We start from the raw sequence: 54,400 nt of genomic DNA on the forward strand, positions 1-54,400 counted from the left end.
GAATCGATAGCTGTCGGGGCCGAAAAACACCGCGTCCGCCTCGACGGTGGGAAAAGGCGAATGGGCAAACAGCAGGTCATCCAGGCTCGACCAGCGCACCGTGCTGCGCCATAGGGCGTCGTGTTTTTCGATCACCTCGGCCTGCTGCAACTCTTCACGAAACGCCTCGGGCAACAGCTCGTTGTCAAACGGCATCGACCAGCCGAATACGTCACGCATATTCATCGCCAGCGGCGTGCCCAGGCGCCGGTACACGCGCTCGTGGGTCAGCGGCGTCGGCGTGATAAAACGGTAACCGCTTTCCTTCAAGCCTCGGCCGAGGTTGAGCAGGGCGCGGTCAGCCAGTTGTTGTGCAGACATGGAGTTTCCTTAGCGCAGGCGTGCGCGCAGTTGGATAAAGCGGCGGGTGGCGTACAACCCTGCGGGGCTGCAGTGACGCCGCGCCGACATCCAAGGGATCAGCGCGGTGAGCTGCTGGTCATCGGGCAAGTTCCATAACGAATCCACCAGGGCCTGGGTGTCAGGATCCGCAGGACGATGCTGCTCGCGGGAGAAACGGCTGCCACGTCCTGGACGAACCGGCGGCACGCGCTGGGTGCTGATCCAGTCCCCGGCGATCCAGTCATGCAGCACCTGTTTTTCATAACCGCTGAACACGCCGAACATCGCGGCCCCCGCCCCCTCGATCAACTGCCAGAAGCGGCTCTCGGCGGGGTCCTGGTTGCGCTTGATCCAACCCTTGTCTTCCATTGCCCTGAGGAAATCCCCGATCTGACCGGGCTTGGCCAGCCAATGGTTGACGGTCTTGCCTTCGAAGCGGCAGTAGTCCGAATGCATGTGCTGGCCAAAGGTACGCTTGCGTTCGAGCATGGCCACCACTTCGTCCTGCAGATCGAAATCTGCGATGACCGCCGTGGTGCCTGGGCCGAGATCGTTGAGGCGATACCCGGCCGCAACACGACGGTAGAACGCCTCCCTGCCCTCGCCGAGCGGCAGCAGGTTCAATACCGATTGCGCGGCTTTGCTGGCGTGGCCGCTGCTGGCATTGTCGATGGTCACGTGGAGGGTGAAGTAATAGGGGTCGATGCCCAACTCACTGAGTTCGTATGACGTAATCAGCAGGTGCAGTGGCAACTGCTCGTAACCCAGGTTGTAACCGATGACTTCCGGCAGGAACTCGTCGGCGCACAGGCCCAGGGCCAGCTGCAGGGCGCCTTGCAGGTAGTGGCCATCTTCAAGCCCGGCCTCGCTGTCGGCATCGTGCTCACTGAGCAGCTTGCGATAGATCACCACATGGTTCTGCGCGGCTTCGCCGTCGCCCAACTCTTCGAGGTAGGTGGTCAGCAGGCCGTCGAAACGCTGGTCCTGCCAATAGCGCAACAGGCCGTAGAGCCAGGCGCCGTCGACCTGTTTGGTCGGGGCCACGCGCTGCAGCACATACAACGCGTGCGCCTTGTTCTGGAAATAGCGACGCGGCCGGCCCTGCTGGCGTTGCTCCAGATACTCGGCATAGGCCTGGGCCACGACGGCGCAACGCTGTTCGACCCAGGCCAGCAACTGTTCGGGCACTTCGGGCAGGTCGCAGGCGGTGCTTTCTACATGCGCCAGTTGATCCTGCAGGTAGTCACGCGCCAATGCCGCCGCGCCTGGGGCTTCGCCATACAGCTGTTGATACACCCGTTGATGCCGGCCAGGGGCCGAGTCGGTGAGAGAGGCCGGTTGGCCCGACAGCGCAGTGAGGAGTGTCATGGTGGCAGTTTCCGCAAAGTCCGTTACAACGGGCCACCCTGCAAGGCGGCCCCGCAAAAGCGCTTCAAACCACACGCTTATGGAATGCAGAGCATCGGGATGTGCGAAAAATTCAAATGAGGTTGTAAAAGGGGGGATAAGCGGTCGCTCGGCAAGTTGCAAATGCCTTACGGGCTCATGAAGCAGATTCAAATGTGGGAGGGTGCTTGCTCCCGATAGCGGTGGATCAGTGAGTGCATTGGTCACTGACAAACCGCTATCGGGAGCAAGCCCCCTCCCACTTTTGATACTCAGTGTCCCTGTTACTTACGCGCCGCCTCCCACTGCTTGAGCAGGTCGTTGTAGTTCACGGTCTCGCCTTTAGGCTTCTCGTTCGCCAGTTTCGGCTTCGGCGCGCCAGGCTGGTCGAACCAGTATTGCGCGTCACGCTCGGGGTTCATTTTCGGGCCGCACACCGGTTGCACCTTGGAGCGCTCCAGGCGCGTCATGATTGCGTCCTGTTCCTTGGCCAGGTTGTCCAGGGCCTGTTGCGGGGTTTTCTCGCCGCTGGCGGCGGCCGCGATGTTGCTCCACCACAGTTGCGCCAGGCGTGGGTAGTCCGGCACGTTGGTGCCGGTCGGCGACCACTCGGTGCGGGCCGGGCTGCGGTAGAACTCCACCAGGCCGCCGAGTTTGGGGGCCATGTCGGTCATGGCCTGGGAGTTGATATCGGACTCACGAATCGGCGTCAGGCCGACGATGGTCTTCTTCAGCGACACGGTTTTCGAGGTCACGAACTGCGCGTAGAGCCAGGCCGCGAGTTTCTGCTTCTCCGGCGTGGACTTGAGGAAGGTCCAGGATCCTACGTCCTGATAGCCCTTTTTCATGCCCTTTTCCCAGTACGGTCCGACCGGTGACGGCGCCATGCGCCATTTCGGCGTACCGTCGGCATTCACCACCGGCAGGCCCGGCTTGACCATGTCGGCGGTAAACGCGGTGTACCAGAAGATCTGCTGGGCGATGTTGCCCTGGGACGGCACCGGGCCGGATTCGGAGAAGGTCATGCCCGCCGCTTCCGGTGGCGCGTAGGCTTTCATCCAGTCCACGTATTTCTGCGTGGCAAAAACAGCGGCCGGGCCGTTGGTGTCGCCGCCACGGGTAACGCTGGAGCCCACCGGGTGGCAGTCCTCCACGCGAATGCCCCACTCGTCCACCGGCAAGCCGTTGGGCAAGCCCTTGTCGCCGCCACCGGCCATGGAGAACCAGGCATCGGTGAAGCGCCAGCCCAGGGATGGGTCTTTCTTGCCGTAGTCCATGTGCCCGTAAATGCGCTTGCCGTCGATTTCCTTGACGTCTTCGCTGAAGAATTTGGCGATGTCTTCATAGGCCGACCAGTTCACCGGCACGCCGAGGTCATAGCCGTACTTTTCCTTGAACTTGGCTTTCAGCTCCGGGCGCTCGAACCAGTCGGCGCGGAACCAGTAAAGGTTGGCGAACTGCTGGTCGGGCAGCTGGTAAATCTTGCCGTCCGGGGCGGTGGTGAAAGACAGGCCGATAAAGTCCTTGAGGTCCAGGGTTGGCGAGGTGAAATCCTTGCCTTCGTTGGCCATCAGGTCAGTGATGGACTCGGTCTTGCCGTAGCGAAAGTGCGTACCGATCAGGTCCGAGTCGTTGACCCAGCCGTCGTAGATATTCTTGTCGGACTGCATCTGGGTTTGCAGCTTTTCCACCACGTCGCCTTCCTGCAGCAGGTCGTGGGTCAGCTTGATCCCGGTGATTTCGCTGAAGGCCTTGGCCAGCACCTTGGATTCATACTCGTGGGTGGTGAGGGTTTCCGACACCACGTTGATCTTCATCCCACGGAACGGCTCCGAGGCCTTGATAAACCACTTCAATTCCTCCAATTGCTGTTCGGCCGTGAGGGTGGACGGCTTGAACTCGCTGCCGATCCATTTTTTCGCGGCATCTTCATACGCATCGGCCCAGGCCGTAGCGCTCAAACCACTGAGGGCCAGTACGGCGGCCAATGAAATGCTATGTCGCAGCTTATTGTTTTTATTCAACATAGAGACCTCCTGGTTAATTTCAAGACGGGACTCGCAGACACCCCTCTCTTGTAGGAGCGAGCTTGCTCGCGAAAAACTCAAAGACACCGTGGGCTACCGGGAACACCGCGTTATCGTTGACGATTTTCGCGAGCAAGCTCGCTCCTACAGGGTGTGCACACCTAGCCCCAGCGCATCACACTCAACAGCCACACCAGGGACAGCGCAGTCGCCACCCAGATGCTCCAGCCGGTGGCGCCGATTACCAGCAAATGCAGGTAGGCGCTGCCGAGAAGACCGATAAACAAGCGATCACCACGGGTGGTGCTGATCGGCAGAAAACCACGCCGAGGGATACTCGGCGCGCGCAACTCCCAGGTGGTCATGCCCGCCAGAATCAGCGCGATGCCGCCAAAGAACAGCGCAGTCGGGGTGGTCCAGGCCATCCATTCCATCATCGATTCCTCTAGACCCGGCCCAGGGCAAAGCCCTTGGCCACGTGGTTACGAACAAACCAGATCACCAGCATGCCCGGCAGGATGGTCAGCACCCCCGCCGCCGCCAGTACGCCCCAGTCGATACCCGAGGCCGACACCGTGCGGGTCATCACCGCCGCGATGGGCTTGGCATTGACCGAGGTCAAGGTGCGCGCCAGCAACAGTTCGACCCAGGAAAACATGAAGCAGAAAAACGCCGTGACGCCGATACCGGAGCCGATCAACGGGATGAAAATCTTCATGAAGAACTTGGGGAACGAGTAGCCGTCGATGTAGGCGGTTTCGTCGATTTCCTTGGGCACCCCGGACATGAAACCTTCCAGGATCCACACCGCCAGCGGCACGTTGAACAAACAATGCGCGAGCGCCACCGCGATATGCGTGTCAAACAGTCCGATGGACGAATACAGCTGGAAAAACGGCAGCAGAAACACCGCCGGCGGCGCCATGCGGTTGGTCAGCAGCCAGAAGAACAGGTGCTTGTCGCCCAGGAAACGGTAGCGCGAAAACGCGTAGGCGGCCGGCAATGCCACGCTCAGGGAAATCACCGTGTTCAAGCTCACGTAGTACAGCGAGTTGAGGTAGCCGGTGTACCAGCTGGGGTCGGTGAAGATCACCTTGTAGTTGGCCAGGGTGAAATCCTGCGGAAACAGGGTCAACCCGCCGAGGATTTCGGTGTTGCTCTTGAACGACATGTTCAGCAGCCAGTAGATCGGCACCAGCAGGAACAGGATGTAGATCAAAAGCGGTATAAGCTTGCGCTTGCTCATGTTGGCGGCCTCAGCGGTTGGCGTCGGAGTGGGTCATGGCGGTATAGAACAGCCAGGACACCAACAGGATGATCAGGAAGTACACCAGCGAAAACGCCGCCGCCGGGCCGAGATCGAATTGGCCTACGGCCATCTGGGTCAAGGTCTGACTCAGAAAGGTGGTGGCATTGCCCGGCCCGCCACCGGTCAGTACGAACGGCTCGGTGTAGATCATGAAACTGTCCATGAAGCGCAGCATCACCGCGATCAACAGCACGCTTTTCATCTTGGGCAACTGGATATGTCGGAAAACCGCCCAGGCAGACGCCCGATCAATGCGCGCAGCCTGGTAGTACACGTCCGGGATCGCCCGCAGCCCCGAATAGCACAGCAACGCCACCAAGGAAGTCCAGTGCCACACGTCCATCACCAGCACGGTGACCCAGGCGTCCATGGTGTTCGCCGCATAGTTATAGCTGATACCCATGGCGTTGAGGCTGTAACCGAGCAGGCCGATATCGGCGCGACCGAAAATCTGCCAGATGGTGCCGACCACGTTCCACGGAATCAGCAAGGGGATCGCCAGCACGATCAACACCAGCGACGACCAGCGCCCCTTGGTCGGCATGGTCAAGGCGATGGCGATGCCCAGGGGAATTTCGATCAGCAGCACACAGGCCGAATAGATGAACTGGCGCAGCAGCGAGTCATGCAGGCGCGGGTCGAGCAGCACCTGTTTGTACCAGTCGGCACCGACGAAGTAGCGGCTGGACTGGTCGAAAATATCCTGCACCGAGTAGTTGACCACGGTCATCATCGGGATCACGGCACTGAACGCCACCAGCAGAAACACCGGCAATACCAGCCACCAGGCCTTGTTGTTCTGCACCTTGTTCATGGCAGTTCCTCCAGCAGGTAGTCGTCGACATAGAGCATCAGCCATTGCGCGGGGAAGCTGATGCAGGCGCGGCCTTCGGGCACCGGTTTGTCTTCGGCCAGGCGCACTTTGAGGGTGGCGCCGTCGAGGTTGAGGGTCATGATCTTGTAGGTGCCGAGGTCTTCCAGGTGTGTGACGTCGGCCTGCAGGGCGTCAGGGTTATGCTCGTCCCACACATGGATAAATTCCGGGCGAATACCCACTTGGAGCTTTTTGTAGTCGGTGGCCGTGAGACGTTGCTGCAACGCCTCGGACAATGGCAACGACGTATTGGCAAACCGCACCCCGCCCGCCTCTGCCTGCACCTCGATCAGATTCATCCCAGGGCTGCCGATGAAATAACCGACAAAGGTGTGACTCGGCCGCTCGAACAACTCGCGCGGTGTGCCGAACTGCACGATCTGCCCGCCGTACATTACGGCGATCTTATCGGCGAAAGTGGATGCCTCTAGCTGGTCGTGGGTGACGTAGACCATGGTGATGTTGAACTGCTCGTGAATCTGCTTGAGCTTGCGCCGCAGTTTCCACTTCAGGTGCGGGTCGATCACCGTCAGCGGTTCATCGAACAGGATCGCCGACACGTCGTCGCGCACCAGGCCACGGCCCATGGAGACCTTCTGTTTTTCGTCGGCGGTGAGGTTGCGGGCTTTTTTGCTCAACAGGTTTTGCAGGTCGAGAACCTCGGCAATTTCCTGCACCTTGCTGTGAATTTTCGCCTCGGCCATGCCTTGGTTGCGCAAGGGAAATGCCAGGTTATCGAACACCGTCATGGTGTCGTACACAACGGGGAACTGAAACACCTGGGCGATATTGCGCTTTTCCGGGGTGAGGTCGTTGACCACTTGGGTATCGAACAACACCTGGCCCTCGGACGGGCTGAGCAGGCCGGAAATGATGTTGAGCAAGGTCGACTTGCCGCAGCCCGACGGCCCGAGCAAGGCGTAGGCTCCGCCCTGCTCCCACACATGGTTCATTGCCCGGATGGCGTAATCCTCTGGGCCGCTCGGGGTCGCGCTGTAGCTGTGCGCCAGGTTCTGCAAATGGATCTCGGCCATCAGGCAACCCTCGCGACACGGCGCCCGGGGGCCTGGACCAAACGGCCCTGGCCATCGAACACAAACAGTTTATGGGTGGGGATGTACACGCGGATCGGCGCATCGACGTCGTACTCGTGCACCCCCGGCAGGTGCAATACGAGCAGGAAGTGTTCGCTGCGCACATGCAGGAAGGTTTCCGAGCCGCTGATCTCGGCGACTTCCACGGTCACCGCCAGCTCCAGGTCATCGTCGTTGCTCGGCACCAGGCTGATATGGCTGGGGCGCACGCCAAAGCGGAACTCACCTTCGCCGATGGGGCGCAGGTCGACATTGAGCGGGAAATGCACGAAGTTGGCGAAACTCACTTCGTTGCCACTGATGCGCCCCGGCATCAGGTTGATCGGCGGCTCGGAAAACAACTCGGCCGCCAATACGCTTTGCGGCTGGTGATAGACCTCGGCGGCCTTGCCGCTCTGGATCACCCGGCCTTCATGCAGGATGGTGGTGGTACCGCCCAGCGCCAACGCTTCGTTCGGCTCGGTGGTGGCGTAGATGGCGATGGTGTGGCGCGCCTTGAACAGTTCGCGCATTTCCTGGCGCAGCTCTTCGCGCAACTTGTAATCCAGGTTGACCAACGGCTCATCGAACAGGATCAGCTCGGCGTCCTTCACCAACGCCCGGGCCATGGCCGTACGCTGCTGCTGGCCACCGGACAGTTCCAGCGGGTGACGCTGCAGGAATTTCTCGATGCGCAGCATCCGCGCCGTTTCCAGCACCTTGCTCTGGATCAGCTCGTTGGACACACCGGCCTGGCGCAAAGGCGAGGCGATGTTCTCGAACACGGTCATGGTCGGGTAGTTGATGAACTGCTGATACACCATCGACACGTTGCGCAGGCGCACCGGTTTTTGCGTGACATCCACACCGTTCATCAGGATGCGACCGCTGTCGGGCTTATCCAGGCCGGCCATCAGACGCATCAAACTGGTCTTGCCGGACAGGGTGCGACCGAGCAATACGTTGAAGGATCCCGCCTCGAAGCGCAGGTTTACGTCGTCGATCCAGGTTTGACCTTCGACAACGCGGGAGACATGTTCCAGGGTCAATGACATGACACGACCTTTTTATTATTGGAATGAATCTGGCCAGTTATCAGAGCGAGTTTCGTGCCAGAAATGGCAGGTGGTTGATGCATAAGGAAATGGGTCAATCTGGATGTTCAGGAATGAACACCCTGGCTGAACAAATGAACACTGAGGGGGTTGACAATGAACAGTTCTGAACAACACTGATCAGACTGTGGGAGGGGGCTTGCTCCCGATAGCGGTATATCAGTAAAAGAAATGCTGACTGACACACCGCTATCGGGAGCAAGCCCCCTCCCACATGGGTCTGGTTACATCCGTTAGATTGTGCACACTCAATAACAATAAAAATGAAGGTCAACACATGGCCGAACCACTGACTCACGACACCATCATCCAGGACTCCTGGCGCCGTTGCCGCGCGTTCGGCCTGGATCACCAGAGCGCGCCCAGCTTCGACCAACTGCCCGCCGAGGGCATTCGACAGTTGCTGGAGAGTCAGCATTCATTGGTGCAGACCACCCATCAGGAAGTGCTGCCCTACTACGAGAACATCCTGAGCAATTCCAACTGCCTGATCATGCTGGCCGACAACCAGGGCCAGGTCCTGACGTCGTGGGGCACCCAGCGCTTTATCGAGCCTGGGCTGGCCCGCGGTTTCAGCGCGGGTGCGAGCTGGATGGAACACGCCAGCGGCACCAACGCCATCGGCACCGCGTTGGCCTGTGCCCAGGCCGTGCATATCGAGCACGACGAACATTTCCTCAAGGCCAACCGCTTCATGACCGGTTCGGCGGCGCCGATTTTCGACGCGCAACGCGAGATCATCGCGGTGCTGGACGTTTCCAGCGACAGCTACCTGCCGCCCTCCCACACCCTGGGCATGGTCAAGATGATGAGCCAGACCGTGGAAAACCGGCTGATCCTCAACCTGTTTCGCGGCGAGCATTTCCAGCTGACGTTCAACACCGGCCTGAGCAACCTCGACAGCCAGTGGGCAGGCCTGCTGATCTTTGATGAAAGCGGCCAGGTGCTGTCGGCCAACCGGCGCGCGGACAATCTGCTGGGGATCAGCTTGTCGAGAGTGATGATCGACAGCTTGTTCAAGGTGTCGCTGCTGGAGTTGTTGAATCAGCCGGAGGGGCTGGCGTTTTCCCTGCAAGCAGCGGGACGCAATCGCTTCCAATGCCTGCTCAAGCGCCCCAGGCAGACGCCGGTACAAGCGCGGATGTTCAATGAACCGGCGCCTGCGAAGCCGAGCGCCGTGAGCCTCACCACCTTGCATTTTGGCGACGCACGCGTGGAGAAAGCCGTGCGCCAGGCCGAGCGCCTGCTGGAGAAGGATATTCCGTTGTTGATCCACGGCGAGACCGGCGTGGGCAAAGAGGTATTCGTCAAAGCCTTGCACCAGGCCAGTTCCCGTAGCCGCCAGGCATTGATCGCGGTGAACTGTGCGGCGATTCCGGCTGAGCTGGTGGAATCGGAACTGTTCGGCTATGAAAAAGGCGCGTTCACCGGCGCCAATCAAAAGGGCAGCATCGGCCTGATCCGCAAGGCCGACAAGGGCACGCTGTTTCTCGATGAGATCGGCGATATGCCTCTTCCCACCCAGGCGCGACTGTTGCGGGTACTGCAGGAGCGCTGCGTGCAGCCGGTGGGCAGCAGTGAGGTGTTCCCGGTGGACTTGCGCATCATCTCTGCGACCAACCGCGCGCTACGGGAGCTGGTGCAAGCCGGGCGTTTTCGGGAGGATTTGTATTACCGCATTGGTGGCCTGACCCTGGAACTGCCGCCGTTGCGCGAGCGCAGCGACAAGCAGGCGTTGTTCCAGCAACTGTGGCAGCGACACCGCGACCCCACGCAGTGGGCCGGCCTGAGTGCCGAGGTGCTGAAGCTGTTCGAACAGCATCCATGGCCGGGCAATCTGCGCCAGGTCAGCAGTGTGCTGCAGGTGGCATTGGCGATGGCTGAGGAACAGCCGATCCGCCCGGAGCATCTGCCCGATGACTTTTTTGTGGATTTGCAGGGGTCGATACCGCAGCCCGCCAGCGAGCGACTGGATGACAGCATCGACCTGACGCAACGCTTGAAGGCGGCAGGCGGCAACATATCGCACCTCGCCCGCGAACTCGGGGTGAGCCGCAATACCCTGTATAAGCGCCTGCGCCAGAACGAAGGCTGAACCGGCACGTTAGTCAGCCAGATGCCCCTTCAGCGCCAACGCCACGACACGCCGGTATAGAGGCCCCGACCATCGGCCGGTGTGGAGCGCGCGACATCCAGGCCTTTATCGTCATAGCCCGGGGTGACGGTGTTGGCATAACGCCGGTTGGTCAGATTGCGCAGATCGACCCAGGCCTGCCAATCCTGCTTGGGCGCGTCAAAGCCAAACGTGGCGCCCAGGGTGGTGTAGGCCGCGGCGTAGTAAGAGTTGGCGTAGTCCACCGCCACCCGCGAGGCATGCTCGGTGTTGAGGCTGGTGTAGAAACCGCTCGGGTGGCTGTAGCGCAGTTGCGCCTGATAATAATGCTTGGGAATGCCCGGCAAGGTGTTGTCACCAAAACGCTCGTCATCGCGGTAGTGAAAATCACTGAAAGTGTAGGCTTGGCGCAGCGCAAGCTGGCCGTTGCGACCGCCCTCCCATAGCGGGCTGAGCAGGCTCAGTTCCACGCCCTGATGCACGGTGGGGCTGGCGTTGGCTTCGGCGACGATGGCATTGCTGGTTGCGGTCTGGGCCTGGGTTTCCACGGTCAACAGTTCGTGGCGAACTTCCGAGCGGTAGAGCGCCAGGTCCCACTGACCAAGCCAGGCGTCACCGCGGCCACCGACTTCCAGCGTCGTCGCCGTCTGGTTGCGCAACTTCACGCCTTCGCGCTGCAAGCCGGTGGCCGCGCCACTGCCGGTACCGAAGTATTTGTTGGAACCCCAGATCATCGACCAGGCGTGCGGCGGCTCCACCGAGCGGCTCAGGTTGGTGTACACCTGCAATTGCGGGGTGAAGTCATAGCGCAGGCCAATGCGTGGCGCGTAGTCCCAATCGTGCTGGCTGGTCGGTGCCTGGCCGTCTGGATAGGTGACCTGGGTTTCGCGGCGGGTATAGATCGCGGCCAGGCCACTGGTCAGCCACAGGTCAGGCACCAGCTCCAGTTCGTTGCCGATATGCAGCACGGTGTCGGAACCCAGGTAGGTGTAGTCACGGGTCTTGGTGCCCGGAGCGTAGCTGGCCGTATTGCCCGCCGGGATGCGCACGTACTCCGAGGCGCCGTTGTTCGGCATCGCCTGGGTGGTGCGCAGGCCGAGCGTGGTTTTGCTGTCGTGGCCGAACAGGCTGTCCTGGCGAATGTAATTGAGGGTGCCGCTGATGTCGGTGTAGGCGACTTTCAGGCGGTTGGTGCCTTCGCGCAGGTCCATCGGGTAGTCGTGATAAGCCAGCCCGACTTCGACGCGCGAAGCGTCATCCAATTGCAAGGTGGTCTTGTTCGCAATCCAGGTGGAACCTGGTTGCAAGCGCTTGGAATCGCGGGCGGCGTTGAGGCTGTTGGCAGCACGCGGGGCATGGCTGATCTGGTAACGGGTGAGCTTGCCCGGGGTGTCGTTGGTGGTTTCGCGGTAGCGAAAATAGAAGCGCGTTTCCAGGTCCGGGTTGAAGCGATAGCCAAAGTTGGCCGCGACGCCCTTGCCGGTGCCAGCGCTCTGGTGTTGGTAACCGTCGGACGCAGAATCGGTGAGGCTGATGTAGTAATCGGCATCCCCGAGCACCTGGCCGGAACTGATTTCGCGCTGGGCGTAACCATGGCTGCCCGCCTCATAGCGCAGTTGCAGTTTGGGCGCATCAAGACCGGTGCGGCTGACATAGTTGACCGCGCCGCCCAGGGCCAACGCGCCCCGGTCGAAGCCATTGGCGCCGCGCAGCACTTCTACCCGGCTTTGCCAAAGCGGGTCCTTGAGCTCATAGGGCGTACCGCCGGGGCCGGTGAGCGGCAGACCGTCGAACATTTCGTACAGCCCGGAGGCATGAGCACCGGGGCTGCGGTTCAAGCCCGAACCGCGAATGGACAGCTTGACCCCTTCATTGTTCGCCGCCTTGGCGTACACCCCGGCCTGGTATTTGAAGACGTCCTCATTGGAGCTCACCCGGCCCTGTTGCACACTGTCCATGTCGATAAAGTTTGTGCCGCCGGGCACGCTTTTGAGCTGCGCCTGGGCGATTTCTCCGGCGCTGGCTTCAGACGCAGTGACTTCGACCGGCGCCAATTGCAGGCCTTCGGCTTGTACCTGCGAACTGAGGGTCAGGGCGGCGAACAGTAGCGCGGGTTGTCGCAACAGCATGGGCAGGTCCTTGGAATACGGGGGCGTGGACGACAGCGCCGGCACGCGAACAGTCATGGGAAGCCACCCACACCCGTCAGGTCACGTGCGCTCCTGATTGCCCGGCAACTCCAACGTCTGCATCAAGTCGTCAGCATCCGAGCCGATGGGGAATCTGAAACCATACATTTCATCGGTGGCCAGGATCTCGGCAAGCGTGTCGCGCAGCTGCATCTCCGTAGGCGAGCCGCGCAGCAGTTTGTGCGCGGCTAACAGCACCTGCGAAGCGACTCCTTGAGCGCTCGCGGCATCGATCACAGCAAACAGGATAAATCGCAGGCGGATTTCGCGATCAGTAGGCCAAACCGTTTTTCGCTTACCCAAGGTAGGCACTCATGTTTAAGAAAAGTCCGAGGCTAGGGCTGACCGGGGCGTGGTTCAAGCGGTCCAGGGCATGATAGGCAGTTTCCTACAGAGGAAAGGGAAACACCGCACCCATTGGCCCTGTCACTGCACAGGCAGGAAATTCATCAGCAACAGACTTTGCGCATAATTGAGGCCGATGCGTCGGTAGCGCTCATCGAGTATCTGGGTCAGCAGATCCAGGCGCGCGACGATCTTGCCGAATTCGACGGCGAAACTGAGGTTGCTGCCCTCCTCCGATATTTCATTGGAAAACAGCAGCAACACGCCGTTGGCGTCCTGGCGCTGGCCGAGCAACCAGGTGGCTTTCTCGATATTCCGTGCGGCGTTGCTGACAAACTGCGGGTTGATCGAGTCGGTCACATAAAATTGCGTGCGCCCGCCGTGTGCGGTCACCAGCATGCTGCCGATCGCGTAGATGAACGCCCCCACCCGATCACCCCGAAACTCCGGGCTCAGGGAGTAACTCAAGGCCGCCAGGTCACGACGTTCCCCCAGCGCAGGCAATGGCTGACGGTTTTCGATAGCCTGGCGAATAGTGCGCGCAGCAGTTACCGCATCCGGATAACCGGACTGGCGCCACTGGTTGGGGTTACGTAGGTAAAGCTTGCTCATCAGCAGATAAAGGCTTTGCAGGTTGTCGCGCATGCCCAGGGTGGCCATGCGATCAACGCTGGTTTGAAAAAACTCATCGGGCTTGCCATCGCTGAACTGCCTGGCAATGTCGCGCCCCTGTTGCTGGCTGCAACCGACGGCACACAGCGCCAGTATCGCAACCAGCCACCGCGGCCATTGGGTGATAAAAACAGTTAGCGTTCGATGCATCGGTACCGGGTCTGTGGCTGTTGGCCACCCGCAGGATATGGGTGGCTGGGACAGAGGTAGATCAGAAGAATGGAAAAAAGTGCAGCGCTGGGGTTCAGATAAGCATCGGACTACAGGGCTGGCCTTCAACTATTAAGCGTGTAGAAAATTTGAATTAGCGAGTTGCCCCCTCGGTCAAGAATTATGAACGCAGTCAATCTGACGAGGTAACCGCAATGACTATCCAGGCAGAGACACTCGTACAACTGACCGAAGCGCTGAAAAAGCGCGGCCTGAATCTGGTTTCAGATGTGCACTTCACCCGCGCGCCCTATCGGCACAATCACCGCTGGATCTGCACGGTCGAGTAACGCTCCCATCAAACCTCTGGGTCGGGAGCCGCTTGCAACGTCGAGGCAATCAGATCGCGCAGCCACCGATGGGCGGGATCCCGGTGCAGCCGCTCGGGCCATAACATGAGCATTTCAAAACCCGGAATGGCCAGTGGAGGTGCCTGCACGTGCAGCGCCGGCTCATCCCGCACCAGCCTTTCCGGCACCACCGCAACCAGGTCGCTGTGCACCAGTGCCGAGACAAGCGAGTTGAAATTGGACACTGACAATACGACGCGTCGCTCCAGCCCTTTAGCGGCCAGCGCCTGGTCGGTACTCCCAACGAACCCGCCGCCATTGGGTGACATCACAGCGTGTTCAAGGCCGCAGAACGCTTTGAGCGATAGCTTCGTCGCCAAAGCGGGATGACCGCGCCGCCCGGCCAGCACATAGCGTTCGTGAACCAGAGACCGCTGACGCAGTTTTGGCGGCGCATCATCGCGAGTGTGCAAGGCCAGATCGAGCTGACCGCTTTCCAGATCGTTAGCGAGGCTGACGGGATGCTTGTTCAGCAATGCCAAGCGGGTATTCGGAGCCAGGCGCCTGAGCAGGGCCAGTGACGGCCAGACCAAAGCCGTCGCGGCGTAATCGCTGGCCGCCACCTTCCACGTCTGATCAGACAGCGCGGGCTCAAACGTGCCGCCAGGACTCAGCGCGCCTTCCAACGCGACCAACGCGTCACGCAGCGGCCCGCGCAATTCACGGGCACGCTCGGTAGGCGACATCCCTCGGGGGCCGGGCAGCAACAATGGATCGTCGAGAAGTTCTCGCAGCCGACCCAATTGCAGGCTGACGGTCGATTGCGCGAGATTGAGCAAGCGCGCTGCCCGTGTCACGTTTTGCTCAGACAACAGCGCATCCAGCGTGACCAGCAAATTGAGATCCAGACGTCGCAAGGTATTGTGCATGTAAATACCATATGTTTCGGAAATTCATTTCTATCATACCGGGACCGTCGTTACGGTGAGGGCACAACCACTCGGAGGCCCTCATGAAGCTACTACTGATCTACGCCCACCCGGAACCTCGTTCGCTCAATGGCGCGCTCAGGGATTTCGCCATAGCTCATCTGAAAAATGCAGGCCACGAGGTCCAGGTTTCGGATCTATACGCCATGCGTTGGAAAGCGCCCATCGATACGGACGACGCCCCAGGCTATGACGACGCAAACCCCTTCAATCCGGCCATGGAATCGCAACGTGTATTTGCCGCCGGCACCCAACCGGCAGACATCGAGCAAGAGCAGGCCAAACTGCGATGGGCGGACGCCGTGATCTTTCAATTTCCATTGTGGTGGTTCTCGATGCCCGCGATCCTCAAGGGCTGGGTCGAACGCGTCTACGCCTATGGATTTGCCTACGGTGTCGGCGAACATAACGAAAGCCACTGGGGCGACCGCTACGGGGAAGGCAGCATGGCTGGAAAGCGCGCGATGCTGGTGGTCAGCATGGGCGGTTGGGAGTCCCACTACAGTGGTCGAGGGGTGAATGGTGCGCTGGATGACCTGCTATTCCCTATCCAGCATGGGGTGCTCTTCTATCCCGGGTTCACCGTTGTGCCGCCCTTCCCCATCTATAAGACCAGCAAGATGGACGCCGCTCGGTTCGAACAGCTATGCACGGCCTATGCTGCTCGGTTGGACAACCTGTTCGATGATCAGCCGTTGCCATTTCGTCGCCAGAATGCCGGTGACTATGACATTCCGGCACTGACACTCAAACCGCATCTTGCGCCTGGCCGTCAGGATCTGGGCATTCATATCGATATCGATGGGGGCGTCACGTCAGGAGACTAGCCGTTCACTGGCGTGCGGTGAGGGTTGCGAGAACAATTCAGACACTAGGCGATACCGGTGACGAGCAGCGCGATCGCAGCCAACTCCGGCGCGGCGACGGACTACGTCTTTCTGGCCTACCCCGGTCCGCCCATACACTGCGCAGTACTGCAGAGCAATGCTCCGGCGTGCTTCACAAGGCTTCGCCACTCATCACTCGAGATGAGGTCGGCTCGCTCCATGGCGTCAGCCCGCCGCAGCAATTCGAAGTATTTAACTTCCGCGTCCATTCGATTTCCGCCCAGTGCAGAAAGCTCGCGCCATGCTGTCAGGGTCAGTCTTCGCTGCGCCTCTCTCATGGGAGCCTCTATCTTGATTGCTGGTGAATTCAGCATAGTCGCGGTGGCGAGTCTCAGATCTGGCTTTAGACCAATGGAGCCGCTAAACAGGCGGTGGAGGTCGTGCCCGACGGCAACTACCTTCGAAGCGGTATGTAGGTCGACTCATGGCTTTGCACAGCGAAAAGCAAGACTTGAATGAGGTTGGTAATAACGTACGTGGTGCTCTTTTTAATAGGTAAAAACGCTGGGCACATCAAGCAGGGCTTGGCGGGATTGAGTCCGAGCGTCTCGCGTTGGCAAACGCTCATATTCAGCATGTACAGCTACAAGAATTTAACTGCGTTCTCGGACAATCAGTACTTATAACCAAAATCCATGCAAAATTTTTCTTTACGAAAAAATCTTCATATGGGTGTCACAATCCACTGCTACGCTGTTTGTGTCAGAGGGCAGGATCGCCCACTTGGGAGCTATTAAACGGCCCACTGGACGCCAGGGAATATTCTGAGGACAGAATTATGGGCGGTGCTGATGCAGTGATCTCTGATAATCACTGAACTGCAAAACATGGAGTTGTTATGATAGTTTTAGGAATTACTAACAATGATTTATCAGGTGCTTGCTTGGTCCGCGACGACCGAATCCTTTCTGCGGTAAGTGAAGAACGTTTTACCCGCATCAAAGATGACAAAGTCTGGCCTGCGCATTCTATTTCATTTGTACTAGGTGAAGCGGGTATAAGTTTAGAGGACGTAGACTATGTTGCCTATGGCTGGAGCGCAGGCTTCACCGCTGAAAAGCACTTACCATTATATTTCGATCGCATTGTAGATGAAGTTAAGAACAACCCTAATGGGCTACCTCTTTTTCGAAAACGTATTACTGACGAAATCACCAACGACAAAGAAAAAAGAGCAGAGTTCGATAAGTTTATCGCAGATAACGCGCTGTCTGCGTACTACATAGACCACCATGAATGTCACGCTTTGGGTGCTTATGTATGCTCCCCCTTTGATGAAGCTTTAACCTTAACATGTGATGGGCGAGGTGATTTTCAATCACTGACGCTAACACATTACACACCCAACGAAACCACGGTATTACAGCGTGAAACAAGCGTTGATAGCTTGGGGTACTTCTACGGACGCATCACCCATCTGCTAGGTTACAAACCTAATCGTCATGAAGGCAAGATCACAGGCTTAGCCGCATTCGGCGATCCTGAGAAATTGCTTGGCGTAATGCAACAAATGATTAATGTTGAGGATGGGCGAATTAGAGCCAAATGCGGAGATCTTTTCCTGCCTTCATATAATGGCTATAGCAATACATTACAAACTTTACTGGCCAAGGAAAAACCGGAAGATATCGCAGCCGCCGTTCAACGCCATGTCGAAGACATGCTAGTTAAAGTCGTAACTTACCATTTAGAAAAGATAGGGAGTAGTAACCTTTGCTTGGCGGGTGGTGTATTTGGCAACGTGAAGCTTAACCAGCGGTTACGAGAAATCCCTAACGTGCGTAACGTTTATGTGCTGCCATGCATGGGAGACGGCGGCCTGGCATTGGCTGCTGCAGTGGGGGCTGCTTACTTAGAAAAGGGCACACGATTCAAAAACCCGGCGATGACGCTGGGCCCAGCGGCACGTAGTGTTTCACAAAACATAAACCTGATAAATCGTGACTACCCTGAATTGGGTTATCACAATCCGACTAATATCATTGAAACGCTCGTAGATGCTTTAATGGAAAACCAAGTTCTAGGAATGTTCAAAGGAAAAATGGAATTTGGCCCGAGGTCGTTATGCAACAGGAGTATCGTTTACCATGCCAAAGATGCTGATGTGAACGACTGGCTCAACAAACGGATGCACCGAACTGAGTTTATGCCGTTTGGCCCGGTGACAGCTGTCGAGCAGGCCGCCGAATGCTATATCGACTGGTCCGAAGAGCATATTGCCGCTGATACCATGACGATGACATATGATTGCCATCCGCAGTTTATCGAGGCCAGCCCTGCTGTCGTGCATATTGACGGTACTGCTAGACCACAGGTAATTCGTCCTGAAGCGGATGGTTTTATGCACAAGCTTCTAAATGCCTGGCACTCTCGAACAGGGCAATCTGCTTTGATAAACACTTCCTTCAATCGTCATGAAGAGCCGATTGTATGCTCTTCACAAGATGCCTTGGCTGCCCTTAAAGACGGTATAGTCGATTTGGTAGTTATGAGCGAGTCGTTAATCATATGGCGTAAAAACAAGAACAGTTTCGCATTACAACGCTTTGAGTAAAACCGATGCGCTTAGGGGCTTCCTGAAGCCCCTTTTTTTCAAGATTGGTGTTCAACTGTTTTATTTGGTGACCCGATGTACATGATATTTTTTGGTTTTTTTGCAGCCGAGGGAATTATTTATCCATTCTGGCCAACTTGGCTAGATACTTTAGGATTTGGCGCCAGTCAGATAGGTTTGCTGATCGCGGCAGCTTATTGGCCTCAAATTGTAACAGGGGTGTTAATTACTTACGTCGCAGACTGGCGCGTAGATCAAATTTACCTGGCGGCACTATTAAGTTTCTCAGCAGCCATTAGTACCCTGCTTTTTTATTTTCTGCCCCCCTCTCTATTCACTTTTATCGCGCTAAGCATTTCGTTCGGCGGACTATGGATGGTCGTGCTGCCTCTGTCCGAGTCGTATCTGCTCAAACGGGACAAACAGTCCATTCAAAATTACGGCTGGGTAAGAGCGGTTGGCTCTTCAGCCTTTATTTTAACGTCGACACTTGGTGGTGTTTTTTTTACTATTTATGGACTTTCTTGGGTACCTGTCATCGTTGCCGCAAGCATGACTTTTACAGCGCTAAGTTGCTTATGGTTGAGACACCGAGTTCCAAATATAAACTTCTCTGACAATACTCAAATCGTTAAAAAACCAGATTGGAGACGGCTATTCGAAAACAAAATACTGCTACTTGCAATCGCCTCTGCCAGTATAATTCAATTAAGCCACACACTATATTTTGCCACAGCCTCAATAAATTGGGGAATCAAAGGCTACTCATCAACTACAATTGGATTATTTTGGTCAGTCGCTGTAATTGCTGAAATCACATACTTTGCGTTCTCAAATAAAATTTTGAAATTTTTCTCTCCGCTATCCATTGTAGTTTTGTCCAGTTTATGTGCATCACTTCGCTGGGCGTTTTTCTCTAATAGCGATGCCCTATCACTAATCATTATAGGGCAATGCATGCACGCGCTGAGTTTTGCTGCTTATCACACGGCGATTATGCGCTTTATCCGAGATCACGCTCCGCAAGACATACAGACTTTAACGCAGGGATTCTATTATTCTTTCGCAGTAGCAATACCGATGGGGGTGGCCACGCCTTTTTCCGGCTACCTTTACGAGATAATACCCAATGGCTCTTTTTATGTAATGGCCATTATAGCCTTAATTGGCGCGCTGCTAGCTTTAATCGCTCATCAAAAAATGCGGAACTCTAAACATGATGACACACACGTTTACAGCGGTCTGTTTTGATATGGACGGTGTTCTTATTCAGTCACGGCAGGTTATTGAGCATGCCTGGACGAGCGTGGCACGGGAATACGGCGTTGAAATTAGCCAAGATTTTATCCATGAACACATCCATGGTCGACCAGGGGAGTATACGCTTCACGCACTCTTCCCTAACTTCCATCAGCCCACCCGCAGCATTATCAAAAAACAAGTAGACGCTGCTGAAGAGGTAGCCGTCTGTTTGTTGGTACCTGGGGTGAGAGAGCTAATTTCTCAATTGCGGGAACGCTCAGTTCCGTTGGCATTGGTGACTAGTAGTTGGCCCGCTCGTATCGCCTACGTGCTCGAACAACATGGCTTAGAAACTAGCTTTGACTGTAGAGTCTCACGCGAGGATGTCAGCAATGGAAAGCCAGCTCCTGATTGTTATCAGCTAGCGGCTCGAAAACTAAACACCCCCATAAATGAGTGCCTGGTCTTCGAAGACTCCGTAAGCGGTGTGCAGTCGGCGGTAAGCAGTGGCGCATGGTGTATCGGTATCGGCAATGACGTTTCGCTAAGCAACTACGGCGCTAAGGCTGTGTATACCGACTTTAACACGCTGCCCACAATCGAACGTTTGACACCAACCTCCCTTTTTAATGAAAAATTCTTGATTCTCGGCAACCATAGTTCTAGGAGATTACCTTCTTAATGACATCAACACTAAAGTACGCCGCTATTCTTTGGGAGTTCTTATCTGAAGGACGTCAGCATGAGAACTGTGATTTGTTAGTAGTCTGTGGATCGTATGATCTTCGTGTCTGCGATTACGCTTGCGAATTGCTTCGCAAGGGAGTAGCTGGACATTTATTGTTCACAGGCAATACCGGCAACTGGACTAGACATTTATGGGATAAGACTGAAGCCGAAATTTTTGCTCAGCGCGCGCTAGATCTCGGAGTTTTACATGAGCAATTCAGCTTAGAAAAACGAGCCACTAACTTTGCTGAAAATATTGCCTTTACCAAAGAAATGTTTCCACAAATAAAGAGCGCTACTTTTCTTACCAAGCCAAACTCAATCCGCCGAGTAAGGTTGACTTTACCTATCCAGTGGGCGGGCCTTGACGCTTGGGTTGATGCGCCGAGGTATTGTTTCCCTGAGCAAACTTCCAATCAGGTGGGGGTGCTCGGATTAATCGATGAAATGGTGGGGGACATACAGCGTATTATGCTGTATCCAAAAAAGGGATTTCAGATCGAAGAAGAATTACCGAAAAAAGTCCTAGCGGCCTGGAAGTACTTAATTGAGCAGGGATTTAAAAACCACCTTATTGGTTAGTATGACGGAATAGAAGAGGTAGGCCATGGCAGCAGTACCGCAGAAAGATCGCGTGGCCAAGTCTGCCAGGACGCGTGGCGAATGCCGAAGAAAGGAATTGAGGCTCAGGGTTAGCCCAGGCACCCGGCAGGCCCTGGCCGCTCTGATGGAATGGTCAGGCATTACTGAGCAGAGCGAGGCGATGACGCTGATGATTCATCACCTTCATGCGCTGGGCTCAGCTAAGTGCCTGCCACTCTTGAATCCGCCGCGCCACGAAATCGAGATATCCGAAAACGTGGCGCGGGAATTTCGCAATAAAAGCCTGCTCGCCCTTCAGAAAGACCCGGGCGACGAGATTATCGAGCCATCTAGTTAACTGATATCGGAGGCGTTTCGTTGACAACAGGATCCGCGACATCTGCCGGCTGCCCAGTTTGCATGTCACGAACCTCGTATCGCCACCATGTTGACGAAGAGATCCCATAGAGCCCATAAGTACGGCCGCCTACCAGATCAACAGTCATTTCAATTGGAGCAGTTTGCTGTTCCGCGGTAATAAATTTACGAACTTGAATCTTATGCCTGCCTGCACCCAGCCGGTATTCGCTTTGGCGGCTCAACCAATAAAGGGTTTGATCGTCGTCAATCTTAAATATTGTCAAAGATTTGTCGAACTGCTGAATCGTAGCGATCTCGGAGTTTGATTTTCCTTCTGCACTTTTGTGTTCGTAATGAATACACCCGGTCAGCGTGAAGCTGAACAAAATCATTGCTATAAAGCGCCAAAAAATCTCGTGTCGCATCAGTGCTCCTTTATAGGCTCAAATCCAAGGTGCGGATTGATACCTTATTTTTCCAAAATTCCATCCTGCTCGCTGCATCCGGTAACGGTGTGCGACAGCTATGTGAAATTGCCTTTGAGATATAGTTAGACCTTTACTGCCTCTTTTATAATCCAGACACCAACCAGTACAAATACTGCTGATTTAGCCACGGCAAACAGAGAATCTCTTCCAGCAAACAACTCGAATGCCGAAAATAGTAGTGAGATCGTTCCTACTACCACCAAACCATAGCCAACCGGGCGCACGTACTTGGGGAACATCTATTCATCTCCATGACAAAATAGAATTATAAGTTTCCCCATCCAGTAACGCTATCAATCATTCCGCTTCCATCCGATATTACGGAGGGCGGCGCCTGACATCGCGCAAGATGCTGGTCTACTCCTTAGAGACCAACGACCCAGACGAATCCAACATCCAATTCGGCGAATACCTCGTCCGGAACGAATTAAATGGTTTCGATTCTTGGTTTGAACTCATAGCGCAGCTGCAGCAACAATTTTCAGAACTCGACGTTCGCTGGAATTAGCGCCTCACTCTTTCGTTTCACCCCTCCTCATCCCCCTTTCAAAGTCAGCCGCTATAGGGGCAAGGACTCGGCATCAGGGATAGGGAACAAAATCTCCTAACCACTCTCGAGCTGTCGGCACCGCGTACTCAAGCAACTCAAGCGGTACATCCGGTACGAAAAATTCACCTCAAATCGAAGCGTTTCATCATTTCGAAAAATCTCAAACAAAGGTCCGATGTCGCCTTTCCAGCACTCCATCGCGAGGCCATCGTGTCCTTCGACAACGCTTGAAGCGCAGCAAAATCGGTATTCAACTCCGTGTACGACCACATCACACCTCCCTATCTGAGGTGGCAACGATACCTCTCCTCTCTATGAATTTGATAGCTGCTATAGCGGCGAGGACGAAGTCATGCTTGAAGAAATCAAATTGATCCACTCAGCCCCGGTCGTCGCGATGAATACGGCATGTTCGCTCACCCCGATATACCCGACTTCGACGAGGGCGACGGTGACAAGTGCAAAGCCCGGGTCGCTGCACAACGCTTGCAGGTGAAGATGGTACAACTCGAATACCACAACGCCGAAGCGGTGTCTGAGCGCTATTTCGAAGCTGGCGACCCGGACTGCAATGGCCAGGGAATTGTTTGGGAAAACGACGAGCGCCCAAGCGTTTACGGGCTCAGGGCCGACGGAACCATTGGATAGCGACCAGAAACGCCGGAAGAGCGCTGGACCAGGATGCGCCAATGGGTCGACTCCAGCATGAAACAGGTGACCTCATGATCCCTATCAAAGAACGCCTCATCCTGTTCTTGGCGCCGATGGTGCGCGCCATCCTGGAAGGCCGGAAGACGGTCACGCGGCGGGCAGTGAAAGCATCCAAGGCTCATGCCGACGGCATCACGCTGATTAAATTCACCCTGATACTGCCGGGCGCTTTGCTGTATTTGGTCGCCAGCGACTGCTGGTTCACCTGGACCGGACTCGACCTGCTGGAAACCGGCAGCACCGACGCACTGATCTACGCCTTCGCCGGCACCTGCGCCTGGCTGCTGATCATCTTCGGCCTGGCCGTTCATATCATCAAGACAGCGCTCCCCACGGGCTCTTTCGACCAACCAGAGGCATAGAGGGGCACACCATGGAAATACAAAGCAAAAAGCTGCCAGTGAGATCCTCGACCTTGGGGATGCAAGCCGACTGCTGGGGCACACTGACAAGCGGATAACCGAGACGGTTTATCGACGTGTCGGGAAGATCGTGAAACCGACCCGGTGACCACAACTTGCAACGAGTTGCGGAAAACAGCCTGTAATGATGCGGAAATGATCAGCTGTGAGGCTGACAATTGCGCCTGACCCAAGAAACGCAAAAACCCCGCAGTGCGGGGCTTTTGTGTGTAAATCTTGGCGGGAAACCAGGGATTCGAACCCTGGGAACGCTATTAACGTTCGCCGGTTTTCAAGACCGGTGCATTCAACCACTCTGCCAATTTCCCTTGTGCGTTACAGGATCATAGTAGCTCATCCTGCGTCAGCGGGCGCAATAATACCCGAATGAAACACACTGTCAAACTCTCTGCATAGCTTGTTACAGAGCGTCTGTTATGATCTTTGCGACTGAACGTTTCAAAACTGAAGGAGAGTCGCCATGCGCGAACAGAATTACGCAGTGAATGGCAACGCGCAGGCTGAGCAGCTTGAAGTCAGCCGCGTCTTGCGCAATACGTACGGCCTGCTCGCCCTTACCCTCGCATTCAGCGGCGTGATGGCTTACGTGGCCCAGCAGATGCGCGTCGGTTATCCCAATATCTTCGTCGTGTTGATCGGCTTCTATGGTCTGTTCTTCCTGACCAACAAGCTGCGTGACTCGGCCTGGGGCCTGGTGTCGGCCTTTGCCTTGACCGGTTTCATGGGCTTTATCCTGGGCCCGATCCTTAACCGTTACCTCGGCATGGCCGGCGGCGCGGAAGTGGTCAGTTCGGCATTTGCCATGACCGCACTGGTGTTTGGTGGCCTGTCGGCGTACGTGCTGATCAGCCGTAAGGACATGAGCTTCCTGGGCGGCTTCATTACCGCAGGCTTCTTCGTGTTGCTGGCGGCAGTGGTAGCCGGCATGTTCTTCCAGATCAGCGGTTTGCAACTGGCGATCAGCGCAGGCTTCGTGCTGTTCTCCTCGGTGTGCATCCTGTACCAGACCAGCGCCATCATCCATGGTGGTGAGCGTAACTACATCATGGCGACCATCAGCCTGTATGTGTCGATCTACAACCTGTTTATCAGCCTGTTGCAGATCTTCGGCATCATGAGCCGTGACGACTGATTGTTAACGCTATAAAAAATGCCCCGTATCGCGAGATACGGGGCATTTTCATTTCCGGCCCAAGGACGATCAGTACTGGTTAGGTTCCATCTCCAGTTCCACCCCGAAGCGCTGGACAATATCCTGTTGGATACGCAGCGCCAGGTTGGCAATCTCACGCCCGGTGGCAGAGCCATAATTCACCAGTACCAGCGCTTGCAATGCATGCACGCCAGCGTCGCCCTCACGAAAGCCCTTCCAGCCCGCCTTGTCGATCAGCCAACCGGCGGCGAGCTTCGTTTGCCCGTCTGCCTGAGGGTAGGCCACCAGGTCCGGATACTGGCTTTTCAGCTCAGCAGCCAAGGCCTGGGGCACCAGCGGGTTCTTGAAGAAGCTGCCGGCGTTGCCAAGCTGCGCCGGGTCGGGCAATTTTTCGCGGCGAATGCTGCAAATCGCCCGGCTCACATCCGCTGGCGTGGCGTTGGTAATCCCCTGTCCGGCCAGACGCTGCTGCACCGGGCCGTAGTCGAGTTTCAGGTGACTGGCGCGGCTCAGGGCAAAGCGTACCCGCAGGATCAACCAACGGCCGACTTCATGCTTGAACAGGCTGTCGCGATAGGCAAACCGGCACTCCTGCAGGCTGAAATCCCGCAGTTCACCGGTCTGACGATCCAGCGCAGTGAGTCCGGCAAACACATCCTTGACCTCCACGCCGTAGGCACCGATGTTTTGCATTGGCGCCGCACCGACCGTGCCGGGGATCAGGCTGAGGTTTTCCAGGCCGCAGAAGCCCTGCTCCAGGGTCCATAACACAAAGGGATGCCAGGCTTCGCCCGCTTCGGCTTCGACCACCACCTGCAGGCCATCATCGTGCAGCACGCGAATGCCTTGGGTGGCCATACGCAACACCAGGGCAGGCACGTCCTGGGTTAGCAGCAGGTTGCTGCCGCCCCCGATCACCAGCAGCGGCACACTGTGCGCCTCGGCGTAGGCCAAGGCTTCGCGCACGTCGGCATCACTGCGGGCCTCGGCAAATAGCTGGGCGCGCACGTCGATGCCAAAGCTGTTGAATGGCTTGAGGGAGACCTGCGCCAGTACTTGCAAGGTCATAACCGCCCCTTCAATTCAATCACCAATAAATCACAGGCGCGCTCGATCAGGTCCAGGACCCGCTCAAAACCTTGTTCGCCTTCATAATAAGGGTCTGGCACCTCGTCCACTTCACCGCCGAAGCGGCGCAGGAATATATCCAACTGAGCCTTACCCTGTGCAGGCTGCATGGCTTTGAGGTGGCGCAGGTTGCTGTGGTCCATGGCCAGGATCAGGTCATAGCGCGCAAAGTCGGCGCGGGAGACCTGCTGGGCACGCTGGGATGACAAGTCATAGCCCCGCGCCAGCGCCGCACGTTGGCTGCGCTGATCCGGTGGGTTGCCGATATGCCATTGCCCAGTCCCCGCTGACGCCACCTCAACCTGGCCGGACAAGCCTGCTTCGCGCAACTTATGGCGCAAAACGCCTTCGGCGGTGGGCGAGCGGCAGATATTGCCCAGGCAGACAAACAGGACCTCCATCAAGCCCCCAGCAGGCGACGGACGCGCTCGAGGTCTTCCTGGGTGTCGACGCCTGCAGGCGGCGCTTCCAGCGCATCGCCCACATGGATGCGCACGCCGTGCCACAGGGCCCGCAGCTGCTCCAGGGACTCGGTGTTCTCCAACCAGCAGGGGCCCCAGCTGACGAAGTCATGCAGGAAGCCGGCGCGATAGGCATAAATGCCGATATGGCGGCGGTACGGCACACCTTGCGGCAGTGCATCGGGGTTGCTGGCGAAGGCATCCCGCGCCCAGGGCAGGATCGAGCGGCTGAATGTCAGGGCCAAGCCGTTGATATCGCTGACGACCTTCACCACGTTGGGGTTGAACAAGGTTTCGCTGTCTTCGATCGGTTCGGCCAGGGTGGCCATGCGCGCTTCGCCATGGGCCGCCAGATTGGCGGCGACCTGGTCGATGACGCTTGGCGGGATCAACGGCTCGTCGCCTTGCACGTTCACCACGATGGCGTCGGGCGCCAGGCCCAGTTGCGTGGCCACTTCGGCAAGGCGGTCGGTGCCGGAATTATGGTCTTCACGGGTCAGCACCGCCTCGGCGCCGAAACCTTTGCAGGCTTCGATGATGCGCGGATCGTCGGTCGCCACCACCACCCGTTCAGCGCTGCTTTTACAGGCCTGTTCCCATACCAGCTGGATCATCGGCTTGGCACCGATCATTTGCAGCGGCTTGCCCGGCAGGCGGGTCGACGCATAGCGCGAGGGAATCACCACGGTAAAGGCGGTAGTCATTTATCCAGGCGCTCATCGGTCGTCAGGGTGCGGGCTTCGCTTTCCAGCATCACCGGAATGCCGTCACGAATAGGGTAAGCCAGGCCGGCGCCTTTGCTGATCAGCTCGGTTTTGTCGGCGCTGAGCTTGAGCGGGCCTTTGCAGATCGGGCAAGCAAGGATGTCGAGCAGTTTGGTGTCCATGAGTAGTTCCTGGAAATAAGCGGTTAAGGCAAAAGACGGTTGGGCAGCAAGCGCATCAACTGCGTGTCGAACCAGGCGACAAACGCTGGCGACGGCAGCGCATCCACCGCAAGGTACCACCAGTCGGGCCGGGCGAAGGCGCGGCACTTCACCGCGTCTTTTTCGGTCATGACCAGCGGCAATGGCGGCGTGAAATCCAGCACCTCGGCGCTGTAGGGCGCGTGGTCGGCAAACGCATGGGGGATCGGCTGCCAGTGTAGCGTTTCAAGGGTATTGAAGAAACGTCGCGGATTGCCGATACCGGCAACCGCGTGTACCGGTTGGCCTACTGGAAAGTAGCTGACCGGCTGCCGCTCGCCGCTGTGCAGGTTGACCAGCGCCGAGGGTTGCAGGCGGAAGGCAAAGCCGTCTTCGCGGTCCGAGGCGGCGCCGTTATAGAGCAGCGCATCAACGCTCTGCAGGCGCTCAACCGGCTCACGCAACGGCCCGGCCGGCAGGCAATGGCGATTGCCCAGGCCACGGGCGGCATCGATCAATACCAGCTCCAGATCACGGGCCAGACGATAGTGCTGCAGGCCGTCGTCGGAAAGGATCAGGTCCAGGGTTTCGCTGGCCAACAGCGCTTTCACCGCACGACTGCGATCCGGATCGATCATCAACGGTACACCGCAGCGCTGCACGATCAGCAACGGTTCGTCGCCGGCCACTTCGGCACTGTGGTTGGCCTCGACCCGCCACGGCAATTGTGGCGGCTTGGCGCCATACCCACGACTGACCACGCCTACGCGCAACCCACTGCGCCGACAGTGCTCGATCATCCACAGGATCAGCGGCGTCTTGCCAGTCCCGCCTACGGTGATATTACCCACGACCACAACGGGCACCGGCGACTGGTAGACAGCGCCCTCACCCGCCAGGAAGCGCGCGCGCTTGCGCTGCACCACCCGGCGATACAAGCATTCCAGCGGCTTTAACAGCACGAGGGCTGGATGCCCGTCGTACCAGGCCTTGAGCAAACGATCGGACATGGCCATCAGGGTGGGCTCGCCGCCTCGACGGTGGTCATGCGCAGATGACTGAAACCGAGCTTGCCGGCAGCGTCCATCGCGGTAATCACTGCCTGGTGCTGGGTTTTGCCGTCAGCGCTGATCGACAGTGGCATGTTGGTGTCGCCCCCGGACTCCTTCTGCAAGGCCTCCATCAAGCTGGCCAGGTCGTTTCTCTCCAGCAACTGGTTATTTACCGAAAACACGCCATCGGCGCTGATGGCGATATCCAATTGCTTGACCTGCTGGTCTTCGGCTGGGGAGCCGCTCACGGCTTCGGGCAAGTCGACGCGCAGCTGGGTTTCCCGGGTGAACGTGGTGGTAACGACGAAGAACAGCAGCAGGATAAACACCACGTCAATCAGCGACGCGAGGTTGATATCGACATTTTCCCGTTGCTTGCGGCGAAATTTCACGCTTTGCCCTCGACCAGGTCCACATCACGGTCGCCCTGCACCACCTCCACCAGCTTGATGGCTTCCTGTTCCATGCCGACCACCAGTTCATCGATGCGCCGTTGCAGGAAGCGATGGAAGAACACCGACGGGATACCCACCATCAGGCCCGCAGCCGTGGTGATCAGCGCTTTGGAAATACCGCCGGCCAGCACCGCGGCGTTGGTGGTCATGCCCGAGCCCATGAACGAGCTGAAAATGTCGATCATGCCCAGCACCGTACCCAGCAAGCCGAGCAGCGGCGCCATGGCGGCGATGGTGCCGAGGGCGTTGATGTAGCGCTCCAGTTCATGGATTACCCGCGCTGCGGCTTCCTCGATGCACTCTTTCATGATCTCGCGACCATGCTTGGAGTTGGCCAGGCCGGCGGCGAGGATTTCACCCAGTGGCGAATTGGCGCGCAGTTCCTTGAGCTTCTGCTTGTCGAGCTGCTTGTTCTTGATCCAGCCCCAGACTTGCCCCAGCAGATGCTCGGGGGTAACGCGACTGGCACGCAGGGTCCACAGGCGTTCGGCGACGATGCCGAGTGCGGCAATGGAACTCATGATGATCGGCAACATCATCCAGCCGCCGGATTTGACCAATTCCCACACAGTGAATGCCCCCTCGAAAAAGTGCGCCACTTTATCATATAGGTTCGGCAGCGGGGTTCGTTGGCCGCAGACCGGACTGTCGCAGCCCGCGGTGTTTGGTAACGCCGAATTACGGTAACGGTTCGCGCCAGAACCGGCGTTGACTGCGCGCAACAACGGCGGGTTGGAACGCGCCCAACTGAAGACGCACGGCACCTTGCTCGGCGCTGTCGTATAACCGGCTGCCCAGGGCCCGATAGCGTTCCACCACCTGCGAATGAGGATGACCAAAGGCATTGCCCCGGCCTCTGGAGATCAGCACCGATCCAGGCGCAAGCCGTTGCACAAAGGGCCTGGATGACGAGCTGCGGCTACCATGATGGGGCGCTTGCAACCAGTCAGTGGGCACCGCCAACGGTGTGTCAAGCAATGCGCGCTCCGCCGCACGGTCGATATCCCCGGTGAGCAGCAGCCGCTCACCGCTGGCCTGCACCTGCAATACACAGGATTTGGCGTTGCCACCGAGGGCGTCAGACCACTGCCATAACACGAACGACACACCATCCCAGTCCCATCGCTCGCCACTGACACAAGGCTCGGTCCCCAGAAACGCCGGCAACCCGTCGGTTTCGCCGCCGACCACACGCCGGATGGGCAGCCCACGAGCGACAGCTGCAGCGCCACCGGCATGATCGGCGTCGGCATGGCTCAGTAGCAGCATGTCCAACCGCTCTACTCCGAACTTTTTCAACGACGGCAGAACCACGCGCGCGCCCAGGTCGACCGCCCCCGAACGCGGCCCCGCATCGTAAAGCAAGGCATGGTTGCGGGTGCGCAAGATCACAGCCTGCCCCTGGCCGACATCCAGTTGCACCACCGTCACCTGCCCATGGGGTACCGATTCCTTGGGTGGAAACACGGCCAACAGCAGCATGGGCCAGCCCAGCAACCGAAATGGCACGCCCTTGGGCAGCAGCAATAACACCGCGCCCGCCAGGCTGACCAGCCAATAAACCAGCGGCACCTCGGCCGGCGTCCAGGCCGGCAACTGCACCGCCAGCAGGATCAGCCCCTTGAACCATCCCTCCAGCGCTCCGCCGGCCAACCAGAGCAAACCGTCACCGGCCAACGGCAGCCACAGCAGCGCCGTGCCCAGCAACGCCAATGGCAACACCACCAGACTGATCCACGGCACGGCGAATAAATTGGCCACAGGCGCGGTGAGGCTGATGGGTAAACTCAGCACCAACAGGACCGGAAACAAACCGATAGCAATCAACCACTGTGGACGCGTCCAGGCCTGCCAGACACTCCAGGGCCCCAGCCGCCCGCCGAACGTCAGCACCAGGATCGCAACCGCCGCAAAGGACAACCAGAAACCCGGTTGCAAACTGGCCAGGGGCTCAAGCAGCAGCACAGCGTTGAAGGCCAGCAGCAACGGCCACCACGCGCCCAAATGCCGAAAGCGCAGCCGCCATAGCAATACCAGGCCCACCATTACGCAGGCCCGCTGCACCGGCACGCCGAAACCCGCCAGCAGGCCATAACCCAACGCTGCGACAAAGGCCAAGCCGCAGGCCCACGGCAGCCATGGCAGGTTGCGTGGCCAGCAACCGTAACGCGCCAGCCCGGCCACCAGTGCGTAGATCAGCCCGGCCAGCAAGCCAATGTGTTGGCCGGAGATAACCAACAGGTGCACGGTGCCGGTGTCTTGCAACACCTGCCATTGCTCCGTGCGCAGCCCGGAACCATCACCCAGCACCAACGCCGCCACGGCGGCTTCATGGGTTTGCGCATCCGCGGCCATCAGGCGCTGGCGCAGGCTGTCGCGCAGAGCGTTGCGGGCTGGCGCGAGGCGCTCCCCGTCTTTCACCGAGCCCGTGGCGCCGATGCGTTGCGCCAGCAGCCAGGCCTCGTGGTCGAAACCGTGAAAATTGAGCAGGCCGGACGGCCGCTTGAGGGTGACAGCCAGGCGCCAGCGTTCTCCACTGCGCACCGGCGGCCCACCGTGCCAGGACACCCGGATGCGCTTGGGTAGCCGAGCTTTGCGCGACCGGCTGTCGGCCAGATCAAAACGCACGCCGGTGTCGGTCTGCTGGGGCAAGCCGACCACGCGCCCTTCCACCCATCGTGTTTCGCCGTCCAGTGCTGGTCGCAATCGATCATCCAGTGCCCACTGCGCGCTGATGCACGCCCAGCTCAAGCCCAGCAGGAAAAACGCCAGCGGATAGGTACGAAACGGCAATAACATCAATGCCAGCACCAGCATGGCCAACAGCCATCCGATGGGCGGCAACACCGGTAGAAAACGCAGGGTCAGCAGCCCCAGCGCAAGCGCGAACATCCCTGTCCTCATGAGTCATTCCTTTAAATGATTCACTCAGTCTTAGCCGGGGTTCCCGATGGTGCCTTTGATGTTTTGTCACAAAGTCTGAATTTTCTGTTTATAGAATACGCGCATACTTGCCCCTCGAACTGACCTGGACCCCTTATGCCCCGGCGCTTATTCAAACGGTACATGCCCGACCCCAGCAGTATCAGGGAACACAAGTCATTACAGTTTCTTGGCACCCTGCTGCATGACCCGAACCTCTGGCACCTCAACCGGCACTCGGTGGCCCGTGCGATGGCCGTGGGTCTGTTTGCCGCGTTTATCCCCATTCCCTTGCAGATGCTGCTGGCCGCGATCCTGGCGATCGTGGTGCGCGGTAACATGCCGATTGCCGTCAGCCTGGTGTGGCTGACCAACCCGATCACGATGCCGGTGGTGTTTGTCTGCACCTATATGACCGGTGCCTGGTTGATGAATGTGCCGCCACGCAGCCTCCCCGATAACCTCACCTGGGAATGGATCAGCGGCGAATTGAGCACAATGTGGCAACCATTCCTGCTGGGCTCGGTGGTATCCGGGTTGGTGTTGGGCGCATTGGCCTATTGCCTGACCATGGGCTATTGGCGCTGGTGGGTCGCGCACCAGTGGAAGAAACGCAAACTGCGCCGCCGCTGATGGCTAACGGGCAGGCAAGCGCAGGTGTATACGCAGGCCCTGCCCGGTATTTTGCGCCCAGATACGCCCGCCCTGGCGCTGCACCGCGTTGCGCGCAATGCTCAAGCCCAGGCCGAAGCCGCCGTCACCGGGCCGGGAACCGTCCAACCGGATAAAGGGCGCGAAGATACGCTCCAGGTCGGCCTCATCGATGCCGCCCCCCTGATCCTCCAGCCACACATGCCAGTACTCGCCTTCGCGCGTGCCGTCCAATGTCACCCGGCCTTGGCCTGGGGAGTGGCGTATTGCGTTACGCAGGATGTTTTCCAGGGCCTGGGCCAGTGCATTGAGATTGCCGCGCACCCAGCACTCAGCCGGCAACAGGCAGGGTAAACGCGATGCCGGCCAATGGCTTTCGAAACAAGCGTTTTCCCGCAGCATGTCCCACAGCGCGGGCAATTGAATGTCCTCCTGGGGCAGTGGCGCCCGGTCGCTGTCGAGCCAGGCCAGTTGCAGGCTGTCTTCCACCAGGCGCTGCATGGCGTCGATCTCCCGGCTCAGGCGTTCACGCAACCGCGCCAGGTCCTGCTCGCTGTCGCAGGCCACGCGCAAGCGGCTCAGGGGCGTGCGCAACTCATGGGACATGTCGCGCAGCAGCTGTTGCTGCAACTGCACCGTGCCCTGCAAGCGTTCGGACATCTGGTCGAAGGCGCGCCCCAGTTCACCCAACTCGTCCTGGCGGCTGGTCGCGTCACCGGACATCCGCGCAGTCAATTGGTCCGCACGCCAGGCATTGGCCTGCGCACGCAATTGATTGAGGGGCATGATCAGCAATCGATACAGGCCGATACACAGCAATAAGGTAAACAACCCGGGAATCAGGCCGTTGGTAATGACCCGCCAGAACAGTTGATAACGCCCCGGCATAAAGCGCTTGGGCAACTCGATCACCAGTGACCCCGCGTCGGGATCGACCGGGAAGGCGATTTTCAACCAGGGCAAGCCTTTGGCATGGCGGCTCACCGGCCAGTCCAATCCGCGCAAGAAGGTCAGGCGCTGGCTTTGCTTGTCGCTCAACGGTGCGCTGCCAAGTGATTGCAAGTCATTGCCGATGATGCCCAGCCAAGTGGTTTCACGCTCGCCCATATGCTGCAACCACGCATCCACACCGGCACTGCCCTGGGTACTCCAGGCCAACTCGGCGCCGGCTGCATAGCCGCGGAGCGTGTCGCGGGCTTCGTCAGTGAGGTAGGCACTTTGCTGTTCCATGTAGCGGCCCCAGGACCAACTGAGCCAGATCATCAGCAAACAAAACGCGATCAGCAGGCACGCCAGCTTCCAGAACAGCGAATGCCTGCCCGGCCACCGCTCAAAGCCCTTCATCGTGACCGCTCAACACATAACCCTTGCCCCACACCGTGCGCACTTCGCGCTCGGTGTAGCCGATCGCCTTGAGCTTGCGGCGAATCTGGCTCACATGCATGTCGAGACTGCGATCGTGTGGGGCATAGCCGCGCTGCAGCACGTGCTGGTAAAGGAAGGCTTTGCTGAGTACCTCTTCGGCGTTGCGGTGCAAGGTTTCCAGCAGGCGGTACTCGCTGCGCGTCAGGCCGGCCCAGTGCGTGTGGTAGACGACATCGCACAGCCCCTCGTCAAACCGCAGGACCTGCGCATCATCGCGCAGGGGCGCAAGGCCCGGCGGGGGGCGACGCTCCAGGGCCACCCGGCGCAGGATGGCTTCGATGCGCACCCGCAGCTCGATCATGCTGAACGGCTTGGGCAGGTAATCGTCGGCGCCCAGGCGAAAGCCGCTGACACAGTCGGCTTCGGCGCCCAGGGCCGACATCAGGATCACCGGTATGGCATGACTCTGGCGCAGATGCGTAAGGACTGACAGCCCGTCCAGCCCTGGCAGCAGAACGTCCATCAGCACCAGGTCGAATGCTTGGTCGCGGGCCAGTTGCAGGCCTTGCTGGCCATTGCGGCACCAGGTTACCTCGAAGCCACAGCGGCCCAGATGTTCATGGACGTAGGCGCCCAGCACGGGGTCATCCTCGATGGTCAGGATACTGGGTAGGCCAACGGCTGCGGGATTCATTAGCGTCTGCAAGTCATTCTCAATGACTGATTATTCAAGATTAAAGTGTTACAGGCAATCGCAGGCCGCTACCGAATGGCCCGAAGATTGCGGTGTGTCATTAATTTACGAGATTCCTGGCGGCGCAAATGGCTACACTGCGCAGGTAGCGCGGGCCGGACGCCCGTGCGGAAGATTGATATCAATGTGGTAGCAGGAGAGTGGCGTGCTTAGAAGAATGGGGATAAAAGGCCGCGTACTGTTGCTGACGTTATTGCCGACCAGCCTGATGGCGCTGCTGTTGGGGGGTTATTTCACCTGGATGCAGCTCTCCGAGCTGCAAACTCAATTGCTGCAACGCGGTGAGATGATCGCCGAGCAGTTGGCGCCGCTGGTCGCGCCCGCCCTGAGCAGCAAGAACACCGACCTGCTGGAACGCATCGCGACCCAATCCCTGGAACAACCGGACGTGCGCGCGGTGTCGTTCCTGGCGCCGGACCGCTCCTCCCTGGCCCATGCCGGCCCGACCATGCTCAATCAACCGCCCACTGGCAACAGTTCGCACCTGCTGCAGCGTACCGGCAACGATGCCACCCGTTACCTGATGCCAGTGTTTGGCCGTCATCGCAACCTCGCCGGCGAGCTGATTCCGGATGAGTCCGACCGCCTGTTGGGCTGGGTCGAGGTGGAGCTGTCCCACAACGGCATGTTGCTGCGCGGCTATCGCAGCCTGTTCGCCAGCCTGCTGCTGATCGCCATCGGCTTGATCTGCACTGCGGCACTGGCCCTGCGCATCAGCCGCACCATCAATTCGCCGATCGGCCTGATCAAGCAAGCGGTGGCCCAGCTTAAAGACGGCAACCTGGAAACCCGCCTGCCGCCCCTGGGCAGCCAGGAGCTGGATCAGTTGGCGTCGGGCATCAACCGCATGGCCGAAACCCTGCAAAACGCGCAGGAAGAACTGCAACACAGCATCGACCAGGCCACCGAAGACGTGCGCCAGAACCTGGAAACCATCGAGATCCAGAACATCGAGCTGGACCTGGCCCGCAAGGAAGCCCTGGAAGCCAGCCGGATCAAATCGGAATTCCTGGCCAATATGAGCCATGAAATCCGCACGCCACTCAACGGCATTCTCGGGTTCACCCACCTGCTGCAAAAAAGCGAGCTGTCGCCACGTCAGCTGGATTACCTGGGCACTATCGAAAAATCCGCCGACAACCTGTTGGGCATCATCAACGAGATCCTCGACTTCTCCAAGATCGAGGCCGGCAAGCTGGTGCTCGACAGCGTGCCTTTCAACCTGCGCGACCTGCTGCAGGACACCCTGACCATTCTCGCCCCGGCCGCCCACGCAAAGCAGCTCGAACTGGTCAGCCTGGTCTACCGCGACACGCCGCTGGCGCTGGTGGGCGACCCACTGCGCCTCAAGCAGATCCTGACAAACCTGATCAGCAACGCGATCAAGTTCACCCGCGAAGGCACCATCGTGGCCCGGGCGATGATCGAGGATGAGCAGGAAGACAGCGTACAACTGCGCATCAGCGTGCAGGACACCGGCATCGGCCTATCCAACCAGGACGTGCGCGCACTGTTCCAGGCCTTCAGCCAGGCGGACAATTCGCTGTCGCGCCAGCCAGGTGGCACCGGCTTGGGCCTGGTGATTTCCAAGCGCCTGATCGAACAGATGGGCGGCGAAATCGGCGTCGACAGCACACCGGGCGAAGGCTCGGAGTTCTGGATCAGCCTGAACCTGCCCAAGACCCGCGACGACATCGAAGACCTGCCCAGCGCGCCGCTGCTCGGTCGCCGCGTGGCCGTGTTGGAGAACCACGAGCTGGCGCGCCAGGCCTTGCAACACCAGTTGGAAGACTGCGGCCTGGAAGTCACGCTGTTCAATACCCTGGAAAGCCTGACCAATGGCATTACCAGCGCCCATCAGACCGAACAGGCGATCAACTTGGCGGTGCTCGGCATCACCGCCAATGACATCCCGCCCGAGCGCCTCAACCAGCACTTGTGGGACCTCGAACACCTGGGCTGCAAGGTGCTGGTGCTGTGCCCGACCACCGAGCAAATGTTGTTCAACCAATCGGTGCCCAACCCCAACAGCCAGTTGCAGGCCAAGCCAGCCTGTACGCGCAAGCTGCGCCGCTCCCTGGCCGACCTGATCAGCCCGCGCCCCTCGCGCAGCGAGCCGGGTGAGCCGTTGTCCAGCCGTGCGCCGCGAGTGCTGTGCGTGGACGATAACCCCGCGAACCTGTTACTGGTGCAAACCCTGCTCGAAGACATGGGCGCCAAGGTCCATGCCGTGGAAAGCGGCTTTGCGGCCATTGACGCCGTGAAGCAGGAAACGTTCGACCTGGTGCTGATGGATGTGCAGATGCCCGGCATGGACGGGCGCCAAAGTACCGAAGCGATTCGCCAATGGGAGAGCGAACGGCATGGCACGCCGCTGCCGGTGGTCGCCCTCACCGCCCATGCCATGGCCAACGAGAAACGTGCCCTTCTGCAAAGCGGCATGGACGATTACCTGACCAAGCCCATCAGCGAGCGACAGCTGGCCCAGGTGGTGCTCAAATGGACCGGCCTGGCCCTGCGCAACCAGGGGCCCGAGCGCCTCCCCGAAGGCCTTGGCCCAGGCGTGCAACTGCTGGTGCTGGACCATGAGGAAGGCCTGCGCCTGGCGGCTAACAAGGCGGACCTGGCGGCCGACATGCTCGCCATGCTCCTGGCCTCCCTGGAAGCTGATCGCCTGGCGATCACGGTCGCCCGCGAAGCCAATGACAACCACGCCCTGATCGAGCGCGTCCACCGCCTGCATGGCGCCACCCGCTACTGCGGCGTGCCGCAATTGCGCGCGGCCTGCCAACGCGCCGAAACCCTGCTCAAGCAGGACGACGCCAAGGCCATGGCCGCGTTGGATGAACTGGACATGGCGATTGCGCGGCTGGCCAGTGAAGCGCGGGTCAGCGCCTGACCCGATTTCATGGACGACACCAATCAAATGTGGGAGGGGGCTTGCCCCCGATGGCGATATATCAGTTACAAATATTTCGTCTGATACACCGCTATCGGGAGCAAGCCCCCTCCCACATTGGGTCAGTATTTCCAAGGTATAAATTGCAGGGAGCCTTTTAATGCGCGTGATTCTTTTCAGCAGCCAGGCCTACGACCGCGAGAGTTTTCTCGGTGAGCCGCGCCCTCAGAGCATCGAGCTGCAATTCCAACCCGCCCGCCTCAATCTCGACACCGTCACCCTGGCCGAACGGCACGAGGTGGTCTGCGCGTTTATCAACGATGATCTCAGCGCCCCGGTGCTCGAGCAACTGGCCAGTGGCGGTACGCGCCTGATTGCGTTGCGCTCGGCCGGCTACAACCATGTCGACCTGCGCGCCGCCAAGCGCCTGGGCCTGGGCGTGGTGCGCGTACCGGCCTACTCGCCCCACGCCGTGGCCGAACATGCCGTAGCACTGATCCTTGCCCTGAACCGGCGCCTGCACCGCGCCTACAACCGTACCCGCGACGGCGACTTCAGCCTGCACGGGCTCACCGGTTTCGATCTGGTCGGCAAAACCGTCGGCGTGGTCGGCACCGGGCAGATCGGCGCCACCTTCGCCAGGATCATGACCGGTTTTGGCTGCCAGTTGCTGGCCTACGACCCCTTCCCCAACCCTCAGCTGCAAGCCATGGGCGCGCGCTACGTGAGCCTGCCCGAATTGCTCGCCGAGGCGCAGATCATCAGCCTGCATTGTCCGCTGACCGCCGAGAGTAAACACCTGATCGACACACGCGCCCTGGCACACATGCAACCAGGTGCGATGCTGATCAATACCGGTCGCGGCGGCCTGGTCGACACGCCGGCACTGGTCGAAGCGCTCAAGAACGGGCAACTCGGTTATTTGGGGCTGGATGTTTATGAGGAAGAGGCGCAGCTGTTTTTCGAGGACCGCTCGGACCTGCCCCTGCAAGACGACGTGCTCGCCCGCCTGCTGACCTTTCCCAATGTGATCATCACCGCCCACCAGGCCTTCCTGACCCGCGAGGCGCTGGCGGCAATTGCCGGCACTACGCTGGCCAATATTGCGGCGTGGGCCGATGGCCGCGCGCAAAACCTCGTCAAGGGATGATCGGCGGTCACATACCGGGCTCATGATGAGCCGGCACCCGTGATAGGATGCCGCGCCTATTTGGAGGATCCATGGCCGAACACGATTTCCGCTTCAGCTTGCTGAGCCCGCAACACACCCTGATCGAATGCCGCGCCCTGGTGCCGGGCCGTTATCAAGTCACCGGCAACGGTGGTTCGATCAAGCATGGCGACGTGCTGATCGTCACCCTGCGCGGCAGCAAAACCCTGTCGATGCGCCTGACCGTGGAAGGTGACGCGCGCTACTCCATCCGCCCGGCGGGCCAATGGGTCGCCATGGCCCTGGGGCCGAAATTCGGCGAGTTGGAGATTCACACCTGGAAGGTCAATTGCGACAGCTGCGACAGCGTGCTGGAGTTTGAATTCGCGGTGGAAACCAAGCTGACCAAAGAACCGCTGCAGCCGGCCGCCAACGCACGTATCAAAGAACTCGGCTGGGCCAGCGAAGGCGACAAGCACCGCTGCCCGAAATGCCAGCGGGCCGCACAATGAAGGGCCTGCTGCTCGCCGCCGTGGGCGCGGCCCTGAGTGGCTGCGCCGGCGATGCGGTCAAGCTCAAGCAGGATCACAGCTACGTGGTGGAGTGGATAGGCGAGCGGCCCTTGATGGACTACGCGCACCTGACCGTCACCCTCGGTGCCGATGGGCGCGCCTATGGCAATGGCGGCTGCAACCACTGGTTTGCGCCGTACACCCTCGAAGGCGACAAGCTCAGCTTCGGCCCGATCGGCAGCACCCGCAAAATGTGCGCCGAGGCGTTGATGGAACAGGAGCACCGCTTCTTCCAGGCCCTGCAGGGCGTACAGCGCTGGGACATCTCGCCGATCGAACAGACCCGCTTCTGGCCGGCCCAAGGCAAGCCGATCCGCCTGTGGCTTGAAGAAGGCTGATATTCCCAGTCGCTGAACCAATGGGGATCCAAATGTGGGAGGGGGCTTGCCCCCGATAGCGGTGTATCAGCCAGCAGTTATTCAACTGACCCACCGCAATCGGGAGCAAGCCCCCTCCCACATTGGCTCTGAGTTGATGCTTTAACCGCGCAGGGCCTTGAGCTTGGCCAACACCCCTTGCGCCGTCTGCTCACCCATCAGTTGCTCGCGCACCTTGCCCTTGTCATCGATGATGTAGGTCACCGGCAGCGCCTCGCTGCGTGGAATATCGAAGATTCCTTCCGGGTTCTGCGCCAGCACGGTGAACTTGATGCCCAGCTTGTCGCTGGCGGCCTTGAGCTCTTCACCCTGGACATTGTCGAAATTGACCCCGAACACGCCCACGTTCTGCGCTTTGAGTTGCTCGGCCAGGGCATTGAGCTCGGGGATTTCCGTGCGGCACGGGCCACACCATTCAGCCCAGTAGTTGACCACCAGCCACTGCTTGTCCAGGCGTTCGGCCGGGACTTTCTGGCCATACTGGTCTACGCCGTAATCGTTACCGCAGCCACTGAGCAGCAGGGTTGTGATGATCGCCAATGCACCGATCAGTCGCCTTGTCATGGGGTAATCCTTCGTAAAAATGAACGTTGGCTGCGGCCTATCGCCTGTTACGGTTTAAGGACGGCCCGCAGCGCAGGTAGAATACCCGCCACCTTACGCAAGATGCGACCCGCACATGACCGATCTGACGCTTTATCACAACCCGCGCTGCTCGAAATCCCGCGGTGCGCTTGAACTGCTGGAAGCCCGCGGCCTCACGCCTACCGTGGTGCGCTACCTGGAAACCCCACTGAACGCTGCGCAAATACAGGCGCTGCTGGCCAAACTTGGCATTGGCGCCCGCCAATTGTTGCGCACTGGCGAAGATGAATACAAAAGCCTCAACCTGGCCGACGCCAGCCTCAGCGAAGCGCAGTTGATCGCCGCCATCGCCGAACACCCCAAGCTGATGGAACGTCCCATCCTGGAAACCGCCGATAAAGCCGTCATTGGCCGTCCGCCGGAAAACGTACTGGAGCTGCTGCCGTGACTACCCCCTATGTGCTGGTGTTGTATTACAGCCGCAATGGCTCGGTCAGCGAAATGGCCCGGCAGATTGCCCGGGGCATCGAGCAAGGCGGCATGGAAGCCCGGCTGCGCACCGTGCCGGCGATCTCCACCGAGTGCGAAGCCGTGGCGCCGAGTATCCCGGACGAAGGCGCGCTGTATGCCAGCCTGGATGACCTGAAAAACTGCTCGGGCCTGGCCCTCGGCAGCCCGACGCGCTTCGGTAACATGGCCGCGCCGCTCAAGTACTTCCTCGATGGCACCAGCAACCTGTGGCTCACCGGCGCCCTGGTCGGCAAACCCGCTGGCGTATTCACCTCCACCGCCAGCCTGCACGGCGGCCAGGAGACCACGCTGATGTCGATGCTGCTGCCGCTGCTGCATCACGGCATGCTGATCACCGGCCTGCCCTACAGCGAGCAGGCGCTGCTCGACACCCAGGGCGGCGGTACGCCGTATGGCGCAAGCCACCACTCCGGGCCTGATGGCAAGCGCATGCTCGACCCCCATGAAATCACCCTGTGCCGCGCCCTGGGCCTGCGCCTGGCCAAAACCGCCACGCTGCTGGAGAACGGCCGTGGCCAGGCAGCCTAAGGTCCTGCCGCCCCAGGCGTGGCTGGAGCCGAGAGTCAAACTGGCGCGCGCGCTGAGCCTTCTGGCGTTTTTTGGCCTGGTGGGCTTGTTGTGCGTGTACTACCTGTTCGTCGCCGACCTGCACGGCGCGCGTCCGTGGGTGATCCTGCTGATCGAGCTGGTGCCGCTGCTGGTGCTGGCGCCAGGCATGATCCTGGGCAGCGCACGCGGGCATTCGTGGATGTGCTTTGTGGTGAACCTGTATTTCATCAAGGGCGCGCTGGCGGCGTATGACCCGAACCGGCAAGGGTTCGGGGTGCTTGAGATGGTGGCAAGCCTGACGCTGTTTTGCACAGCGTTGCTGTATGTGCGCTGGCGGCACCAGTTGAATCGGCGGTTGGCGGCAGTCTGATACAGCAAGGTCTTGGACGCAGAGCGTCCTGGGCAGCATTCCCACGCAGAGCGTGGGAACGATCAATGGTTGACGGTGTAAGCCAGCATCATCGACAACTGGCACATCGGCCGCCCACTTTCGGCATGCCACTGGTTGAAGGCGCCCTGCACCGTCGCCAGGTCGCGCAGGCTGGTGGGCACCTTGTCGACGATCTTCTGCGCATTCAATGCCGCCACCACGTCATAGCTCGGCACAAAAGTGTCCTTGCCCACCATGCGCAAAAAGCGCGGTGCCGACAGGCCGCCCAACTGGTGACCGTGCTTGCTCAGGTACTTCCATAGCCCAACGATATCGGTGACCGGCCACTCGGCGATAAACGCGCCGAAGCTGCCCTTCTCCTGGGTGATATCCAGGATCATCTGCGCATTGCGCGGCACGCTCTTGAGCTTGCCCAGGTGACGGATAATGCGAGCGTCCTGCATCAGGCGTTCCAAATGCTCGGCGCCCATCAGCACGACTTTTTCCGGGTCGAAGCCAAAGAACACCTGTTCGAACGCCGGCCACTTGGCGTCCACTACGCTGTGCTTCAAGCCGGCACGGAACACGCGCAGCGCCAGGGTCGACAAGTAGCGGTCAGCGCTGATCCTGCGCAATTGCGCCGGGGTCTTGGGCACCGGCAGATGGGCTTCCAACTGGGCCGCTGAACCAAAACGGTTCAGACAATATTCGTGCAGCCACTTGTAATCGCGCATGCCCTCTCCTGGCAGGTGAAATGAAAACGGCGCCCGTGAGCGCCGTCCTTCAGAGCGTTGTAGAGCGTCAGAGGTTCACTACATTGACGAAACGCGACGCGGCGGTTTCATCGATTTTCAGGCTGGTGAAGTCGAACAGGTTGCGGTCGGCCAATTGCGACGGGATCACATTCTGCAGGCTGCGGAAGATGCTCTCGGTGCGGCCCGGCGTCTTGCGTTCCCACTCCAGCAGCATGTCCTTGACCACTTGGCGCTGCAGGTTTTCCTGGGAGCCGCACAGGTTGCACGGAATGATCGGAAATTGCTTGAAGTCGGCATACGCCTGGATGTCTTTCTCGTTGCAATACGCCAGCGGGCGGATCACCACGTTGCGCCCGTCATCGGCGCGCAGCTTGGGCGGCATGGCCTTGAGCGAACCGTTGAAGAACATATTGAGGAAGAAGGTTTCGACGATATCGTCGCGATGATGCCCCAGGGCCATCTTGGTCGCGCCGATCTCATCGGCAAAGGTATAGAGCGTGCCACGCCGCAGGCGCGAGCACAGCGAGCAGGTGGTCTTGCCTTCGGGGATCAACTGCTTGACCACCGAATAAGTGTCTTTCTCGACGATGTGATACTCGACGCCCAGTTCCTTTAGATAGGCCGGCAGCACGTGCTCGGGAAAGCCTGGCTGCTTCTGGTCCATGTTGACGGCGACGATCTCGAACTTGATCGGCGCGACCTTTTGCAGGTGCAGCAGCACATCGAGCAGGGTATAGCTGTCTTTGCCGCCGGAAAGGCAGACCATGACCTTGTCGCCCTCCTCGATCATGTTGAAGTCGGCGACCGCTTCACCGGCCAGGCGACGCAGGCGTTTTTGCAGTTTGTTCTGGTTGACCGTAAGAGTGCCCATGGCGCTTGGATCCGCTGCAAGTGTGTGACGAAAAGCGGGGTATTTTAGCGACCTGAGCGCACTGGATTCAATGTGGGAGGGGGCTTGCTCCCTTTGAATGCATTGCCAACTACAGACCGTGCCGCGATTAGCGCCTGTGTTTACAGCGCGATTTACTCTAAAGGCCCTACAGTTTTCCAGGACATCACTTCCTATACTGCGACTAGAGGTCGCACAACTATCCGGACCTTGCAGGCCATTTGGCCGGCAGCGCTCCGCTGGGGGGCGATGGTAATAACGACAGGAGTGACTGGCATGATCCATCACGTCGTGGGGCTGTTTACCCATCCCGACCAGGAATGGCGGGAAATTCGTGGCGATAAAGAAGAAAGCATCAGCCACATGTACCTCACCCATACCCTGGTTCTCGCGGCGATTCCCGCCGTCTCTGCATTTATCGGCACCACCCAGGTCGGCTGGGTCATCGGCAGCCGCGCACCGGTCATGCTGACCCAGGAAAGCGCGCTGTGGATGACCCTGATGTCCTACGCTGCAATGCTCGGCGGCGTGGCGGTGATGGGCGCGTTCATTCACTGGATGGCCCGCACCTACGACGCCAACCCCAGCATGGCGCGTTGCATTGCCTTCGCCACCTACACAGCGACGCCTCTGTTTATTGGCGGGCTGGCGGCGCTGTATCCGCACATGTGGCTGGGCATGGTCGTGGGCACGGCGGCGATCTGCTACACGGTATACCTGCTGTATGTGGGGCTGCCGACCTTCATGAGTATCGACCCGGATGAAGGCTTCCTGTTTTCCAGCTCGGTACTGGCTGTAGGACTGGTGGTACTGGTGGCGATCATGGCGTTTACCGTGATCGTCTGGGGCCTGGGCGTTGGGCCGATCTACACCAGTTAAGCCTTTTTTACCGCAGGCAAAGCCACCACAAGGTGGCTTTGTGCGTTATGCATGACCATTCGGCGCCTGACAGATTCGGAAACACCCTGCTTTGCGGCATACTGGACGTCTCTGGAGATATGTACAGCATGCCCGAGCAACTCAATACCCGCGTCGAAGATTGTTTCCTGCAAGCCGAATCCTTTTTCAAACGAAGCTTCAAACGCCCCAAGGTCAGCCTCAAGCTGCGGGGCCAGAAAGCCGGTGTCGCGCATTTGCACGAAAACCTGCTGCGCTTCAACCCTCAGCTTTACCGTGAAAACAGCCAACATTTCCTCAAACAAACCGTGGCCCACGAAGTGGCGCACCTGATCGCCCACCAACTGTTTGGCGAGCGTATCCAGCCCCATGGTGAGGAATGGCAGTTGATCATGCGTGGGGTTTACGAACTGCCGCCGGACCGTTGTCACACCTATGAAGTCAAGCGGCGTCAGGTGACGCGCTATATCTACCGGTGCCCATGTGCCAACAGCGACTTCCCGTTTTCGCCGCAGCGCCATGGGCTGGTAGGCCAGGGGCGGCGGTATTTGTGTCGGCGCTGTCGGCAGACCCTGGTATTCACTGGGGAAACGCGGGTGGAATGAAGGCCTCATCGGGGGCAAGCCCCCTCCCACACTTTGATTTGTGAATACATTCAAAATGTGGGAGGGGGCTTGCCCCCGATGGCATCAGAACAGTCACCCAACAACCTTGGCCTGGCGCAAATCCGCAATCCGCTGAGCACTGAACCCCAATTCCCCCAGCACTTCATCACTGTGCGCACCGACAGCCGCGCCAATATGCCGTGGTGCCGGCAAGCCCTCGGAAAACTTCAGCGGGCAGGCGATCTGCGCCTGGGTCGAGCCATCGCCCCTCGGCACCTGGCTGATCAGCGCGCGCGCCTGCAGCTGCGGATGCGCTACCGCTTCACTCAAGTTCAACACCGGTTCCACGCACGCATCCACTCCAGCAAACAACGCGCACACTTCATCAAAGCTGCGTTTTTCGAATTCCACCTGCAGCGCCTGCTTGAGGGCCGGCTGCTGCTCAGGCTTGAGGCTGTGCAGCGCCAACTCCGGCCGCCCCAGCGCTTCGCACAATGGCTGCATGAAGGCAGGTTCCAGGCTGCCCACCGACATCCAGCGGCCATCACGGGTGCGGTAATAATCGTAAAAACTGCCGCCATTGAGCACATGGTTTTCCCACGCCGGTTCCACCCCGCAGGCCAGGTAACCCGCGCCGGCCATGGCGTTCAGGCTGAACGCGCAGTCGGTCATGCTCACATCCAGGTACTGGCCGACGCCGCTCTGCTGCCGTGCGATGACCGCCGCGAGCAAGCCCACCACCGCATGCAACGACCCGCCGCCGATATCCGCCAGTTGCACCCCCAACGGCAACGGCCCACTGTCGCGCCGCCCGGTGTGGCTGGCCACGCCGGCCACGGCCAGGTAGTTGATATCGTGGCCGGCGCGATCCCTGTAAGGGCCGGTCTGGCCGTAGCCGGTGATCGAAACGTAGATCAGCCTCGGGTTGATCGCGTTCAAGGCCGCATACCCCAGGCCCAGGCGCTCCATCACGCCAGGGCGGAATTGCTCGATGAGGATATCGGTGCCCTTGACCAGCTCGAACACGATCTGCAGCGCCTCGGCCCGCTTGAGGTCCAGCGCCAGGCTGCGTTTGTTGCGATTGAGGTAGGCATGGCTCGCTGACGCGCCCTGATCATGGGGCGGCAGGACGCGCAGCAGGTCCATGCGCGTCGGCGATTCGATCCGCAGCACCTCGGCGCCCATGTCCGCCAGCATCAGTGAGGCGAAGGGGCCGGGCAACAGGGTGGAAAAATCCAGCACTTTGAGGGACGCCAAGGGGCCTGACATACAAACTCCGTTTCCGATTCGACGGTTCACAGCGTAGTCAGCCTTGGGCGTCGACGGCAATCGTCAGAACGATCAACCCTCCTGACCGTTTTGATCACGGCGGGCTTTTTCGTCGCCACGGCTTTATCATTGGCCCACGTTTTGTTGGCAGAGTGTTCCATGAAGTTCGCGATTGCAGTGTTCAGCGCCGCCCACGCGCCCTCCTCGCGCCGCGCCCTGTTGTTCGCCCAGGCGGCCCTGGCCGGCGGGCATGAGATTGTGCGGCTGTTTTTTTATCAGGATGGCGTGTACAGCGCGTCCAATAACATCGTCGCGCCCCAGGACGAGCAAGACATCGCGCGCCAATGGCGCGAGTTCGTCAGCGCCCACCAGCTCGACGGCGTCGTATGCATCGCCGCAGCCCTGCGCCGTGGCGTGCTCAACGCCGAGGAAGCCATGCGCTATCAACGCAGCGCGGTGAACCTGGACGCGCCCTGGGCGCTGTCGGGCCTGGGGCAACTGCATGACGCGATCCAGGACGCCGACCGCCTGATCTGTTTTGGAGGCTCATGACATGGCCAAGTCATTGCTGGTGATCAGCCGCCAGGCACCGTGGTCCGGCCCCAGTGCGCGAGAAGCGCTGGATATCGTGCTGGCCGGTGGCGCGTTCGATCTGCCGATCGGCCTGCTGTTTCTGGACGACGGCGTGTTCCAGCTCGCACCTCACCAGGACGCCAAGACCGTGCAACAAAAGGACTTGAGCGCCAACCTGCAAGCCTTGGGCCTGTTCGGCATCGATGACGTGTTCGCCTGCAGCCACAGCCTGGCCGAACGCGGGCTGGGTGTGCCGGCCAGCGCGCAGCCGTTGGCCCCTGACGCCATTTCCCAACTGATTGACCGTTACAACCAGGTGATTACCCTCTGATGTCGACTCTACATGTGGTGTCCCACTCCCCCTTTACCGACAGCCGTCTCGACAGCTGCCTGCGCGTCTGTGCCAGCGCAGATGCGATCCTGCTGTGCGGCGACGGCGCCTACGGCCTGCGCCACCCGGCGCTGCACACCAAAGGCGTGAAGGTGTTCGTGCTGGCTGAAGACATGCAGGCGCGCAACCTGCCTTTGCCGGACTGGGCCGACAGCGTGGATTATCCGGGCTTCGTGCAGCTGTCGATCGACTATGACAAGGTCAACACCTGGTTATGAATACGCTGACCGTTGGCACACACACCCTCGAACTGGACAAGGACGGCTACCTGGTCGACCTCGACGCGTGGTCTGCCGAGATTGCCGACGCCCTGGCCGCCGCAGAATCGCTGGAACTGACCCCGGACCACTGGGAAATCCTCGAACTGCTGCGCGGCTTTTACGCGCAATATCAGCTGTCGCCGGCCACGCGCCCGCTGATCAAGTACGTCGCCTTGAACCTCGGCCCGGACAAGGGCAACAGCCTGCACCTCAACAAACTGTTCAACGGCACTCCCGCCAAACTTGCCGCCAAGCTGGCGGGCCTGCCCAGGCCGACGAATTGCTTATGACCGACTTTGCCCCACTGACCCTCTCAACGCCTGACGAGCACCCCTTTGCGCAGTTCGTGCGCATCCTCGGAAAAGGCAAGCGCGGCGCGCGCAACCTCACCCGTGAGGAAGCGCGGGAAGCCATGGGCATGCTGCTCGATGAAAAAGTCGAAGACACCCAACTGGGCGCCTTTCTCATGTTGTTGCGTCACAAGGAAGAAAGCCCGGAAGAGCTCGCCGGTTTCACCGAAGCGGTGCGCGAGCGCTTGAATCCGCCCGCCTTGAAGGTGGATATCGACTGGCCGACCTACGCCGGCAAAAAGCGCCATTTGCCGTGGTTCCTGCTGGCGGCCAAATGCCTGGCGCAAAATGGCGTACGCATCCTCATGCACGGCGGCGGCGCGCATACGGCGGGCCGCCTATACACCGAGCAACTGCTGGAGCGTCTGCAGATACCGCTGTGCCGCAATTGGCAGCAGGTCGAGGCGGCGTATGAACAAGGCAACCTGGCGTTTATCCCGCTGGGCGATTGGGCGCCTCAGTTGCAGCGCATGATCGACCTGCGCAACACCCTGGGCCTGCGCTCGCCGATCCACTCGCTGGCCCGCTTGCTCAACCCGCTGAATGCCCGTTGCGGCCTGCAAAGCATCTTCCATCCGGGTTACCAGGGCGTGCACCGCGATGCCAGTGGCTTGCTGGGCGACAACGTGATTGTGGTCAAGGGCGATGGTGGCGAAGTCGAAATCAACCCCGACACCCTCAGCCACCTGTACGGCACCACCGGTGGCCTGAGCTGGGACGAAGAATGGCCCGCCCTCTCCGCTCAGCGCCACGTCAAACCGGCGAGCCTGGAGCCTGAGCACCTGACCGCCCTGTGGCGTGGCGAGGTCGAGGACAGCTACCCGCAACTGGCGCTGATCGCGACCATGGCCCTGGCCTTGCGCGGCCTCGGACACACCCGGGAGCAGGCGTTCGAACTGGCCCGGCAGTACTGGGACGCGCGAGACAAATCGATTTAATCGATCATTCACCTCCGGTCTTTGCGCTTTTAGTTCGAACTCATCCCTTTAGACTGGGCTCCAACGTTTATTAGCCAAGGAGCCAGTCATGGGTTTGCTGATTGAAGGACACTGGAAAGACCAATGGTACGAAAGTAGCGCAGACGGCGCGTTCCAGCGCGAACAGGCGCAACGCCGCCACTGGGTGACCGCCGACGGCCAGCCCGGCCCGAGTGGCGAAGGCGGCTTCAAGGCCGAGGCGGGTCGCTATCACCTCTACGTCTCTCTGGCCTGCCCCTGGGCCCACCGCACCTTGATCCTGCGCAAGCTCAAGGGCCTGGAAAGCCTGATCGACGTCTCGGTGGTCAGTTGGCTGATGCTGGAAAACGGCTGGACCTTCGACAAGGCCCACGGCTCCAGCGGCGACGCGCTCGACGGCTTCGACTTCATGCATCAGCGTTACACCGCTGATACCGCTGACTACACCGGGCGTGTCACGGTGCCGGTGTTATGGGACAAGCAGCTCAAACGCATCGTCAGCAATGAGTCGGCGGAGATCATCCGCATGTTCAATAGCGCATTTGATGAGCTGACCGGTAATACCCTGGATTTCTATCCCGACGCACTGCGCCCGACCATCGACACGCTGAACGAACGCATCTACCCGGCCGTGAACAACGGCGTGTACCGCGCGGGGTTCGCCACCTCGCAGCAGGCCTATGAAGGTGCGTTCGATGACGTGTTTGCCGAGCTGGACCATTTGGAACAGCACCTGGGCGAGCATCGCTACCTGGCCGGCGAATACCTGACCGAGGCGGATGTGCGGCTGTTCACCACGCTGATTCGTTTTGATGCGGTGTATTACAGCCACTTCAAATGCAACCTGCGGCGGATTGCCGATTATTCAAACCTGTCGAATTGGTTGCGGGAAATGTATCAGTGGCCGGGGGTGGCCGAGACGGTGGATTTTGAACACATCAAGGGGCATTACTATGCCAGCCACCGCACCATCAACCCGACGGGGATTGTGCCGAAGGGGCCGCTGCAGCGGTTTGACGTTGAGCATGATCGGAAGCGGTTGAATGGCAAAGGTGTGTGGAGCTGATCCGGATGATGGGCTGAAGCTGGTGGCCTCATCGGGGGCAAGCCCCCTCCCACACTGATCGTTCCCACGCTCTGCGTGGGAATGCACCCCGTGACGCTCTGCGTCACTTGTCTACATTGAGCTGTACCGCGTGACGCGGAGCGTCCAAGGTGGCATTCCCACGCAGAGCGTGGGAACGATCAATTGGTCTCAGACCTGGGCCTGAGCGCCTTCGAACCACTTCAGCTTCTCACGCAACACCACCACCTCACCCACAATCACCAGCGTCGGCGCATGCACTTCATGCTCCGCCACCATGCGCGGCAAGTCGGCCAGGGTACCGGTGAACACGCGCTGGTTGGCGGTGGTGCCTTGCTGAATCAAGGCTGCTGGCGTATCCGGCGCGCGCCCGTGCTTGATCAATTGCTCGCAGATGATCGGCAAGCCAATCAAGCCCATGTAGAACACCAGGGTCTGCGACGGCCCGACCAGGTCCTGCCAGGGCAGGTCCGAGGTGCCATTCTTCAGGTGCCCGGTGATAAAGCGCACCGACTGCGCGTAGTCACGGTGCGTCAACGGAATGCCCGCATACGCCGCGCAACCGCTGGCCGCCGTGATCCCCGGAACCACCTGGAACGGGATGCCATGGGCCGCCAATTCCTCGATCTCTTCGCCGCCCCGCCCGAAAATGAACGGATCGCCGCCCTTGAGGCGCAGCACGCGCTTGCCTTGCTTGGCCAGGTCCACCAGTTGTTGGTTGATCTGGTCCTGCGGCACGGCATGATCGGCGCGACGCTTGCCGACGTACACGCGCTCGGCATCCCGGCGGCACAGTTCCAGGATCGCTGGAGCCACCAACCGGTCATACAACACCACGTCGGCTTGCTGCATCAGGCGCAAGGCGCGGAAGGTCAGCAGGTCCGGGTCGCCCGGGCCTGCACCCACCAGGTACACCTCACCCGGCGCGTAAGGCGGCGAGCCATTGACCTTTTCGATCAACAGACGCTCAGCCTCATCGCCCTGCCCGGCCAGTTGCCGATCGGCAATCGGGCCCTGGAACACTTCTTCCCAGAACGCCCGTCGCTGCTGCACATCCGGGTACAAACCTTTGACTTGGGCACGAAAACGCGCCGCCAACCCGGCCAACTGGCCATAGGTGGACGGAATCCAGGTTTCCAGCTTGGCGCGGATCAAGCGCGCCAGTACCGGCGCATCGCCGCCGCTGGACACCGCGATCACCAATGGCGAACGGTCGACGATCGCCGGGAAGATCACGCTGCACAGGGCCGGCGCATCCACCACATTGACCGGTACACAGCGCCGCTTGGCATCACTGGAAACTTGCGCGTTCAGTGGCTCGTCGTCGGTGGCCGCGATGATCAGCACGCAACCGTCGAGGTCCGTCTCCTGATAACCGCGCAACATCAGGTCCCCGCCACTGCCCAGCACCAGTTCACGCAACTGGTCTTCGATCTGGGGAGCAACCACCCGCAGCAACGCCCCGGCATCGGCCAGCAAGCGGGATTTGCGCAAGGCAATCTCCCCGCCGCCGACGACCAGCACACGACTGCCGCGCAGGTTATGAAACAGCGGCAGAAATTCCATTTAGCCGATGACCTCGACGCCCGCCATGTAAGGCTTGAGCACCTCAGGCACACGAATCGAACCGTCGGCCTGCTGGTAGTTTTCCAGCACTGCCACCAGCGTACGGCCTACCGCCAGGCCCGAACCGTTGAGGGTGTGCACCAGTTCCGGCTTGCCGGTTTCCGGGTTGCGGAAACGCGCCTGCATGCGTCGGGCCTGGAAATCGCCGCAGTTGGAGCACGACGAAATCTCGCGGTACTTGTCCTGGCTCGGCACCCACACTTCGAGGTCGTAGGTCTTCACGGCGCTGAAACCCATGTCGCCGGTGCACAACGCCAGCACGCGATACGGCAGTTCCAGCAACTGCAGGACGCGCTCGGCGTTGGCCGTCAGGCCTTCCAACGCTTCCATCGATTTGGACGGCTCGACCACCTGGACCATCTCAACCTTGTCGAATTGGTGCTGGCGGATCATGCCACGGGTGTCGCGCCCCGAGGCGCCGGCTTCACTGCGAAAGCACGGGCTGTGGGCGACGAATTTCAACGGCAGTTGTTTGGCATCGAGGATTTCGCCAGCGACGATATTGGTCAGCGACACTTCGGCGGTCGGGATCAGGTACAGGTCGGCTTCGCCGTCGCGGCTGATCTTGAACAGGTCTTCCTCGAATTTCGGCAACTGGCTGGTGCCCATCAACGCCGGCGCTTGCACCAGGTACGGGGTGTAAGCCTCTTCGTAACCGTGCTCGGCGGTGTGCAGGTTGATCATGAACTGTGCCAGGGCACGATGCATGCGCGCAATCGGGCCACGCAACAGGGCGAAACGCGCGCCGGACATTTTCGCGGCGGTTTCGAAATCCAGGCCGCCGGTCAATTCGCCCAGGGCAACGTGGTCCTTGATGTCGAAATCGAAAGCTTTTGGCGTGCCCCAGCGACGCACTTCAACGTTGCCGTCTTCGTCCGCGCCAATCGGCACAGATTCGTGGGGCAGGTTGGGGATGCCCAGCAGGATCGAATCCAGCTCGGACTGGATCTTGTCCAGCTCGGCTTTGCCGTCGGACAGCTCGGTGCCCATGCGCTCGACGTCCGCCATCAACGGCGCGATGTCTTCGCCGCGCTGCTTGGCCTGACCGATGGACTTGGAACGCGCATTCCGCTCAGCCTGCAGTGCTTCGGTGCGGGTCTGGACGGTCTTGCGCTGTTCTTCCAGCGCTTCGATGCGCGCAACATCCAAGGCAAAGCCACGGGATGCCAGGCGGTCCGCTACGTCCTGAAGGTTGCTACGTAACAGTTTGGAATCGAGCATGTCGGTCTCTCGTTTATCAAAGTTTGGTCAAGGACAGGCCGGCCCAGGTGGCGAGCAGCCCGCCGAATACGCTGATAGCTGCATAGCCAATCGCCAGCAGCACTTGCCCGCTTTCCAGCAGGCGTACGGTATCCAGTGAAAATGATGAAAAGGTCGTCAGGCCGCCAAGGAAGCCAACCATCAGTCCGGCGCGCACCTCAATCGGTACTTCGGGACGCACCAGGAACAGGCCGTATAAAACACCGATCAACAGGCAGCCCACGATATTAACGGCCAGCGTCGCGGTATAGAAGTGCTTGGGCCAATTCGCGTTGATCCAGTTACCCGTCGCAAAGCGCAGCAGTGTACCCGCGATACCGCCCGCCGAGACGGCGACCACTAAAGGAATCATGACTTTCTCCGCTGCCTGGGACTTAAACGATCGAGTGCGGCCAGATGATTGAGCTTCTCACCGATTTTCAGCTCCAGGCCACGGGGCACCGGCTGATAGAGCGGCAACGGTTCCAGCTCATCGGGAAAGTAGTCTTCACCGGCCGCGTAAGCGTCCGGCTCATCATGGGCATAGCGGTACTCGTCACCGTAACCCAGCTGCTTCATCAACTTGGTCGGTGCGTTGCGCAAGTGCATCGGCACTTCGAGCGAACCGTGTTCGGCCGCCGCGCGCAGCGCCGACTTGAAGCCCATGTACACCGCGTTGCTTTTGGGCGCGCATGCCAGGTAGGTAATGGCCTGGGCCACCGCCAGCTCGCCTTCCGGGCTGCCGAGGCGCTCTTGCACGTCCCAGGCGGCCAGGCACAGGCTCAGGGCGCGCGGGTCGGCATTGCCGATGTCTTCGCTGGCCATGCGCACCACGCGGCGCGCCAGGTACAACGGGTCGCAACCGCCGTCGATCATGCGCGCAAACCAGTACAGCGCGCCGTCCGGGTTGGAGCCACGGACGGATTTGTGCAGCGCCGATATCTGGTCGTAGAACGCTTCGCCGCCCTTATCGAAACGCCGGCGTGTGTCACCCAGCAGGCTTTGCAGCAGGTCGACGCCAATCTCGCCGCCATCTTCGGCAAGGTCCGAGGCGTTCTCCAGCAGGTTGAGAAACCGCCGGCCATCGCCATCGGCGGCGGTGAGCAGGATCTTGAAGCCCTCTTCACTGACGCTCAGCTGGCGCTTGCCAAGCCCCTTGTCTTCGGTCAAGGCGCGCTGCAACAGCTTCTGCATCGCCGCCTCGTCCAGGCTCTTGAGCACGTAGACGCGCGCCCGCGAGAGCAGCGCGTTATTCAATTCGAACGAAGGGTTTTCGGTGGTGGCGCCGATAAAGATCAGCGTGCCGTCTTCGACGTACGGCAGGAACGCATCCTGCTGGGACTTGTTGAAGCGATGCACTTCGTCGACGAACAGGATGGTGCGCTTGCCGTATTGCCCGGCCTGCTGCTTGGCGATTTCAACCGCCTGGCGGATCTCCTTGACCCCGGCCAGCACGGCAGAGACCGTTTCGAAGTGCGCATCCGAGACCTTGGCCAGCAGCCGCGCCAGGGTGGTTTTACCCACCCCCGGCGGCCCCCAGAAAATCATCGAGTGCAGCGCACCCTGCTCCAGGGCTTCACGCAAGGGCTTGCCGCGAGCGAGCAGGTGTTCCTGACCGACGTACTCGTCCAGGTTGGTCGAGCGCAGGCGCGCGGCCAGAGGCTGGGCAATCGGGTCACTTCGAAACAGATCCATGGGCAGCGTTTGAAACCTCTGGGGAGTTTATTCCTGGATCACGTCGGCACCCTTGGGGATGTCGAACTTGAACTTGGAGGCGGGTACCGGCTGGTTGGCCTTGACCCCGGAGAACAGGATATCGGTGCGCTGGCCGACGCTGTCGATCAGGCGCATGTTATTGATCACACCGTTGCCGAACGACAGTTGCAGGCTGTCAAACAGCGTGTCCTTGGATTTTGGCTTGAGGGTGAATTCGATCACGTTGCTGGTTTGCTTGGAGGTGATATCGAAACTGTCGTTGATCTTCGATACATCGCCCGACAGCAGCAGCGCTGGCGTCTGGTTCAGCCGTGGGTCGAGCTTCTTGATGGTCGCCTGCTCCAGGTCCGGGTCCCACAGCGTGACTTTCTGGCCGTCGGAAACGATGGTCTGTTCGGCCTTGCCTTCGGTATG

Annotated in this window: 60 protein-coding genes, 1 tRNA gene and 1 pseudogene (2 of these 62 running past the window's edge); 28 read left to right on the top strand and 34 right to left on the bottom strand. The window is 59.6% G+C overall.

All coding sequences use genetic code 11. The features are described 5' to 3' along the window. The 8 genes from C4J90_RS15505 to C4J90_RS15540 all read right to left on the bottom strand — a co-directional run. Positions 1-360 carry the 5' end (the start) of a class I SAM-dependent methyltransferase gene (locus C4J90_RS15505; protein WP_124414946.1) on the bottom strand. 585 nt of this gene lie to the left of the window's left edge, so 360 of the gene's 945 nt are visible here — the first part of the coding sequence; it begins with the start codon at positions 358-360; its stop codon lies off the left edge, out of view. 9 nt (positions 361-369) lie between these two features. After that, a complete protein-coding gene (locus C4J90_RS15510) occupies positions 370-1,749 on the bottom strand; it encodes an iron-containing redox enzyme family protein (RefSeq protein WP_124414947.1) in 1,380 nt (459 codons plus the stop codon). Positions 1,750-2,051: 302 nt separating this feature from the next. After that, the gene (locus C4J90_RS15515) at positions 2,052-3,794 is read right to left on the bottom strand and encodes an ABC transporter substrate-binding protein (RefSeq protein ID WP_124363236.1); all 1,743 of its coding nucleotides are present in this window, start codon (positions 3,792-3,794) and stop codon (positions 2,052-2,054) included. Positions 3,795-3,955: 161 nt separating this feature from the next. Then, a complete protein-coding gene (locus tag C4J90_RS15520; protein WP_124363237.1) occupies positions 3,956-4,228 on the bottom strand; it encodes a DUF2160 domain-containing protein in 273 nt (90 codons plus the stop codon). Positions 4,229-4,239: 11 nt separating this feature from the next. Continuing rightward, positions 4,240-5,040 (bottom strand): carbohydrate ABC transporter permease, encoded by an 801-nt coding sequence (locus tag C4J90_RS15525; protein WP_124420254.1) that lies wholly within the window; start codon positions 5,038-5,040, stop codon positions 4,240-4,242. 10 nt (positions 5,041-5,050) lie between these two features. Next, a complete protein-coding gene (locus tag C4J90_RS15530) occupies positions 5,051-5,917 on the bottom strand; it encodes a carbohydrate ABC transporter permease (RefSeq protein ID WP_124363238.1) in 867 nt (288 codons plus the stop codon). Further along, positions 5,914-7,011: an ABC transporter ATP-binding protein gene (locus tag C4J90_RS15535; protein ID WP_124420255.1), complete on the bottom strand. Its 1,098-nt coding sequence runs from the start codon at positions 7,009-7,011 to the stop codon at positions 5,914-5,916. Before C4J90_RS15535 ends, C4J90_RS15530 begins: the two co-directional genes overlap by 4 nt. Continuing rightward, the gene (locus C4J90_RS15540) at positions 7,011-8,105 is read right to left on the bottom strand and encodes an ABC transporter ATP-binding protein (protein WP_124404513.1); all 1,095 of its coding nucleotides are present in this window, start codon (positions 8,103-8,105) and stop codon (positions 7,011-7,013) included. The genes C4J90_RS15535 and C4J90_RS15540 overlap by 1 nt, the downstream gene beginning before the upstream one ends. Before the next feature lie 337 nt (positions 8,106-8,442). On the opposite strand from C4J90_RS15540, the gene C4J90_RS15545 reads away from it, so the two are divergent. Next, the gene (locus C4J90_RS15545) at positions 8,443-10,260 is read left to right on the top strand and encodes a sigma-54-dependent Fis family transcriptional regulator (protein WP_124420256.1); all 1,818 of its coding nucleotides are present in this window, start codon (positions 8,443-8,445) and stop codon (positions 10,258-10,260) included. Between the two features lie 29 nt (positions 10,261-10,289). Here the strand turns inward: C4J90_RS15545 and C4J90_RS15550 are convergent, their stop codons facing one another. The 3 genes from C4J90_RS15550 to C4J90_RS15560 form a co-directional block, all read right to left on the bottom strand. Further along, positions 10,290-12,407 carry a TonB-dependent receptor domain-containing protein gene (locus C4J90_RS15550; RefSeq protein WP_124421223.1) on the bottom strand — a complete coding sequence of 706 codons (2,118 nt, stop codon included), beginning with the start codon at positions 12,405-12,407 and terminating at the stop codon, positions 10,290-10,292. Positions 12,408-12,488: 81 nt separating this feature from the next. After that, positions 12,489-12,770 carry a hypothetical protein gene (locus tag C4J90_RS15555; RefSeq protein ID WP_124420257.1) on the bottom strand — a complete coding sequence of 94 codons (282 nt, stop codon included), beginning with the start codon at positions 12,768-12,770 and terminating at the stop codon, positions 12,489-12,491. Positions 12,771-12,893: 123 nt separating this feature from the next. Beyond that, positions 12,894-13,634, bottom strand: coding sequence for a hypothetical protein (locus C4J90_RS15560; RefSeq protein WP_124367370.1), 741 nt, complete (start codon positions 13,632-13,634; stop codon positions 12,894-12,896). A gap of 215 nt (positions 13,635-13,849) precedes the next feature. Here C4J90_RS15560 and C4J90_RS27180 point away from each other — a divergent pair, with 215 nt between their 5' ends. Next, positions 13,850-13,984 carry a hypothetical protein gene (locus tag C4J90_RS27180; RefSeq protein ID WP_256658869.1) on the top strand — a complete coding sequence of 45 codons (135 nt, stop codon included), beginning with the start codon at positions 13,850-13,852 and terminating at the stop codon, positions 13,982-13,984. An 8-nt stretch (positions 13,985-13,992) separates the two neighbouring features. Here C4J90_RS27180 and C4J90_RS15565 read toward each other — a convergent pair whose 3' ends face one another. After that, positions 13,993-14,913 (bottom strand): LysR family transcriptional regulator, encoded by a 921-nt coding sequence (locus tag C4J90_RS15565; protein ID WP_124420258.1) that lies wholly within the window; start codon positions 14,911-14,913, stop codon positions 13,993-13,995. 83 nt (positions 14,914-14,996) lie between these two features. Between C4J90_RS15565 and C4J90_RS15570 the strand changes: the two genes are divergently transcribed. The 6 genes from C4J90_RS15570 (at position 14,997) to C4J90_RS15600 (ending at position 21,325) form a co-directional block, all read left to right on the top strand. Next, positions 14,997-15,800 carry an NAD(P)H-dependent oxidoreductase gene (locus C4J90_RS15570; RefSeq protein WP_124420259.1) on the top strand — a complete coding sequence of 268 codons (804 nt, stop codon included), beginning with the start codon at positions 14,997-14,999 and terminating at the stop codon, positions 15,798-15,800. An 898-nt stretch (positions 15,801-16,698) separates the two neighbouring features. Further along, complete coding sequence (locus tag C4J90_RS15580) at positions 16,699-18,414, top strand: carbamoyltransferase N-terminal domain-containing protein (protein ID WP_124420260.1); 1,716 nt, start codon at positions 16,699-16,701, stop codon at positions 18,412-18,414. A 75-nt stretch (positions 18,415-18,489) separates the two neighbouring features. After that, positions 18,490-19,665, top strand: coding sequence for an MFS transporter (locus C4J90_RS15585; protein ID WP_124420261.1), 1,176 nt, complete (start codon positions 18,490-18,492; stop codon positions 19,663-19,665). Then, entirely contained in the window at positions 19,631-20,338 is a 708-nt protein-coding gene (locus tag C4J90_RS15590; protein ID WP_256658870.1) for an HAD family phosphatase, read from the top strand. Before C4J90_RS15585 ends, C4J90_RS15590 begins: the two co-directional genes overlap by 35 nt. Then, positions 20,338-20,967 carry a YdcF family protein gene (locus C4J90_RS15595; RefSeq protein ID WP_124420262.1) on the top strand — a complete coding sequence of 210 codons (630 nt, stop codon included), beginning with the start codon at positions 20,338-20,340 and terminating at the stop codon, positions 20,965-20,967. Before C4J90_RS15590 ends, C4J90_RS15595 begins: the two co-directional genes overlap by 1 nt. 25 nt (positions 20,968-20,992) lie before the next feature. Continuing rightward, positions 20,993-21,325 (top strand): hypothetical protein, encoded by a 333-nt coding sequence (locus C4J90_RS15600; RefSeq protein ID WP_124420263.1) that lies wholly within the window; start codon positions 20,993-20,995, stop codon positions 21,323-21,325. On the opposite strand, the gene C4J90_RS15605 is transcribed toward C4J90_RS15600, so the two are convergent. Together C4J90_RS15605 and C4J90_RS26915 are read right to left on the bottom strand one after the other, a co-directional pair. Continuing rightward, positions 21,318-21,752 (bottom strand): hypothetical protein, encoded by a 435-nt coding sequence (locus C4J90_RS15605; RefSeq protein WP_124420264.1) that lies wholly within the window; start codon positions 21,750-21,752, stop codon positions 21,318-21,320. The two genes, C4J90_RS15600 and C4J90_RS15605, sit on opposite strands and share 8 nt — an antisense overlap. Before the next feature lie 125 nt (positions 21,753-21,877). Further along, positions 21,878-22,054 (bottom strand): hypothetical protein, encoded by a 177-nt coding sequence (locus C4J90_RS26915; protein WP_164488022.1) that lies wholly within the window; start codon positions 22,052-22,054, stop codon positions 21,878-21,880. Between the two features lie 719 nt (positions 22,055-22,773). Between C4J90_RS26915 and C4J90_RS15615 the strand changes: the two genes are divergently transcribed. From C4J90_RS15615 to C4J90_RS27185, 3 genes and pseudogenes are all read left to right on the top strand, one after another. Beyond that, entirely contained in the window at positions 22,774-23,013 is a 240-nt protein-coding gene (locus C4J90_RS15615) for a hypothetical protein (RefSeq protein ID WP_256658871.1), read from the top strand. A gap of 194 nt (positions 23,014-23,207) precedes the next feature. After that, complete coding sequence (locus tag C4J90_RS15620; protein WP_124421225.1) at positions 23,208-23,438, top strand: hypothetical protein; 231 nt, start codon at positions 23,208-23,210, stop codon at positions 23,436-23,438. Positions 23,439-23,460: 22 nt separating this feature from the next. Next, positions 23,461-23,586: pseudogene (locus tag C4J90_RS27185) on the top strand (integrase); the annotation flags it as partial. Positions 23,587-23,715: 129 nt separating this feature from the next. On the opposite strand, the gene C4J90_RS15630 reads toward C4J90_RS27185, so the two are convergent. Continuing rightward, positions 23,716-23,806: transfer RNA gene (locus C4J90_RS15630), tRNA-Ser, on the bottom strand. Positions 23,807-23,958: 152 nt separating this feature from the next. Between C4J90_RS15630 and C4J90_RS15635 the strand changes: the two genes are divergently transcribed. Then, the gene (locus tag C4J90_RS15635) at positions 23,959-24,630 is read left to right on the top strand and encodes a Bax inhibitor-1/YccA family protein (RefSeq protein ID WP_124420265.1); all 672 of its coding nucleotides are present in this window, start codon (positions 23,959-23,961) and stop codon (positions 24,628-24,630) included. Positions 24,631-24,699: 69 nt separating this feature from the next. On the opposite strand, the gene murB is transcribed toward C4J90_RS15635, so the two are convergent. The 8 genes from murB to C4J90_RS15675 form a co-directional block, all read right to left on the bottom strand. Further along, complete coding sequence (gene murB, locus C4J90_RS15640; protein ID WP_124420266.1) at positions 24,700-25,719, bottom strand: UDP-N-acetylmuramate dehydrogenase; 1,020 nt, start codon at positions 25,717-25,719, stop codon at positions 24,700-24,702. Then, positions 25,716-26,180, bottom strand: a complete 465-nt coding sequence (locus tag C4J90_RS15645) for a low molecular weight protein-tyrosine-phosphatase (RefSeq protein WP_124363253.1) — start codon at positions 26,178-26,180, stop codon at positions 25,716-25,718. The genes murB and C4J90_RS15645 overlap by 4 nt, the downstream gene beginning before the upstream one ends. Continuing rightward, positions 26,180-26,944: a 3-deoxy-manno-octulosonate cytidylyltransferase gene (gene kdsB / locus C4J90_RS15650; RefSeq protein WP_124363254.1), complete on the bottom strand. Its 765-nt coding sequence runs from the start codon at positions 26,942-26,944 to the stop codon at positions 26,180-26,182. The genes C4J90_RS15645 and kdsB overlap by 1 nt, the downstream gene beginning before the upstream one ends. Further along, complete coding sequence (locus tag C4J90_RS15655; RefSeq protein ID WP_003174668.1) at positions 26,941-27,126, bottom strand: Trm112 family protein; 186 nt, start codon at positions 27,124-27,126, stop codon at positions 26,941-26,943. The genes kdsB and C4J90_RS15655 overlap by 4 nt, the downstream gene beginning before the upstream one ends. 23 nt (positions 27,127-27,149) lie before the next feature. After that, entirely contained in the window at positions 27,150-28,160 is a 1,011-nt protein-coding gene (gene lpxK, locus C4J90_RS15660; protein ID WP_124420267.1) for a tetraacyldisaccharide 4'-kinase, read from the bottom strand. Beyond that, a complete protein-coding gene (locus C4J90_RS15665; RefSeq protein WP_124363256.1) occupies positions 28,160-28,588 on the bottom strand; it encodes a biopolymer transporter ExbD in 429 nt (142 codons plus the stop codon). The genes lpxK and C4J90_RS15665 overlap by 1 nt, the downstream gene beginning before the upstream one ends. Continuing rightward, complete coding sequence (locus tag C4J90_RS15670) at positions 28,585-29,220, bottom strand: MotA/TolQ/ExbB proton channel family protein (protein ID WP_122676958.1); 636 nt, start codon at positions 29,218-29,220, stop codon at positions 28,585-28,587. Before C4J90_RS15670 ends, C4J90_RS15665 begins: the two co-directional genes overlap by 4 nt. Before the next feature lie 109 nt (positions 29,221-29,329). Further along, entirely contained in the window at positions 29,330-31,555 is a 2,226-nt protein-coding gene (locus C4J90_RS15675; protein WP_124420268.1) for a DNA internalization-related competence protein ComEC/Rec2, read from the bottom strand. Positions 31,556-31,690: 135 nt separating this feature from the next. Between C4J90_RS15675 and C4J90_RS15680 the strand changes: the two genes are divergently transcribed. Next, entirely contained in the window at positions 31,691-32,206 is a 516-nt protein-coding gene (locus tag C4J90_RS15680; protein WP_124363258.1) for a DUF2062 domain-containing protein, read from the top strand. Positions 32,207-32,209: 3 nt separating this feature from the next. On the opposite strand, the gene C4J90_RS15685 is transcribed toward C4J90_RS15680, so the two are convergent. Beyond that, on the bottom strand, positions 32,210-33,568 hold the full coding sequence (locus C4J90_RS15685) for a sensor histidine kinase (RefSeq protein WP_124414955.1): 1,359 nt from the start codon (positions 33,566-33,568) through the stop codon (positions 32,210-32,212). Further along, complete coding sequence (locus C4J90_RS15690) at positions 33,555-34,283, bottom strand: response regulator transcription factor (protein ID WP_124420269.1); 729 nt, start codon at positions 34,281-34,283, stop codon at positions 33,555-33,557. The genes C4J90_RS15685 and C4J90_RS15690 overlap by 14 nt, the downstream gene beginning before the upstream one ends. A 205-nt stretch (positions 34,284-34,488) precedes the next feature. On the opposite strand from C4J90_RS15690, the gene C4J90_RS15695 reads away from it, so the two are divergent. The 4 genes from C4J90_RS15695 (at position 34,489) to C4J90_RS15710 (ending at position 39,302) form a co-directional block, all read left to right on the top strand. Continuing rightward, on the top strand, positions 34,489-37,242 hold the full coding sequence (locus C4J90_RS15695) for a response regulator (RefSeq protein ID WP_124420270.1): 2,754 nt from the start codon (positions 34,489-34,491) through the stop codon (positions 37,240-37,242). A 160-nt stretch (positions 37,243-37,402) separates the two neighbouring features. After that, positions 37,403-38,392 (top strand): 2-hydroxyacid dehydrogenase, encoded by a 990-nt coding sequence (locus tag C4J90_RS15700; RefSeq protein ID WP_124420271.1) that lies wholly within the window; start codon positions 37,403-37,405, stop codon positions 38,390-38,392. A gap of 71 nt (positions 38,393-38,463) precedes the next feature. Beyond that, positions 38,464-38,904 (top strand): hypothetical protein, encoded by a 441-nt coding sequence (locus tag C4J90_RS15705; protein ID WP_124363262.1) that lies wholly within the window; start codon positions 38,464-38,466, stop codon positions 38,902-38,904. Then, the gene (locus C4J90_RS15710; protein WP_124414958.1) at positions 38,901-39,302 is read left to right on the top strand and encodes an META domain-containing protein; all 402 of its coding nucleotides are present in this window, start codon (positions 38,901-38,903) and stop codon (positions 39,300-39,302) included. The genes C4J90_RS15705 and C4J90_RS15710 overlap by 4 nt, the downstream gene beginning before the upstream one ends. A 141-nt stretch (positions 39,303-39,443) precedes the next feature. Here C4J90_RS15710 and C4J90_RS15715 read toward each other — a convergent pair whose 3' ends face one another. Next, positions 39,444-39,905, bottom strand: coding sequence for a TlpA disulfide reductase family protein (locus C4J90_RS15715; protein WP_124420272.1), 462 nt, complete (start codon positions 39,903-39,905; stop codon positions 39,444-39,446). 115 nt (positions 39,906-40,020) lie between these two features. On the opposite strand from C4J90_RS15715, the gene arsC reads away from it, so the two are divergent. The 3 genes from arsC to C4J90_RS15730 are packed head-to-tail and all read left to right on the top strand — an operon-like array spanning position 40,021 to position 41,376. Then, a complete protein-coding gene (gene arsC, locus C4J90_RS15720; protein WP_124420273.1) occupies positions 40,021-40,374 on the top strand; it encodes an arsenate reductase (glutaredoxin) in 354 nt (117 codons plus the stop codon). Then, positions 40,371-40,985, top strand: coding sequence for an NAD(P)H:quinone oxidoreductase (gene wrbA, locus C4J90_RS15725; RefSeq protein WP_124420274.1), 615 nt, complete (start codon positions 40,371-40,373; stop codon positions 40,983-40,985). Before arsC ends, wrbA begins: the two co-directional genes overlap by 4 nt. Beyond that, positions 40,969-41,376, top strand: coding sequence for a DUF2069 domain-containing protein (locus tag C4J90_RS15730; RefSeq protein ID WP_124420275.1), 408 nt, complete (start codon positions 40,969-40,971; stop codon positions 41,374-41,376). The genes wrbA and C4J90_RS15730 overlap by 17 nt, the downstream gene beginning before the upstream one ends. 62 nt (positions 41,377-41,438) lie before the next feature. Here C4J90_RS15730 and C4J90_RS15735 read toward each other — a convergent pair whose 3' ends face one another. After that, positions 41,439-42,110, bottom strand: a complete 672-nt coding sequence (locus tag C4J90_RS15735) for a DNA-3-methyladenine glycosylase I (protein ID WP_124363268.1) — start codon at positions 42,108-42,110, stop codon at positions 41,439-41,441. 67 nt (positions 42,111-42,177) lie between these two features. Continuing rightward, positions 42,178-43,002 (bottom strand): tRNA 2-thiocytidine(32) synthetase TtcA, encoded by an 825-nt coding sequence (gene ttcA, locus C4J90_RS15740; protein ID WP_124363269.1) that lies wholly within the window; start codon positions 43,000-43,002, stop codon positions 42,178-42,180. A gap of 294 nt (positions 43,003-43,296) precedes the next feature. Between ttcA and C4J90_RS15745 the strand changes: the two genes are divergently transcribed. Together C4J90_RS15745 and C4J90_RS15750 are read left to right on the top strand one after the other, a co-directional pair. Then, on the top strand, positions 43,297-43,899 hold the full coding sequence (locus C4J90_RS15745) for a Yip1 family protein (protein ID WP_124363270.1): 603 nt from the start codon (positions 43,297-43,299) through the stop codon (positions 43,897-43,899). A gap of 128 nt (positions 43,900-44,027) precedes the next feature. Next, entirely contained in the window at positions 44,028-44,522 is a 495-nt protein-coding gene (locus tag C4J90_RS15750) for a SprT family zinc-dependent metalloprotease (RefSeq protein WP_124363271.1), read from the top strand. Positions 44,523-44,615: 93 nt separating this feature from the next. Here the strand turns inward: C4J90_RS15750 and C4J90_RS15755 are convergent, their stop codons facing one another. Next, positions 44,616-45,791 carry a CaiB/BaiF CoA-transferase family protein gene (locus tag C4J90_RS15755; protein WP_124420276.1) on the bottom strand — a complete coding sequence of 392 codons (1,176 nt, stop codon included), beginning with the start codon at positions 45,789-45,791 and terminating at the stop codon, positions 44,616-44,618. A gap of 159 nt (positions 45,792-45,950) precedes the next feature. On the opposite strand from C4J90_RS15755, the gene tusD reads away from it, so the two are divergent. From tusD to C4J90_RS15785, 6 genes are all read left to right on the top strand, one after another. Further along, positions 45,951-46,343 carry a sulfurtransferase complex subunit TusD gene (gene tusD, locus C4J90_RS15760; protein ID WP_124420277.1) on the top strand — a complete coding sequence of 131 codons (393 nt, stop codon included), beginning with the start codon at positions 45,951-45,953 and terminating at the stop codon, positions 46,341-46,343. Position 46,344: 1 nt separating this feature from the next. Further along, positions 46,345-46,695, top strand: a complete 351-nt coding sequence (gene tusC, locus C4J90_RS15765) for a sulfurtransferase complex subunit TusC (RefSeq protein WP_124420278.1) — start codon at positions 46,345-46,347, stop codon at positions 46,693-46,695. Then, positions 46,695-46,973 carry a sulfurtransferase complex subunit TusB gene (gene tusB, locus C4J90_RS15770; RefSeq protein WP_124363275.1) on the top strand — a complete coding sequence of 93 codons (279 nt, stop codon included), beginning with the start codon at positions 46,695-46,697 and terminating at the stop codon, positions 46,971-46,973. Before tusC ends, tusB begins: the two co-directional genes overlap by 1 nt. Beyond that, entirely contained in the window at positions 46,970-47,305 is a 336-nt protein-coding gene (locus C4J90_RS15775) for a TusE/DsrC/DsvC family sulfur relay protein (protein WP_124420279.1), read from the top strand. Before tusB ends, C4J90_RS15775 begins: the two co-directional genes overlap by 4 nt. Then, positions 47,302-48,303: a glycosyl transferase family protein gene (locus C4J90_RS15780; protein ID WP_124420280.1), complete on the top strand. Its 1,002-nt coding sequence runs from the start codon at positions 47,302-47,304 to the stop codon at positions 48,301-48,303. Before C4J90_RS15775 ends, C4J90_RS15780 begins: the two co-directional genes overlap by 4 nt. 88 nt (positions 48,304-48,391) lie before the next feature. After that, positions 48,392-49,387: a glutathione S-transferase family protein gene (locus tag C4J90_RS15785; RefSeq protein ID WP_124420281.1), complete on the top strand. Its 996-nt coding sequence runs from the start codon at positions 48,392-48,394 to the stop codon at positions 49,385-49,387. Positions 49,388-49,576: 189 nt separating this feature from the next. Here the strand turns inward: C4J90_RS15785 and cysG are convergent, their stop codons facing one another. The 5 genes in view from cysG to lolA are tightly spaced (at most 27 nt apart) and all read right to left on the bottom strand, a layout consistent with a single transcriptional unit that may run on beyond the window. Then, a complete protein-coding gene (gene cysG, locus C4J90_RS15790; protein WP_124420282.1) occupies positions 49,577-50,971 on the bottom strand; it encodes a siroheme synthase CysG in 1,395 nt (464 codons plus the stop codon). Beyond that, complete coding sequence (gene serS / locus C4J90_RS15795) at positions 50,972-52,252, bottom strand: serine--tRNA ligase (protein ID WP_124363280.1); 1,281 nt, start codon at positions 52,250-52,252, stop codon at positions 50,972-50,974. Positions 52,253-52,268: 16 nt separating this feature from the next. After that, positions 52,269-52,643, bottom strand: a complete 375-nt coding sequence (gene crcB, locus C4J90_RS15800) for a fluoride efflux transporter CrcB (RefSeq protein WP_124363281.1) — start codon at positions 52,641-52,643, stop codon at positions 52,269-52,271. Next, entirely contained in the window at positions 52,640-53,965 is a 1,326-nt protein-coding gene (locus C4J90_RS15805; RefSeq protein ID WP_124363282.1) for a replication-associated recombination protein A, read from the bottom strand. The genes crcB and C4J90_RS15805 overlap by 4 nt, the downstream gene beginning before the upstream one ends. A 27-nt stretch (positions 53,966-53,992) precedes the next feature. Beyond that, a protein-coding gene (gene lolA, locus C4J90_RS15810) for an outer membrane lipoprotein chaperone LolA (RefSeq protein ID WP_124363283.1) crosses the window boundary here: on the bottom strand, positions 53,993-54,400 show its 3' portion. 216 nt of this gene lie beyond the right edge of the window; the window shows 408 of its 624 coding nt (coding positions 217-624); its start codon lies off the right edge, out of view; it ends in the stop codon at positions 53,993-53,995.

The sequence above is a fragment of the Pseudomonas sp. R2-60-08W genome, from assembly GCF_003852335.1.
Taxonomy (GTDB): Bacteria; Pseudomonadota; Gammaproteobacteria; order Pseudomonadales; family Pseudomonadaceae; genus Aquipseudomonas.

What these genes read in the sequence shown, in the direction of transcription:
- C4J90_RS15780 (WP_124420280.1), top strand. Translation starts at nt 47,302, where the DNA reads ATGACCGACTTTGCCCCACTGACCCTCTCAACGCCTGACGAGCACCCC.
- C4J90_RS15745 (WP_124363270.1), top strand. Translation starts at nt 43,297, where the DNA reads ATGATCCATCACGTCGTGGGGCTGTTTACCCATCCCGACCAGGAATGG.
- ttcA (WP_124363269.1), bottom strand. Translation starts at nt 43,002, where the DNA reads ATGGGCACTCTTACGGTCAACCAGAACAAACTGCAAAAACGCCTGCGT.
- C4J90_RS15635 (WP_124420265.1), top strand. Translation starts at nt 23,959, where the DNA reads ATGCGCGAACAGAATTACGCAGTGAATGGCAACGCGCAGGCTGAGCAG.
- C4J90_RS15520 (WP_124363237.1), bottom strand. Translation starts at nt 4,228, where the DNA reads ATGGAATGGATGGCCTGGACCACCCCGACTGCGCTGTTCTTTGGCGGC.
- C4J90_RS15655 (WP_003174668.1), bottom strand. Translation starts at nt 27,126, where the DNA reads ATGGACACCAAACTGCTCGACATCCTTGCTTGCCCGATCTGCAAAGGC.
- C4J90_RS15525 (WP_124420254.1), bottom strand. Translation starts at nt 5,040, where the DNA reads ATGAGCAAGCGCAAGCTTATACCGCTTTTGATCTACATCCTGTTCCTG.
- C4J90_RS15705 (WP_124363262.1), top strand. Translation starts at nt 38,464, where the DNA reads ATGGCCGAACACGATTTCCGCTTCAGCTTGCTGAGCCCGCAACACACC.
- C4J90_RS15785 (WP_124420281.1), top strand. Translation starts at nt 48,392, where the DNA reads ATGGGTTTGCTGATTGAAGGACACTGGAAAGACCAATGGTACGAAAGT.
- C4J90_RS15750 (WP_124363271.1), top strand. Translation starts at nt 44,028, where the DNA reads ATGCCCGAGCAACTCAATACCCGCGTCGAAGATTGTTTCCTGCAAGCC.
- C4J90_RS15565 (WP_124420258.1), bottom strand. Translation starts at nt 14,913, where the DNA reads ATGCACAATACCTTGCGACGTCTGGATCTCAATTTGCTGGTCACGCTG.
- C4J90_RS15600 (WP_124420263.1), top strand. Translation starts at nt 20,993, where the DNA reads ATGGCAGCAGTACCGCAGAAAGATCGCGTGGCCAAGTCTGCCAGGACG.
- C4J90_RS15585 (WP_124420261.1), top strand. Translation starts at nt 18,490, where the DNA reads ATGTACATGATATTTTTTGGTTTTTTTGCAGCCGAGGGAATTATTTAT.
- C4J90_RS15530 (WP_124363238.1), bottom strand. Translation starts at nt 5,917, where the DNA reads ATGAACAAGGTGCAGAACAACAAGGCCTGGTGGCTGGTATTGCCGGTG.
- C4J90_RS15545 (WP_124420256.1), top strand. Translation starts at nt 8,443, where the DNA reads ATGGCCGAACCACTGACTCACGACACCATCATCCAGGACTCCTGGCGC.
- C4J90_RS15605 (WP_124420264.1), bottom strand. Translation starts at nt 21,752, where the DNA reads ATGCGACACGAGATTTTTTGGCGCTTTATAGCAATGATTTTGTTCAGC.
- kdsB (WP_124363254.1), bottom strand. Translation starts at nt 26,944, where the DNA reads ATGACTACCGCCTTTACCGTGGTGATTCCCTCGCGCTATGCGTCGACC.
- lpxK (WP_124420267.1), bottom strand. Translation starts at nt 28,160, where the DNA reads ATGGCCATGTCCGATCGTTTGCTCAAGGCCTGGTACGACGGGCATCCA.
- C4J90_RS15735 (WP_124363268.1), bottom strand. Translation starts at nt 42,110, where the DNA reads ATGCGCGATTACAAGTGGCTGCACGAATATTGTCTGAACCGTTTTGGT.
- C4J90_RS15715 (WP_124420272.1), bottom strand. Translation starts at nt 39,905, where the DNA reads ATGACAAGGCGACTGATCGGTGCATTGGCGATCATCACAACCCTGCTG.
- crcB (WP_124363281.1), bottom strand. Translation starts at nt 52,643, where the DNA reads ATGATTCCTTTAGTGGTCGCCGTCTCGGCGGGCGGTATCGCGGGTACA.
- C4J90_RS15615 (WP_256658871.1), top strand. Translation starts at nt 22,774, where the DNA reads ATGTTCGCTCACCCCGATATACCCGACTTCGACGAGGGCGACGGTGAC.
- C4J90_RS15515 (WP_124363236.1), bottom strand. Translation starts at nt 3,794, where the DNA reads ATGTTGAATAAAAACAATAAGCTGCGACATAGCATTTCATTGGCCGCC.
- C4J90_RS15540 (WP_124404513.1), bottom strand. Translation starts at nt 8,105, where the DNA reads ATGTCATTGACCCTGGAACATGTCTCCCGCGTTGTCGAAGGTCAAACC.
- cysG (WP_124420282.1), bottom strand. Translation starts at nt 50,971, where the DNA reads ATGGAATTTCTGCCGCTGTTTCATAACCTGCGCGGCAGTCGTGTGCTG.
- C4J90_RS15685 (WP_124414955.1), bottom strand. Translation starts at nt 33,568, where the DNA reads ATGAAGGGCTTTGAGCGGTGGCCGGGCAGGCATTCGCTGTTCTGGAAG.
- C4J90_RS15560 (WP_124367370.1), bottom strand. Translation starts at nt 13,634, where the DNA reads ATGCATCGAACGCTAACTGTTTTTATCACCCAATGGCCGCGGTGGCTG.
- C4J90_RS15590 (WP_256658870.1), top strand. Translation starts at nt 19,631, where the DNA reads ATGATGACACACACGTTTACAGCGGTCTGTTTTGATATGGACGGTGTT.
- C4J90_RS15805 (WP_124363282.1), bottom strand. Translation starts at nt 53,965, where the DNA reads ATGGATCTGTTTCGAAGTGACCCGATTGCCCAGCCTCTGGCCGCGCGC.
- C4J90_RS15710 (WP_124414958.1), top strand. Translation starts at nt 38,901, where the DNA reads ATGAAGGGCCTGCTGCTCGCCGCCGTGGGCGCGGCCCTGAGTGGCTGC.
- C4J90_RS15595 (WP_124420262.1), top strand. Translation starts at nt 20,338, where the DNA reads ATGACATCAACACTAAAGTACGCCGCTATTCTTTGGGAGTTCTTATCT.
- tusD (WP_124420277.1), top strand. Translation starts at nt 45,951, where the DNA reads ATGAAGTTCGCGATTGCAGTGTTCAGCGCCGCCCACGCGCCCTCCTCG.
- murB (WP_124420266.1), bottom strand. Translation starts at nt 25,719, where the DNA reads ATGACCTTGCAAGTACTGGCGCAGGTCTCCCTCAAGCCATTCAACAGC.
- tusC (WP_124420278.1), top strand. Translation starts at nt 46,345, where the DNA reads ATGGCCAAGTCATTGCTGGTGATCAGCCGCCAGGCACCGTGGTCCGGC.
- serS (WP_124363280.1), bottom strand. Translation starts at nt 52,252, where the DNA reads ATGCTCGATTCCAAACTGTTACGTAGCAACCTTCAGGACGTAGCGGAC.
- C4J90_RS15510 (WP_124414947.1), bottom strand. Translation starts at nt 1,749, where the DNA reads ATGACACTCCTCACTGCGCTGTCGGGCCAACCGGCCTCTCTCACCGAC.
- arsC (WP_124420273.1), top strand. Translation starts at nt 40,021, where the DNA reads ATGACCGATCTGACGCTTTATCACAACCCGCGCTGCTCGAAATCCCGC.
- C4J90_RS27180 (WP_256658869.1), top strand. Translation starts at nt 13,850, where the DNA reads ATGACTATCCAGGCAGAGACACTCGTACAACTGACCGAAGCGCTGAAA.
- C4J90_RS26915 (WP_164488022.1), bottom strand. Translation starts at nt 22,054, where the DNA reads ATGTTCCCCAAGTACGTGCGCCCGGTTGGCTATGGTTTGGTGGTAGTA.
- C4J90_RS15755 (WP_124420276.1), bottom strand. Translation starts at nt 45,791, where the DNA reads ATGTCAGGCCCCTTGGCGTCCCTCAAAGTGCTGGATTTTTCCACCCTG.
- C4J90_RS15700 (WP_124420271.1), top strand. Translation starts at nt 37,403, where the DNA reads ATGCGCGTGATTCTTTTCAGCAGCCAGGCCTACGACCGCGAGAGTTTT.
- C4J90_RS15675 (WP_124420268.1), bottom strand. Translation starts at nt 31,555, where the DNA reads ATGAGGACAGGGATGTTCGCGCTTGCGCTGGGGCTGCTGACCCTGCGT.
- C4J90_RS15775 (WP_124420279.1), top strand. Translation starts at nt 46,970, where the DNA reads ATGAATACGCTGACCGTTGGCACACACACCCTCGAACTGGACAAGGAC.
- C4J90_RS15550 (WP_124421223.1), bottom strand. Translation starts at nt 12,407, where the DNA reads ATGCTGTTGCGACAACCCGCGCTACTGTTCGCCGCCCTGACCCTCAGT.
- C4J90_RS15580 (WP_124420260.1), top strand. Translation starts at nt 16,699, where the DNA reads ATGATAGTTTTAGGAATTACTAACAATGATTTATCAGGTGCTTGCTTG.
- C4J90_RS15645 (WP_124363253.1), bottom strand. Translation starts at nt 26,180, where the DNA reads ATGGAGGTCCTGTTTGTCTGCCTGGGCAATATCTGCCGCTCGCCCACC.
- C4J90_RS15680 (WP_124363258.1), top strand. Translation starts at nt 31,691, where the DNA reads ATGCCCCGGCGCTTATTCAAACGGTACATGCCCGACCCCAGCAGTATC.
- C4J90_RS15690 (WP_124420269.1), bottom strand. Translation starts at nt 34,283, where the DNA reads ATGAATCCCGCAGCCGTTGGCCTACCCAGTATCCTGACCATCGAGGAT.
- C4J90_RS15570 (WP_124420259.1), top strand. Translation starts at nt 14,997, where the DNA reads ATGAAGCTACTACTGATCTACGCCCACCCGGAACCTCGTTCGCTCAAT.
- C4J90_RS15535 (WP_124420255.1), bottom strand. Translation starts at nt 7,011, where the DNA reads ATGGCCGAGATCCATTTGCAGAACCTGGCGCACAGCTACAGCGCGACC.
- tusB (WP_124363275.1), top strand. Translation starts at nt 46,695, where the DNA reads ATGTCGACTCTACATGTGGTGTCCCACTCCCCCTTTACCGACAGCCGT.